Source organism: Nocardia brasiliensis, from assembly GCF_011801125.1.
GTDB classification, from domain to species: Bacteria; Actinomycetota; Actinomycetes; order Mycobacteriales; family Mycobacteriaceae; genus Nocardia; species Nocardia brasiliensis_C.
The window spans coordinates 3,833,907-3,890,465 of the sequence record NZ_CP046171.1; the positions used below are offsets into that span (position 1 = coordinate 3,833,907).

Annotated in this window: 55 protein-coding genes (2 of these 55 running past the window's edge); 25 read left to right on the forward strand and 30 right to left on the reverse strand. The window is 69.1% G+C overall.

Translation table 11 applies throughout. From position 1 onward, the window contains the following. Positions 1-5,327 carry the 3' end of a non-ribosomal peptide synthase/polyketide synthase gene (locus F5X71_RS17275; RefSeq protein WP_167462926.1) on the forward strand. 15,400 nt of this gene lie to the left of the window's left edge, so only the last 5,327 of its 20,727 coding nucleotides appear in the window; the start codon falls outside the window, past its left edge; it ends in the stop codon at positions 5,325-5,327. Here F5X71_RS17275 and F5X71_RS17280 read toward each other — a convergent pair whose 3' ends face one another. Continuing rightward, the gene (locus tag F5X71_RS17280) at positions 5,328-5,888 is read right to left on the reverse strand and encodes a TIGR03086 family metal-binding protein (protein WP_167462927.1); all 561 of its coding nucleotides are present in this window, start codon (positions 5,886-5,888) and stop codon (positions 5,328-5,330) included. Positions 5,889-6,014: 126 nt separating this feature from the next. On the opposite strand from F5X71_RS17280, the gene F5X71_RS17285 reads away from it, so the two are divergent. Then, on the forward strand, positions 6,015-6,830 hold the full coding sequence (locus F5X71_RS17285) for a DUF1206 domain-containing protein (RefSeq protein WP_167462928.1): 816 nt from the start codon (positions 6,015-6,017) through the stop codon (positions 6,828-6,830). A gap of 8 nt (positions 6,831-6,838) precedes the next feature. Here F5X71_RS17285 and F5X71_RS17290 read toward each other — a convergent pair whose 3' ends face one another. From F5X71_RS17290 to F5X71_RS17325, 9 genes are all read right to left on the reverse strand, one after another. Beyond that, entirely contained in the window at positions 6,839-7,819 is a 981-nt protein-coding gene (locus F5X71_RS17290) for a glycine betaine ABC transporter substrate-binding protein (RefSeq protein WP_167462929.1), read from the reverse strand. Next, a complete protein-coding gene (locus F5X71_RS17295) occupies positions 7,816-8,553 on the reverse strand; it encodes an ABC transporter permease (protein ID WP_167462930.1) in 738 nt (245 codons plus the stop codon). The genes F5X71_RS17290 and F5X71_RS17295 overlap by 4 nt, the downstream gene beginning before the upstream one ends. Before the next feature lie 141 nt (positions 8,554-8,694). Continuing rightward, a complete protein-coding gene (locus F5X71_RS17300; RefSeq protein WP_167462931.1) occupies positions 8,695-9,975 on the reverse strand; it encodes an ABC transporter ATP-binding protein in 1,281 nt (426 codons plus the stop codon). Beyond that, entirely contained in the window at positions 9,972-10,616 is a 645-nt protein-coding gene (locus tag F5X71_RS17305) for an ABC transporter permease (protein WP_167462933.1), read from the reverse strand. Before F5X71_RS17305 ends, F5X71_RS17300 begins: the two co-directional genes overlap by 4 nt. Positions 10,617-10,688: 72 nt before the next feature. Then, positions 10,689-10,814, reverse strand: a complete 126-nt coding sequence (locus tag F5X71_RS37465) for a hypothetical protein (protein WP_275106786.1) — start codon at positions 10,812-10,814, stop codon at positions 10,689-10,691. Beyond that, on the reverse strand, positions 10,811-11,719 hold the full coding sequence (locus F5X71_RS17310; RefSeq protein ID WP_167462934.1) for a TauD/TfdA dioxygenase family protein: 909 nt from the start codon (positions 11,717-11,719) through the stop codon (positions 10,811-10,813). The genes F5X71_RS37465 and F5X71_RS17310 overlap by 4 nt, the downstream gene beginning before the upstream one ends. Before the next feature lie 104 nt (positions 11,720-11,823). Then, the gene (locus F5X71_RS17315) at positions 11,824-12,708 is read right to left on the reverse strand and encodes a CPBP family glutamic-type intramembrane protease (protein WP_167462936.1); all 885 of its coding nucleotides are present in this window, start codon (positions 12,706-12,708) and stop codon (positions 11,824-11,826) included. A 102-nt stretch (positions 12,709-12,810) separates the two neighbouring features. After that, entirely contained in the window at positions 12,811-13,854 is a 1,044-nt protein-coding gene (gene mgrA, locus F5X71_RS17320) for an L-glyceraldehyde 3-phosphate reductase (protein WP_167462937.1), read from the reverse strand. A gap of 55 nt (positions 13,855-13,909) precedes the next feature. Continuing rightward, positions 13,910-14,362: a MarR family winged helix-turn-helix transcriptional regulator gene (locus F5X71_RS17325; RefSeq protein WP_167462939.1), complete on the reverse strand. Its 453-nt coding sequence runs from the start codon at positions 14,360-14,362 to the stop codon at positions 13,910-13,912. 89 nt (positions 14,363-14,451) lie between these two features. Between F5X71_RS17325 and F5X71_RS17330 the strand changes: the two genes are divergently transcribed. The 3 genes from F5X71_RS17330 (at position 14,452) to F5X71_RS17340 (ending at position 16,767) form a co-directional block, all read left to right on the forward strand. Further along, on the forward strand, positions 14,452-15,222 hold the full coding sequence (locus F5X71_RS17330) for a dioxygenase (protein ID WP_174817086.1): 771 nt from the start codon (positions 14,452-14,454) through the stop codon (positions 15,220-15,222). Between the two features lie 31 nt (positions 15,223-15,253). Next, positions 15,254-15,811, forward strand: coding sequence for a DoxX family protein (locus tag F5X71_RS17335; protein WP_167462941.1), 558 nt, complete (start codon positions 15,254-15,256; stop codon positions 15,809-15,811). Positions 15,812-15,897: 86 nt separating this feature from the next. After that, positions 15,898-16,767, forward strand: a complete 870-nt coding sequence (locus F5X71_RS17340; protein ID WP_167462943.1) for a class I SAM-dependent methyltransferase — start codon at positions 15,898-15,900, stop codon at positions 16,765-16,767. 37 nt (positions 16,768-16,804) lie between these two features. Here F5X71_RS17340 and aat read toward each other — a convergent pair whose 3' ends face one another. Then, entirely contained in the window at positions 16,805-17,542 is a 738-nt protein-coding gene (gene aat / locus F5X71_RS17345) for a leucyl/phenylalanyl-tRNA--protein transferase (RefSeq protein ID WP_238815939.1), read from the reverse strand. 174 nt (positions 17,543-17,716) lie between these two features. Continuing rightward, complete coding sequence (locus F5X71_RS17350) at positions 17,717-19,156, reverse strand: short-chain fatty acid transporter (RefSeq protein WP_167462945.1); 1,440 nt, start codon at positions 19,154-19,156, stop codon at positions 17,717-17,719. 259 nt (positions 19,157-19,415) lie between these two features. Here F5X71_RS17350 and F5X71_RS17355 point away from each other — a divergent pair, with 259 nt between their 5' ends. The 3 genes from F5X71_RS17355 (at position 19,416) to F5X71_RS17365 (ending at position 20,521) form a co-directional block, all read left to right on the forward strand. Beyond that, positions 19,416-19,571, forward strand: coding sequence for an acyl carrier protein (locus tag F5X71_RS17355; protein ID WP_167462947.1), 156 nt, complete (start codon positions 19,416-19,418; stop codon positions 19,569-19,571). A gap of 65 nt (positions 19,572-19,636) precedes the next feature. Beyond that, complete coding sequence (locus F5X71_RS17360; protein ID WP_167462949.1) at positions 19,637-19,825, forward strand: hypothetical protein; 189 nt, start codon at positions 19,637-19,639, stop codon at positions 19,823-19,825. A 177-nt stretch (positions 19,826-20,002) separates the two neighbouring features. Further along, a complete protein-coding gene (locus F5X71_RS17365; protein WP_203218314.1) occupies positions 20,003-20,521 on the forward strand; it encodes a DUF4236 domain-containing protein in 519 nt (172 codons plus the stop codon). A gap of 213 nt (positions 20,522-20,734) precedes the next feature. Here the strand turns inward: F5X71_RS17365 and F5X71_RS17370 are convergent, their stop codons facing one another. Then, positions 20,735-22,219: a sugar porter family MFS transporter gene (locus F5X71_RS17370; RefSeq protein WP_238815940.1), complete on the reverse strand. Its 1,485-nt coding sequence runs from the start codon at positions 22,217-22,219 to the stop codon at positions 20,735-20,737. Positions 22,220-23,123: 904 nt separating this feature from the next. Between F5X71_RS17370 and F5X71_RS17375 the strand changes: the two genes are divergently transcribed. Further along, positions 23,124-23,705 carry a hypothetical protein gene (locus F5X71_RS17375; RefSeq protein ID WP_167462952.1) on the forward strand — a complete coding sequence of 194 codons (582 nt, stop codon included), beginning with the start codon at positions 23,124-23,126 and terminating at the stop codon, positions 23,703-23,705. Positions 23,706-23,748: 43 nt separating this feature from the next. Here F5X71_RS17375 and F5X71_RS17380 read toward each other — a convergent pair whose 3' ends face one another. Both F5X71_RS17380 and F5X71_RS17385 read right to left on the reverse strand, forming a co-directional pair. After that, positions 23,749-25,644, reverse strand: a complete 1,896-nt coding sequence (locus F5X71_RS17380; protein ID WP_167462953.1) for a glycoside hydrolase family 15 protein — start codon at positions 25,642-25,644, stop codon at positions 23,749-23,751. Between the two features lie 25 nt (positions 25,645-25,669). Further along, a complete protein-coding gene (locus F5X71_RS17385; protein ID WP_167462955.1) occupies positions 25,670-26,044 on the reverse strand; it encodes an SHOCT domain-containing protein in 375 nt (124 codons plus the stop codon). Positions 26,045-26,255: 211 nt separating this feature from the next. On the opposite strand from F5X71_RS17385, the gene F5X71_RS17390 reads away from it, so the two are divergent. Next, entirely contained in the window at positions 26,256-26,666 is a 411-nt protein-coding gene (locus F5X71_RS17390) for a DUF7144 family membrane protein (RefSeq protein ID WP_167462956.1), read from the forward strand. 10 nt (positions 26,667-26,676) lie between these two features. Here the strand turns inward: F5X71_RS17390 and F5X71_RS17395 are convergent, their stop codons facing one another. Both F5X71_RS17395 and F5X71_RS17400 read right to left on the reverse strand, forming a co-directional pair. Beyond that, positions 26,677-29,145 (reverse strand): helix-turn-helix transcriptional regulator, encoded by a 2,469-nt coding sequence (locus F5X71_RS17395; RefSeq protein WP_167462957.1) that lies wholly within the window; start codon positions 29,143-29,145, stop codon positions 26,677-26,679. A 164-nt stretch (positions 29,146-29,309) separates the two neighbouring features. Continuing rightward, on the reverse strand, positions 29,310-29,579 hold the full coding sequence (locus F5X71_RS17400; RefSeq protein WP_167462959.1) for a hypothetical protein: 270 nt from the start codon (positions 29,577-29,579) through the stop codon (positions 29,310-29,312). 261 nt (positions 29,580-29,840) lie between these two features. Here F5X71_RS17400 and F5X71_RS37750 point away from each other — a divergent pair, with 261 nt between their 5' ends. Both F5X71_RS37750 and F5X71_RS17410 read left to right on the forward strand, forming a co-directional pair. After that, complete coding sequence (locus tag F5X71_RS37750; protein WP_167462961.1) at positions 29,841-30,176, forward strand: WhiB family transcriptional regulator; 336 nt, start codon at positions 29,841-29,843, stop codon at positions 30,174-30,176. A 151-nt stretch (positions 30,177-30,327) separates the two neighbouring features. After that, positions 30,328-33,699, forward strand: a complete 3,372-nt coding sequence (locus F5X71_RS17410) for a BTAD domain-containing putative transcriptional regulator (protein WP_167462963.1) — start codon at positions 30,328-30,330, stop codon at positions 33,697-33,699. A 15-nt stretch (positions 33,700-33,714) separates the two neighbouring features. Here F5X71_RS17410 and F5X71_RS17415 read toward each other — a convergent pair whose 3' ends face one another. Both F5X71_RS17415 and F5X71_RS17420 read right to left on the reverse strand, forming a co-directional pair. After that, on the reverse strand, positions 33,715-34,446 hold the full coding sequence (locus F5X71_RS17415) for a PP2C family protein-serine/threonine phosphatase (RefSeq protein ID WP_167462965.1): 732 nt from the start codon (positions 34,444-34,446) through the stop codon (positions 33,715-33,717). A 110-nt stretch (positions 34,447-34,556) separates the two neighbouring features. Next, positions 34,557-35,054 carry an Lrp/AsnC family transcriptional regulator gene (locus tag F5X71_RS17420; RefSeq protein WP_238815941.1) on the reverse strand — a complete coding sequence of 166 codons (498 nt, stop codon included), beginning with the start codon at positions 35,052-35,054 and terminating at the stop codon, positions 34,557-34,559. 70 nt (positions 35,055-35,124) lie between these two features. On the opposite strand from F5X71_RS17420, the gene F5X71_RS17425 reads away from it, so the two are divergent. From F5X71_RS17425 to F5X71_RS17440, 4 genes are all read left to right on the forward strand, one after another. After that, positions 35,125-36,285 (forward strand): MalY/PatB family protein, encoded by a 1,161-nt coding sequence (locus F5X71_RS17425; RefSeq protein WP_167462968.1) that lies wholly within the window; start codon positions 35,125-35,127, stop codon positions 36,283-36,285. 28 nt (positions 36,286-36,313) lie between these two features. After that, positions 36,314-36,949, forward strand: coding sequence for a LysE family translocator (locus tag F5X71_RS17430; protein ID WP_167462969.1), 636 nt, complete (start codon positions 36,314-36,316; stop codon positions 36,947-36,949). Between the two features lie 141 nt (positions 36,950-37,090). Continuing rightward, positions 37,091-38,452, forward strand: coding sequence for a M20/M25/M40 family metallo-hydrolase (locus tag F5X71_RS17435; RefSeq protein WP_167462970.1), 1,362 nt, complete (start codon positions 37,091-37,093; stop codon positions 38,450-38,452). A gap of 24 nt (positions 38,453-38,476) precedes the next feature. Next, a complete protein-coding gene (locus F5X71_RS17440; protein WP_167462971.1) occupies positions 38,477-39,019 on the forward strand; it encodes a YbhB/YbcL family Raf kinase inhibitor-like protein in 543 nt (180 codons plus the stop codon). A gap of 57 nt (positions 39,020-39,076) precedes the next feature. Here F5X71_RS17440 and F5X71_RS17445 read toward each other — a convergent pair whose 3' ends face one another. The 4 genes from F5X71_RS17445 to F5X71_RS17460 form a co-directional block, all read right to left on the reverse strand. Then, positions 39,077-40,909, reverse strand: coding sequence for an AMP-dependent synthetase/ligase (locus tag F5X71_RS17445; protein WP_167462972.1), 1,833 nt, complete (start codon positions 40,907-40,909; stop codon positions 39,077-39,079). 204 nt (positions 40,910-41,113) lie between these two features. Next, on the reverse strand, positions 41,114-41,698 hold the full coding sequence (locus F5X71_RS17450; RefSeq protein WP_238815942.1) for a GTP cyclohydrolase: 585 nt from the start codon (positions 41,696-41,698) through the stop codon (positions 41,114-41,116). A 19-nt stretch (positions 41,699-41,717) separates the two neighbouring features. After that, positions 41,718-42,665 (reverse strand): hypothetical protein, encoded by a 948-nt coding sequence (locus tag F5X71_RS17455; protein WP_238815943.1) that lies wholly within the window; start codon positions 42,663-42,665, stop codon positions 41,718-41,720. 2 nt (positions 42,666-42,667) lie between these two features. Beyond that, positions 42,668-44,173 carry a carbohydrate kinase family protein gene (locus tag F5X71_RS17460; RefSeq protein WP_167462976.1) on the reverse strand — a complete coding sequence of 502 codons (1,506 nt, stop codon included), beginning with the start codon at positions 44,171-44,173 and terminating at the stop codon, positions 42,668-42,670. A gap of 455 nt (positions 44,174-44,628) precedes the next feature. On the opposite strand from F5X71_RS17460, the gene F5X71_RS17465 reads away from it, so the two are divergent. Then, complete coding sequence (locus F5X71_RS17465; RefSeq protein ID WP_167462977.1) at positions 44,629-44,919, forward strand: hypothetical protein; 291 nt, start codon at positions 44,629-44,631, stop codon at positions 44,917-44,919. A 31-nt stretch (positions 44,920-44,950) separates the two neighbouring features. Then, a complete protein-coding gene (locus F5X71_RS17470) occupies positions 44,951-45,328 on the forward strand; it encodes a hypothetical protein (RefSeq protein WP_167462979.1) in 378 nt (125 codons plus the stop codon). A 27-nt stretch (positions 45,329-45,355) separates the two neighbouring features. Here F5X71_RS17470 and F5X71_RS17475 read toward each other — a convergent pair whose 3' ends face one another. Genes F5X71_RS17475 through F5X71_RS17485 form a run of 3 tightly spaced genes read right to left on the reverse strand, consistent with a single transcriptional unit; the run spans position 45,356 to position 47,743 of the window. After that, complete coding sequence (locus tag F5X71_RS17475; RefSeq protein ID WP_167462980.1) at positions 45,356-46,432, reverse strand: quinone-dependent dihydroorotate dehydrogenase; 1,077 nt, start codon at positions 46,430-46,432, stop codon at positions 45,356-45,358. Positions 46,433-46,436: 4 nt separating this feature from the next. Continuing rightward, positions 46,437-46,724 (reverse strand): DUF5703 family protein, encoded by a 288-nt coding sequence (locus F5X71_RS17480; protein ID WP_238815944.1) that lies wholly within the window; start codon positions 46,722-46,724, stop codon positions 46,437-46,439. Further along, on the reverse strand, positions 46,724-47,743 hold the full coding sequence (locus tag F5X71_RS17485) for a hypothetical protein (RefSeq protein WP_167462982.1): 1,020 nt from the start codon (positions 47,741-47,743) through the stop codon (positions 46,724-46,726). The genes F5X71_RS17480 and F5X71_RS17485 overlap by 1 nt, the downstream gene beginning before the upstream one ends. 154 nt (positions 47,744-47,897) lie before the next feature. Between F5X71_RS17485 and F5X71_RS17490 the strand changes: the two genes are divergently transcribed. From F5X71_RS17490 to F5X71_RS17505, 4 genes are read left to right on the forward strand one after another with little or no spacing between them, the layout of a single operon-like run. Then, positions 47,898-48,254: a hypothetical protein gene (locus tag F5X71_RS17490; protein ID WP_167462983.1), complete on the forward strand. Its 357-nt coding sequence runs from the start codon at positions 47,898-47,900 to the stop codon at positions 48,252-48,254. Beyond that, positions 48,255-48,794 carry a hypothetical protein gene (locus F5X71_RS17495; protein WP_167462985.1) on the forward strand — a complete coding sequence of 180 codons (540 nt, stop codon included), beginning with the start codon at positions 48,255-48,257 and terminating at the stop codon, positions 48,792-48,794. A gap of 9 nt (positions 48,795-48,803) precedes the next feature. Further along, complete coding sequence (locus F5X71_RS17500; protein WP_238815945.1) at positions 48,804-50,954, forward strand: MMPL family transporter; 2,151 nt, start codon at positions 48,804-48,806, stop codon at positions 50,952-50,954. A 9-nt stretch (positions 50,955-50,963) separates the two neighbouring features. Further along, a complete protein-coding gene (locus F5X71_RS17505; protein ID WP_203218315.1) occupies positions 50,964-51,341 on the forward strand; it encodes a YrdB family protein in 378 nt (125 codons plus the stop codon). 5 nt (positions 51,342-51,346) lie between these two features. Here F5X71_RS17505 and F5X71_RS36470 read toward each other — a convergent pair whose 3' ends face one another. Then, positions 51,347-51,787, reverse strand: a complete 441-nt coding sequence (locus F5X71_RS36470; protein WP_174817087.1) for a hypothetical protein — start codon at positions 51,785-51,787, stop codon at positions 51,347-51,349. Positions 51,788-51,991: 204 nt separating this feature from the next. Here F5X71_RS36470 and F5X71_RS17515 point away from each other — a divergent pair, with 204 nt between their 5' ends. From F5X71_RS17515 to F5X71_RS17525, 3 genes are all read left to right on the forward strand, one after another. After that, positions 51,992-52,276 carry a hypothetical protein gene (locus F5X71_RS17515; RefSeq protein ID WP_167462986.1) on the forward strand — a complete coding sequence of 95 codons (285 nt, stop codon included), beginning with the start codon at positions 51,992-51,994 and terminating at the stop codon, positions 52,274-52,276. Between the two features lie 13 nt (positions 52,277-52,289). Next, positions 52,290-52,730: a nuclear transport factor 2 family protein gene (locus F5X71_RS17520; RefSeq protein WP_167466536.1), complete on the forward strand. Its 441-nt coding sequence runs from the start codon at positions 52,290-52,292 to the stop codon at positions 52,728-52,730. Between the two features lie 131 nt (positions 52,731-52,861). Beyond that, entirely contained in the window at positions 52,862-53,635 is a 774-nt protein-coding gene (locus tag F5X71_RS17525) for a phosphotransferase family protein (RefSeq protein WP_167462987.1), read from the forward strand. Between the two features lie 182 nt (positions 53,636-53,817). Here F5X71_RS17525 and F5X71_RS17530 read toward each other — a convergent pair whose 3' ends face one another. From F5X71_RS17530 to F5X71_RS17540, 3 genes are all read right to left on the reverse strand, one after another. Continuing rightward, a complete protein-coding gene (locus F5X71_RS17530; RefSeq protein ID WP_167462988.1) occupies positions 53,818-54,666 on the reverse strand; it encodes a heme ABC transporter ATP-binding protein in 849 nt (282 codons plus the stop codon). Positions 54,667-55,018: 352 nt separating this feature from the next. After that, positions 55,019-56,107: a FecCD family ABC transporter permease gene (locus F5X71_RS17535; RefSeq protein WP_167462990.1), complete on the reverse strand. Its 1,089-nt coding sequence runs from the start codon at positions 56,105-56,107 to the stop codon at positions 55,019-55,021. Then, positions 56,104-56,559, reverse strand: the 3' portion of a protein-coding gene (locus tag F5X71_RS17540) for a heme/hemin ABC transporter substrate-binding protein (protein ID WP_174817088.1). It continues 600 nt past the right edge of the window; 456 of the gene's 1,056 nt are visible here — the last part of the coding sequence; its start codon lies off the right edge, out of view — the gene reads right to left on this strand; the stop codon is at positions 56,104-56,106. The genes F5X71_RS17535 and F5X71_RS17540 overlap by 4 nt, the downstream gene beginning before the upstream one ends.

The window sequence follows — 56,559 nt, forward strand, 5'->3', positions numbered from 1 at the left end:
ACCGGGTCGGCGTGGACGACAGCTTCTTCGAACTGGGCGGCCACTCGCTGCTCGCCACCCGGCTGATCAGCCGGATCCGGGTGGTGCTCGGCGTGGAGGTGCCGATCAGGGCGGTGTTCGACGCACCGACGGTGGCGCGGTTGGTGACCCGGCTCGACCCCGCCGCTCGGGTGCGGCCCGCGCTGGCGGCGCGGACGCGGCCCGCCGTGGTGCCGCTGTCGTTCGCGCAGCGGCGGTTGTGGTTCATCCATCGGCTGGAGGGCCCGTCCGCGACTTACAACATCCCGCTGGCGGTGCGGTTGCGCGGCGTGGACGTGCCCGCGCTGCGCGCCGCGATCGGCGATGTCGTAGCCAGACACGAGACGCTGCGCACGGTGTTCGTCGAAACCGACGGGGTGCCGGGTCAGCGGGTGCTCGGGGCGGACAGCGTCGAGGTGCCGGTGCAGGTCACCGATGTGCCGGCCGACGAGCTGGACGCGGCGGTGACGGCGGCGGTCCGCTACGGGTTCGACCTGTCGACCCAGATCCCGATCCGGGTCAGCGTATTTCGTAGCGGGCCCGGTGCATGCGTGCTCGTGCTGCTGATCCACCACATCGCCGGTGACGGCTGGTCGATGACACCGCTGCTGCGCGACTTGGCGACCGCCTATTCCGCACGGGTCGACGATCACGCGCCCGGCTGGGCGCCGCTGCCGGTGCAGTACGTGGACTACACGCTGTGGCAGCAGGAATTGCTCGGCGCACCGACCGACCCGGACAGCGCGCTGGCCCGCCAGTTCGACTACTGGCGCGCTGAACTCGACGGGCTGCCCGAACAATTGCGGCTGCCCACCGACCGGCCCAGGCCCCGGGTCGCGAGCTATCGCGGTGACCTGGTCGTGTTCGGCATCGATGCCGAGATCCGCGCGGGGGTGCAGCGGCTGGCGGCGCGCGAGGGCGCGACGGTGTCGATGGTGTTGCAGTCGGCGCTGGCCGTGCTGCTGTTCGAACTCGGTGCGGGCGAGGATATTGCGATCGGCGCACCGATCGCGGGCCGCACCGACGAGGCACTCGCCGACCTGATCGGGTTCTTCGTCAACACCTGGGTGCTGCGGGCACGGGTCGCGCCCGCGGCGTCGTTCACCGAGCTGGTCGGCACGATCCGGGCGAAAGCGCTTGCCGCGTACGAGAACCAGGACGCCCCGTTCGAACTGCTGGTGGAGCTGCTCAATCCGGTGCGCTCGGCGGCACAGCACCCACTGTTCCAGGTGTCGCTGGCGTTCCAGAACAACACCTTGCCGACCCTTGAATTCTCCGGCGTGGAGTTCGAGCCCTACCACACGTCCACGGCGACTTCGCGTTTCGACCTGTTCTTCAATATCGCCGACGCGCCCGCCGGGCAGCCGTGGGGCGCGTTCATCGAATACGCCACCGATCTGTTCGACCACGCCACGGTCGAGACCATCGCGGCGCGCTGGATTCGGGTGCTGCGGCAGGTGGTAGCCGATCCCGGTGCGCCGGTCGGGTCGATCGACGTGCTCAGTGCCGAGGAACGCCGCCTGATCCTGCACGCGTGGAACGACACCGCCACGGCGCTCGATCCTGACCCGACCCTGTCCGAACTGCTCCGGCGCAGGGTCGAGGCGACACCCGAGGCGCTCGCCGTGGTCTGCGCGGAGACTGAACTGACCTACGGCGCCCTCGATGCTCGTGCGAATCAGCTGGCGCGCGTGCTGGTTTCGCGGGGCGTTGGACCGGACCGCATCGTCGCGGTGGCACTGCCGCGCTCGGCGGATCTGATCGTGGCCCTGCTGGCGGTGCTGCGCGCCGGTGGCGCGTACCTGCCGATCGATCCGGGCTATCCCGCGGATCGGCTGGCATTCATCCTCGCGGACGCGGCGCCGGCGGTGGTACTGACCGACTCCGCGACGGCCGCCGCGGTGCCCGATTCGGCGGCGCCGCGGGTGGTCCTCGATGCGCTCGCGGCACTCGTGCCGGATACGCCGTGCCGGATGGACCCACCACGGCCGGGCAATCTCGCGTACGTGATCTACACATCCGGCTCCACCGGTGTGCCCAAAGGCGTTGGCGTCACGCATCGCAACGTGGTGAACCTGGTGGCGCAGGCCTGGTCGGCGGGTCCGGCGGAACGGGTGCTCGCGCACTCCTCGATCGCCTTCGACGCGTCGACCTATGAGATCTGGCCCGCGCTGTGCGGAGGAGCCACGCTCGTCGTGGCGGGCGAACAGCGCTCGGACCCGGCCGAGATCGCGCGATTGGTCGAGACGCACGCGGTGACGAAGATGTTCGCGACGCCGCCGTTGCTCGCGGCGCTGGTCGACTACCTGGAGCCGCTGCCCGGCACACCGCTTCGCACCCTGCGCCAGGTGAACACCGGTGCGGACAGTCTTTCGGCGGAATTGGCCGAAACGTTGCGCGGCCGTTGGGGCCTCGAACGCATCGACAACCTCTACGGCCCGACCGAGGCGACGGTGAACGTGACCGCTTATGTCGTGCCGGGCACCCGGGCGGGCGCGGTGGTGCCGATCGGTGCCCCGGTCGCGAATACCCGGGTGTACGTGCTGGATTCGTGGTTGACGCCGGTGCCGGTGGGGGTCGCCGGTGAGCTGTACGTCGCGAGCGCGCAGTTGGCCCGCGGCTACCTGGGACGTAGCGCGTTGACGGCGGCGCGATTCGTGGCCGACCCGTTCGACCCGGCCGGTGGCAGGCTCTACCGCACCGGTGATGTGGTGCGGTGGACCGCGGCCGGGGTGCTCGAATTCGCAGGCCGCACCGACGATCAGGTCAAGATCCGCGGCTTCCGCGTGGAACCGGGCGAGGTGGAAACCGTGCTGGCGCAACACCCCTCGGTCGCGCAGGCGGTGGTGCTGGCCCGCGACACCGGTGCGGACGGCAAACAGCTGGTCGGGTACGTCGTCGCCGACAAGAACGGACCGGTGGCCGGCGAGGACGAACTGGTCGGGCAGTGGCGCCGTGTCTACGACGATCTGTATTCCGGCGTGACCGGCGGCGGCGATGCGGAACTCGCGGCCGAGCCCGCGAGCCGCGACGAGCTGGTCTCCGACTTCGGAGGCTGGAACAGCAGCTACACCGGTGCGCCGATCCCGCTGGCGCAGATGCGGGAGTGGCGGGCGGCCACGGTGGACCGGATCCGCGAACTCGGTCCGCGACGGGTGCTGGAGATCGGGGTCGGGTCGGGCCTGCTGATGTCGCAACTGGCCCCCGAGTGCGCGGAGTACTGGGCGACGGACCTCTCAGTGGAGACCATCGCGAAGCTGCGCGACCAATTGGCCCGCGTCGATGCCGGGTGGGCCGCCAACGTCTTCCTGAGCGCTCGCCCGGCCGACGATCCCGCCGGACTGCCCGAATGCCATTTCGACACCGTGGTGTTGAACTCGGTGGTCCAGTACTTCCCCGGCCAGGACTACCTGCGCCGGGTCATCGAACAGGTGCTGCGGGTGCTCGCGCCGGGCGGCGCGGTGTTCGTCGGTGACGTACGGAACTTCGGGCTGCTGACCGAGTTCGCGACCGCGGTGCAGCTCACTCGCGATAGTGGCGCCGACGCCGTGACGGTGCGCGACCGGGTGCGCCGCGATATCGCGGCCGAACAGGAGCTGCTGCTCGCCCCGGAGTACTTCACCGCACTCGGGCGCGAATGCGGTTTCGACGCCGTCGATGTCGAACTCAAGCGCGGGTATTCCGTCAATGAGCTGAACCGCTACCGCTATGACGTGGTGCTCTGGAAGGCGCCGGCCCAACCGCTTTCGGCGGCGGCATTGCCGAAAGCGGAGTATCGCGACCATGACTGGCTGAGCGCGCTGCTGCGGAACGGGCATTCGGACGGGCTCCGGGTCACCGGGATCCCGCACGCGGGCCTGAGTGCCGAGGTCGCCGCGACGGCCCGGATCCATGACGGTTCGCCGGTACCGACCGAGCCGGAAACAGCCACGTTGACAGTCGGTTTCGAGGGCGTGCTCGATCCGAGCGCACGCCGGGGTACTGCGTTGCTTCCGGAAGATCTGCACGCGCTGGGTGCCGAGCTCGGCTACACGACGGCCGTGACCTGGTCCGCCGCACCCGGTTTCATGGAAGCGGTGTTCCTCGACGCCGACGTGGTGCGCGGTAGGACCCTCACCGACGTATACGTGCCCGGGCCGACTCCCGCGGCCCGCGCGAACAATCCGCAGGCGGGCCTGCTGGCCGCCGAGGTGCGCCGGTGGGCGGCGCAGCGGCTGCCCGAGTTCATGGTGCCCGCCACCGTGCTGGTGCTCGACGCGCTGCCGTCGACCGCGAACGGCAAGCTCGACCGCGCGGCGCTGCCGGACCCGGAGCTGGTGTCCGCCAAGGAATACCGGGCGCCACGCACCGAACGCGAGCGGGTGGTCGCCGAGCTGTTCGCGGAGATACTCGGGGTCGCGCGGGTCGGCATCGACGACGACTTCTTCGCGTTGGGCGGGCATTCGCTGCTGGCGACCAGGCTCACCAGCCGGATTCGCGCGACGCTCGGCATGGAGGTCCCGGTGCGGGTGGTGTTCGACGCGCCGACCGTCGCCGAACTGGCGCCGCGCCTCGACGAGGGCGCCGCCGCGGGCACGGATTTCGATCCGGTACTGCTGCTGAAGAGTTCGGGCAGGCAGCGTCCGCTCTGGTGCCTGCATCCCGGCGGTGGTCTCGGCTGGTTCTATCAGCAGCTCGGCGCGCATCTGCCCGACCGGCCGGTGTATGCCATCCAGTCCCGGGGTCTGGACGGCGGGCCGGTCGCGGCGTCGTTCGGCGAGATGATCGCCGACTACGTCGATCGCATCGTCGCCCGGCAGGACGAGGGACCGTATTTCCTGCTCGGCTGGTCCTACGGCGGCATCGTCGCACACGCGCTGGCCCACGAACTCACCAGACGGGGAAGGGAAGTCGGGTTCCTCGGCATCATGGACAGCAAGCCGCCGGTGGCCTCGGCCGAGGATCCCGACATCTCCGAGGAACAGGCCATGGCGGGTATCCGGGACTGGGCGGCCGACAGATTCGGCGACCAGCTCGAGTCCCCGGTGATCCAGCGGCTGGTGGCGCGGGCGACGAAGGTGCTGATAAACAACAGCATCCTGCTCGACGGCTTCAGCTCGCCGTTCTTCGACGGTGACCTGACCATCTTCGGCGCCGCCCTGGACGAGCAGGGGCAGTGCACCGCCGACGCGGTGACCGAGTTGGCCACAGCCTGGCGGCCGCACGTCGGCGGTCGGATCCAGGTGCATGAGGTGCCGTGCGCGCACGGCGATTTCGACCGGCCCGAGAACATGCACCGGGTGGGCCGGATGCTGACCGAGCTCTTGTGATCAGTTCGCGCGCCCGAGGAAGGCGAGCACGCGGGTTTGCTCGTCGGCGTCGGCGGGGACGTCGATAACAGGTCCGCAAACGCCCGGCATACGCAGCGAGTCGCCGAGCGAGTGCGCCACCTGGTCGACCCAGGCGAGATCCGCCGCGGGGATGGTGGTGTCGATGCCGGTGGCCTGGGCGATGTCCCAGCCGTGCACCACGAGATCGAAACAGTAGAAGCGCTCGATCGTCGCGGCGAGGTCGGTGCGGCCGAAGTGGCCGTCGTATTCGAGGGTGGCGCGCGCCGGATCGTCGAGAATGTCCTGCACCGCGGTGCGGGTCGCGGCCCAGGCCGCGGCCGGATCGTCGTCGACGGACGGTCCAGGTGGCAGCTCGAGCCCGACCACGCGCACGATGTCGCGCTGGCTGTCGATGACGTGGCGGACGACCTCGCGCGCGGTCCAGCCCTCGCACGGCGACTCGGCGTCCCAGCGTGACGCCGGGACGGCCGCGACCTTCTGGGTGAACGTCTGTGCCAGCGCGCGGTAACGGTCGGCGGGAGTGACAGTGAGTTCGGCCATGTGGCGAATTCTGCGCCACCGCGACACCGCCGTCTTGGAAATTCGCGACACACCGTTACACACCGTTTCGGGCCGCCGCGGCCGGGTATCTGCCCGACGTTCAGCTCGATCGAATGAGGTGCCCGCATGATCCAGACCAAGGCGACCAGCGCGGCGCGGCGCATCGCCCAGCATCGCGTCTTCGAACGCTTCGCCCGCGCCGGCTTCGTGATGACCGGCATCGTGCACCTGATCATCGGTTACATCGCCATCCGTGTCGCGCTGGGCGGATCGGGCGGCACCGCGGACCAATCCGGGGCGATGCGGGAGCTGGCGGCCGAACCAGGCGGCCCGCTGGTGCTGTGGGTAGGCGCGGTGGCCTTCCTGATGCTCGCGCTGTGGCGGCTGGTCGAGGCGGTGCTCGGCAGCGCCTCCGAGCCGGACGACGAGAGCACGAAGGCGGAGGCGTTCCATCGGGTGAAGGCGTTGTCGCTCGCGGTGATCTACGGCGTGTTCGCGGTCTCCGCCTATGGTTTCGCGCGCGGCAGTGGCAAGTCCAGCAGCGGTGAGAGCACCGGGTTGGCGGCACGCGTGCTGCAGCACACGGCGGGCGCGGTCGCCCTGGTCCTCGCCGGCCTGATCATCATCGGGGTGGGCGGCTACCACGTGTACAAGGGCGTCACGCGCAAGTTCGTGAACGATTTGGCCGGTGGCACAGGCAAACTCGTGCGCCGACTCGGTGCCGCGGGCTATCTCGCCAAGGGCTTGGCCGTCGCCGCCATCGGCGTCCTGGTGATCCTGGCCGCCACCGAATCCGAGCCCGAGAAGGCCGCCGGACTCGACGGCGCCCTGAAAACCCTAGGCGCCCAACCCTTCGGCATGGTCCTGCTGATCATCGCGGGCCTCGGCATCAGCACCTACGGTGTCTATGCCTTCGTCATGGCCCGCTACGCCAAGATGTAGCCGGCGCGTCAGGCGATCAGTTTCTGGGATTTGAGCCAGTCGTAGGCGACGTCGGCAGGGTCTTCGCCGTCGATGTCGACGCGGCCGTTGAGTTCTTGCATGAGGTCGTCGGTGAGATGTTCGGAGATGGTGGCGAGCAGAGGGCGCAGTTCGGGGTGGCGGTCGAGGACGGCGCCGCGCACGACCGCGGTGCCGCTGTAGGGGAGGAAGAACTCGCGGTCGTCGTCGAGGACAACGAGATTCAGGTTTTTCACCCGGCCGTCGGTGGTGTAGATCATGCCGAAATTGCAGGGCGCGCCCTTGGCGGTGGCGGTGTAGACCACGCCCGCGTCCATGCGGGTCACGTTGCCGGAGGGGACGCCGTTCGGATCGTTGTACGGGATACCGTACTTCTGCAGCATCGGGATGAAACCGTCGGAACGGCTGAAGAATTCGTCGTCGACACAGAAGGTGCGGTCGGCGACCGGCAGGCCCGTCACATCGGACAGCGATTTCACCCGCAGGCGTTCGGCATTCGGAGTCGACGCGCCGAAGGCGTAGGTGTCGTTGAAGTTCGACGGCGGCAGCCAGACCAGGTCGTGCTCGCTCTTCTCCAGGTCGTGCACGCGCTGCCAGAGCTGCTGCGGGTCGGCGATCGTCTCGGTCTGGTTGTGGTAGTTGACCCAGCCGGTGCCGGTGTATTCCCACAGGATGTCGGCGTCGCCGTTGAGCTGGGCCTGCCGCGAGGACGCGGAACCCGGCGCCCCGGTGAGGTCGGTGACCTTCGCCCCCGCCGCGCCCAGATACGTCGCGGTGATCTTGCCGAGCAGCACGCCCTCGGTGAAGCTCTTCGAGGTGACGACCAGTCGCGCGCCGTCCAGCGGTTGCGCGTCGTCGGGCAGCCGTGCGTCGTGGAAGGTGCCCGACGAACTGACCAGGCCGCACCCGGTGAGCATGGAGGTCGTCACGACCAGCGCGGCGAGCAGCGTCGTGAGCCGCGCCGAGCTCATGAGATGCCCCGCGGCGTCGCGGCGAGCTCGACGAGTCGGCCGAGCCAGTCGATGCTCAACGCCAGCAGACCCACCAGGATCGCGCCGGAGACGAGCAGTTTGGGCAGGAACAGGGTGACGCCGGTGGTGATCAGCGTGCCGAGGCTGGTCGCCCCGATGAATGTGCTCAGCGTCGCCGTGCCGACCAGGATGACCAGCGCCGTGCGTACCCCGTTGAGGATGACCGGCACCGCGAGCGGCAACTCGACCTGGAACAGGGTCCGGCTGCCGGAGTAGCCGATCCCGCGCGAGGCCTCGATGGTGCGATGGTCGACCTGCCGCAGGCCGACGATGGTGTTCTGCAGGATCGGCAGGATCGCGTACACGACGAGCCCGACGATGGCCGTGCGGAATCCGGTGCCGAGCCAGAACGTGAACAGCACGAGCAGGCCGACCGCGGGCGCGGCCTGTCCGATGTTGGCGATGTTCACCGCGAGCGGTTCGATCCGCTCGAGCGCGGGCCGGGTCAGCGCGATGCCGAGCGGGATCGCGATGGCGACCACAATCAGCGTCGCGACTACGGTGAGCTTGATGTGGGCCAGGATCGTGGTCTGCAGGTTGTCCCAGCCCAGTGCCGCCTGCTCGGTCGGGGTGAAGGTGGTCGAGCGATACCAGAGAACGTAGCCGAGACCGAGCACGCCGATGATGAGCGGCTCGAACCACACGTCGAGCGGCACCCGCCGCAGCCTGCTCATGACTGCGCCTCGCTGGCGCTCGGCTCCGTCATGCGCAATGCGCGCTGTGTCATGATTCGCTCGCTTCGTTCGCTCATGACTCCGCCTCGCTGGCGCTCGGCTCCGTCATGCGCAATGCGCGCTGTGTCATGATTCGCGCGCTCATGCGGGCTCGGCCGTTGCGGGTTCGTCGTCGGCGGCGACCACCGGCGTCGGCGCGGGATCGGTGCCGTCGACATAGGTTTCGTAGGAGAGATCGGGCTCGTCCGCGCGCACCTCGGCGAGCTTGGCCTGGATCGTCTCGGTCACCGTGCCGATGCTGAGCGCGCCGACCACGGCGCCGCGGCCGTCGGTGACGAGCGCGGCCCCCTGGCTGGCCGCGAGCATCGCGTCGAGCGCGTCGTTGAGCGTGGACGAGCGCGCGATCACCGGAAGGCGTCGATCGAGGAAGTCGGAGACCTCCGGTTTGGTCGCCAACTCGGTGAGCGAGGGCCACGAGCGCGGCCTGCCCGACTCGTCGACGACCACGACCCAGGTGTGCCCGGCCGCCATCGCGCGCTGGATCACGCCCTGCGCTGGTTCGCCGACCCGTGCGGTCACCACGTTGTCGTACGCGACGTCGCGCACCCGCGACACCGTGAGATAGGCCAGCTTCGCGCCGGATCCGACGAATTCCTCGACGAACGGGGTGGCCGGGTCGGTGAGGATTTCCTCCGGGCTGGCGTACTGCTCGACGTGCCCGCCCTCGGACAGGATCAGCACCTTGTCGCCGAGCTTGGTCGCCTCCTCGAAATCGTGGGTGACGATCACGATGGTCTTGCCGAGCTCGTGCTGGATCGCGATCAGGCTGTCCTGCAGGCGAACCCGGGTGATCGGGTCGACCGCGCCGAACGGCTCGTCCATCAGCAGCACCGGCGGATCGGCGGCGAGCGCGCGGGCGACCCCGACGCGCTGCTGCTGACCGCCCGACATGTCCTTGGGCAGCCGGTCGGCGAACGTGGCCGGGTCGAGCCCGACGAGATCGAGCAGGTACTCGGTGCGTTCGGCGATGCGCTTCTTGTCCCAGCCGAGCACCCGCGGGATGGCGCCGACGTTCTTGGCGACCGACCAGTGCGGGAACAGGCCGCCGGACTGGATCACGTATCCGATCGACTGACGCAGCTTGTCCGGGTCCTCGCGGGTGACATCGCGGCCGCCGATGAAGATCCGGCCCTCGGTCGGCTCGATCAACCGGTTGATCATCTTCAACGTGGTGGTCTTGCCGCAGCCGGACGGACCGACGAACGCGACGATGACGCCGGCGTCGATCTCCAGATCGAGGCGCTCGACCGCGGGCGCGTCCTGGCCCCGATACCGCTTGACGACCGCGTCGAGCTTGATGTCGGCGCCGGTCACGGTGCGCTCGGGTGTGGGCGGAGCGGGGCGGCTGGTCACTTCGGTCATGACAGTCCCTTTGCGATCGTGAGGCGGCCGAGCAGGACGAGGAGTGCGTCGAACACCAACGCGATGAGGACGATGAGGATGGTGCCGGTCAACGCCATCTCGATGGCATTGGCGCCGCCGAGCCGGGACAGGCCGTTGAAGATCAGCGACCCGAGGCCGGGCCCGAGCACGTATGCGACGATGGCGGCCACGCCGACGATCATCTGGGTCGAGACCCGGATGCCGGTGAGGATCACCGGCCAGGCGATCGGCAACTCGACGGTGAGCAGGATGCGCAATCGGGAAAAGCCGATGCCCTTGGCGGATTCGATCACCGAGGGCGGCACCGCGCGCAAACCCACGATCGCGTTCCCGATCACCGGCAGTGCCGCGAAGAACGCGAGCATGAGAAACGAAGGAACGACACCCAATCCGAAGGGCACCAGCAGCAAGGCGAGCAGCGCCAGCGACGGAATGGTCAGCGCGACCCGGCTAGAGGTGAGCGAGAGCGCGGCGAGTAGCGGCAGGCGATAGACCGCGACCGCGACGAGCACCGCGACGACGGTGCCGACCAGCACGGTCTGAAATGCCAGGGAGGCGTGCTGATAGGTGAGGAACGCGAGGAATTCGCCCCGACCCCGGATATAGCTCCATAAGTTCACGCGATTCCCCTCGTCGGGCAAGACCGGTCGGTACCTGCGGGTGCGTAATCGCCGGACGCGAGCCGCCAAAGCTTAATCGAGACTCCACGTCCGGTTCTGGATGGCGCGCTGCGCGCGGATCGCCGGATTGCCGATCTCGCGATTGTTTTCACCATCGAGCCGCGGTCGAAACAATCGCGTGTGGAATTCCGCGCTCACGCCGCCGTGGTGAGGGGATCGACGGTCGAGTACGACTCGGCGTTGCCCGCGATGACGGTGCTGCTCGACCCGTCGACGCCCACCGGGATGTCGCCGGCCAGCGTGATCCGGGTGAGCCTGCGGTGTTCGGCGCCGTCGTAGTCGTCGATCGCGTAGTGCTGGGTGGCACGGTTGTCCCAGATCGCCACGTCGCCGAGCGACCAGTCCCACCGCACGGTGTGTTCGAGGCGAGTCACGCGATCCTGGAACAACCGGAAAAGCGCCTGCGACTCGCTGCTGGACAGGCCGACGATCCGGTTCACGAAGCAGCCGAGCAGCAACGCGCGCTCGCCGGTCTCCGGGTGCACCCGGACCACCGGATGCTCGGTCTCGAAGTAGGTCGACTCGAACTCGCGACGGTAGGCCTGAACGCTCTCGTCCGGGCGGTCCTCGGTGGTGGCCGCGTAGTCGTAACGGTTGGTGTGCCGGGCGCGCAGGCTCTCGGCCAGCCGCCGCAGCGGTTCCGGCAGCGAGTTGTAGGCGGCGACGGTCGAGGCCCACGTGGTCGCGCCGCCGTAGCTCGGCAAGGTGACCGCGCGCAGGATCGACGCCTTCGGCACGCGGTCGACGAAGGTGACGTCGGTGTGCCAGGTGTTGGAGCGGCCGTGGTGGGAGTCGATGGCCAGGCTCTTCACCCCCGCCGAGGTGAGCGTCGGATGCGGGGTGGTCGGCGTACCGAGCAGCTCGGCGAATTCGTACTGCCCGTCCTCGGTCAGGTGCTGCTGCTCGCGGAAGAAGATCACCTTGTGCTCGTTGAGCGCGGCGCGCAGCGTGGCGACGGTCGCGTTGTCGAGCCCACCGCCGAGCCGGACGCCGTCGATTCGAGCGCCGATGTGCGCACCGAGCTTGACCACCTGCACCGACATTGCACGACCTTTCGCTCCATCCGGATGATTACGGATGAGGAAACCAGTGCGGGCGCGGCGCGGCCAGTATTACGGTCACCCGGATCACAATGTGCCGATATGCATCAGCTGCCATTTCCCGGCGGGATCGAAAGCGGTTGGCGCAGGAAACTTCCGGGCCGTCGATAGAGCAGGAATGCGCCGATCGCATTGGCGGCCAGCAGCAGTAATCCTTGTTCGCCGAGCCACAGCCAGGCCCGCTCGCCCGCGGTGTGCGTATCGAAGACGGATTGGATCACCTCGTTCCACGTGCCGTGCAGCACGACCGCGGGCCAAATGCTGCCGGTGTCCAATCGCACCCGCGCGAACACATAGGAGACCACGACAATCTGAATCACGAACAGCGGCGCGATCACCGCGACGGAGCCGCCGTGCCCGCCGAGATAGGAACCGCCGATGATCAACGGCAGATGCCAAACGGCCCAGATCAGTCCGCCCACCAAGATTGGCTGCGGTATGCCCGCGTCGACGAGCCGGGTGAGCAGATAGCCACGCCACCCCAATTCCTCGCCGAGCGCGAACAGCATGCCGACGGTGGTGCCGATCACCAGGCCGATGAGCAGTTGCGCGACGAAGGCGTGCCATCCGGGGGCCTGGCCGTTCGGGGTCGTGTACTCGGCGAGCCCGGTGAGCCAGCCGACGCCGTAGGCGATCGCGGCGACGGCCACCGGATAGCCGAGCGCGAGCAGGCAGGCCCGTCGGCCGCGCGAGCCGCCAAGGTGCAGCGAGATGTCGTCGAAACCCTCGCGCAGCACCACGCGGGCGATGAGCGCGGCGACGCCGGGTGCCCACATGAGCAGCAGCACGCCGAGTTCGCTGCGCGTCGCGAGGGTGAACACCGCGGCAGGCGCGGACAGCGTGACCAGCAGGACGAGGAAGACCCCGATACCGCGGCGGGCCTGGCGGCGGCGGTCCGATGCCGGTGGTGCGTCCTGGCGCCCTGGTGTCATGTAGGCACAATAGGCAGCGCGCCGGCGCCGGTCGTCAGCCTCGAGTGTGGAGTCGGACTCAGGTAAGACCCTGAGTCATCGGTTGGGCAGCGGGGTTTCGGGTCAGAGCGAACCCTGGCGCGCGGCGCGCCACAGGTCGACCGCGCCGTCGTCGTCGAGCAGCGCGTCGATCTCGGCCAGCTCCTCCGTCTCGAACTCCAGCCGGTCCAGCGCGCCGACGTTCTGCTCGAGCTGGCCGGTGGTGGACGCGCCGATGACCAGCGAGGTCACCCGCTCGTCGCGCAACGCCCAGGCAAGCGCGAGCTGGGCGAGGGTCTGGCCGCGGCGCTGGGCGAGCGCGTCGAGCTTGCGCAGGCGCTCGATCATCGCCGGGGTGAGCAGCTCGTTCTGGAACGACTTGTCCTGGGCGGCGCGCGATTGCGGCGGAATGCCGTCGAGATACTTCGAGGTGAGCATGCCCTGGGCGAGCGCGGTGAACCCGATGACGCCGAAGCCGTCCGCGGCGGCGGCATCGAGCAGCCCTACGGTCTCGATCCAGCGGTTGAGCATCGAATACGACGGTTGGTGGATGAGCAGCGGCGTGCCGAGTTCGCGCAGCAGCGCCGCCATGGTGCGCGAATCCCGCGCGGTGTACGACGAGATCCCGACGTACAGCGCTTTACCTTGCCGGACGGCGGTATTCAGCGCCGCCGCGGTCTCCTCCAGCGGCGTCGTCGGGTCGAACCGATGCGAATAGAAGATGTCGACGTAGTCGACCCCGAGCCGGGAAAGTGACTGGTCGAGCGAGGCGAGCACGTACTTTCGCGATCCGCCGCCCTGCCCGTACGGTCCGGGCCACATGTCCCAGCCCGCTTTCGTGGACAGCACGAGCTCGTCGCGATGCCGGGCCAGATCCTCGCGCAGGATGCGGCCCGCGTTGATCTCGGCCGACCCGTACGGCGGCCCGTAGTTGTTCGCCAGGTCGAAATGGGTGATACCGAGATCGAAGGCACGCAATGCGATCTCGCGTTGCGTGCCATAAGGCCGATCGTCACCGAAGTTGTGCCAGAAGCCGAGCGAGAGCAGCGGCAGATCCAGCCCGGACCGCCCCGACCGCCGATACCGCATCGGCCCGTCGTACCTGGTGGGTTCGGGAGCGTATGTCATGGAGACCTCCTCGTCGCGGGCGGGGTTGCGCGCGGTGCGTTCTTGCGCGTAGTGCTCAGGTGAGGTCGGCGGCGACCTTGCCGAGGCCGTCGGCGATGGCTTTGCGTTGCTGGGGGGTGAGGACGTCGATCAGGAGTTCGCGGACCAGGGCGACGTGGCCGGGGGCGGCGGCGCGCAGCTTGCGACGGCCGGCCGGGGTGAGGGTGGCGATGATGCCGCGGGGGTCGTCGGGGGCCGGGGTGCGGCGCACGAAGCCCGCCTTCTCCAGTTGGCCGATCTGATAGGTGAGGCCGCTCTTGGAGGTGAACAGGGCGGCGGAGAGTTCGGTCATGCGCAGCGCGTCGCCGGGGGCGTCCGCGAGCCGCACGAGCACCTCGTACTGGGTGTGCGAGAGCTGGGCGTCCTCTTTGAGCTGCTGTTCGATCCGGCGATTCAGCAGTGCCGTCGAGGCGAGGAACGCCTGCCAGGTCCGCATCTCTTCGTCGTCGAGCCACCGTGGCTCACCCACTGCGACCACCCTCCCTGTTGTTCAAACTCGAACGCTAACCTACCATCGGGGGTATAAGTTCAAATTTGAACTACTTGGAAGGAATGTGGATGACCACGCGTATGCCGGTGGTGTACCTCTCGCACGGCGCCCCGCCGCTGGCCGACGACCCGCGCTGGCCGGGGGAACTCGCGGCCTGGTCCGCGCGGTTGCCGAAACCCGAGGCGGTGCTGATGATCTCGGCGCACTGGGAGGACGCCCCGCTCGCGGTCGGCGCGACGACGACGGTTCCGCTGGTCTACGACTTCTGGGGCTTTCCGCAGCACTACTACGAGGTGACCTATCCGGCGCCCGGTGCGCCGCAACTCGCCGACGACGTGCGCAAACTGCTGCGCGGGCCGGGACTGTCGGTGCACGACGTGCCCGATCGCGGCCTCGACCACGGGGCGTACGTCCCGCTGGTGGAGATGTATCCGGCGGCCGACGTGCCGGTGCTGCAACTGTCGATGCCGACGCTCGACCCGTCCGGCCTGCTCGAGCTCGGGCGCAAACTCGCGCCGCTGCGCGATCAAGGGGTGCTGATCGTCGGCAGCGGCTTCTTCACCCACAATCTGCGCGCGCTGACCCAGGACGGCTCGGTGCATCCGGTGATGGCCGAATTCGACGACTGGGGTCGCCGGGCACTGGCCGCGGGCGATGTCGACGCGCTGCTCGACTTCGAGAAGAAGGCGCCTGCCGCGGCCGCAGCGCACCCGCGGACCGAGCACTTCGCACCGCTGTTCGTCTCGCTCGGCGCGGCCGAGGCCGACCTGGCCACCCAGCGCAGCGTGATCGACGGCTTCTGGAACGGCTTGGCCAAGCGTTCCGTCCAATTCGGCTGACCACTGATTTTCCCTCGGAAAGGACCATGGAATGAGTTCCACCGCAACACCGTCGAGCACCGCACCCGCGCCGGATCACGTGGCGTCGGACCATGCCGCGACCCCGCACGCCTACGACGCCGGCCTGCTCGTGCTGCGCGTCGCGGTCGGGCTGACGATGGCCGCACACGGCGCGCAGAAGCTGTTCGGCTGGTTCGGTGGCGGGGGACTGGCCGGGACCGGAAAGTACTTCGCGGGCAACGGGTATCCGGCCGGTGAGGCGATGGCCTTCGTCGCGGGCGTGACCGAGACGTTCGGCGGGCTGGCGCTCGCCCTCGGTCTGCTCACCCCGCTGGCCGGGGCCGCCGTGGTCGGCACCATGCTCAACGCCATCGCGGTCAAGGGCGCCGGCGCCTTCTTCGCGCCGAAGGGCATCGAATACGAACTGATCCTCACCGCGGCCGCCGCCGCTCTGACGCTGACCGGTCCCGGTCGCTACGCGCTCGACCGTTTCGTGCCGGTGCTGCGTCAGCACCGCCTGGTCTACGGTCTCGCCGCCATCGTGCTCGCCGTGCTGGCCGCCGGGGCGGTGCTCGTCGTGCGGACGTAGGCGTCCACTTCCGGTCGTCGTGCGGCCGTAGCCGGTGTGGCCGAGTTCATGGTGCCCGGGTCGTGGTCGTGAGTAGCGTGACGGAGATGGAGAACGAGGGACCGAGCCGGACCGCGCTCACGACCGCCTACGCCCGTGCCTACCATCAAATCGCCGACCAGCCACTGATTCTCACCGACCCGCTGGCGGCGCGTCTGCTGGGTGTCAGCGCCGATGAGTTGGTTGCCGCGGCCGGGTCCGGCGGCGACGACGTCCTAGGGGTGCTGCGGCTGGGCGTGAGTGATCGGCCGCGGCGGCTGTTCTTCGCCGCGCGTGCCCGTTTCGCCGAGGATCGCGTTGCCGAGGCGGTCGCGGCGGGTGTGCGGCAGGTGGTGATCCTCGGCGCGGGCCTGGACACCTTCGCCTACCGCAACCCGCATCCCGGGCTGTCCGTCTTCGAGGTCGACCATCCCGCGACCCAGGCGTGGAAGCGCGAGCGCCTCGCCGCGTCCGGTATCGACCTGCCGGAACGGGCGACCTTCGTCCCGGTCGACTTCGAAACCGATCTTCTGGCAACGCAACTTGCGGACGCGGGGTTCCGCCGGACCGAACCGGCGGTGTTCGTGTGGCTCGGCGTCGTGTTCTACCTGACCCCGGACGCCGCCCGCGCGACCCTCGAATACATTGCGGGACAATCGGAGCGGGTCGAGGTGGTCTTCGATTATCTGGCCGACACCGACGAGGACCGCGCGCAACTACAGGCGCGGGCGGAGCGAGCGGCGGCCGTCGGCGAACCGTGGTTCAGCTACTTCACCCCGGGCGATCTGACCGTACAGCTTCGCGCCCTCGGTTTGTGCGACGTCGAGGACCGCTCCGCCGCCGACCTCATCGCCGGATACCTGGGTGGCGAAACAGAATTCACCGACGAACAGTCCACCGCGCTGCGTCCGGTCCGCATGCTCCGCGCGAGCCGTTAGTGCGGGCGACCACTCGTCGATGGCTGCGGGGGCTCGCTCATGCGGGTAGGTGGTCGGGGGAGTCGGGGACCGGGATCTCGAAACTCCAGGGGCCGCGCAGTTCCGTGCGGGCGGCGGCTGCGGTGTGCAGGCGCAGGAAGTCGGTGCGGGGTAGGTCCACGGCACCGAGGGAGGTGAGGTGGTCGGAGCTGACCTGGCAGTCGATCAGGGCGAAATCCCACGCGACGAGCTGGGCGCACAGCCAATACAGTGCGACCTTCGAGGTGTCGCGGGCACGGGAGAACATGGACTCGCCGGCGAAGGAGCGGCCGCACGCGACGCCGTAGAGGCCGCCGACCAGCTCGCCCGCGCGCCACACCTCGACCGAGTGCGCGCGACCGAGCCGGTGTAGGCGCACATAGGCCGCCAGCATGTCGGCGCCGATCCAGGTGCCTACCTCGCGGTCACGCGGGCCCGCGCACTGCGCCATCACTTCGGCGAAGGCGCGATCCATGGTCACCGCGTAGTCTGCACGGGCGACGGCGCGGCGATGCGACCTGGTGACCCGTAGGGCCGTCGGCACCAGGATGCTGCGCGGGTCCGGGCAATACCAGTGAATGATCTCCCCGGGGTTGTACCAGGGAAAGATGCCCGCGGAGTAGGCGCTCAGCAGCCGTTTCGGCGACAGATCCCCGCCGAGCGCGATCAGCCCGGACGGGTCGGCCAGCGCGACCGGCGGGAACGGCTGGTCCGGATCGGCCAGAAGCATTCGCATCAGGTCGCTGGCGTCGGTCACCGGAAAGACCTTACCGATCGGCGCCTTGGCGAATTGCCCGACGATCTCGCGTCGCGCTAGGACCGTAACTGTCCTATCCGCCTGAGCGAATCATGACACAGCGCGCATCGCGCATGACGCACTTCAGATTCCACCGGATCGGCTGCCGATCAACGGTTTTCGGCTGGAGCTAGCCTATTTGCCCGCCGGAATTATCGGCGGGACGTAGTCGAAGGTCATACCGAGCAGCCACACCAGCAACAACACCACCGGTAGGTGGAAGATGAACTGCAAGAACGTGAAACCGACCAGATCACGCGCGCGCAATTTCAGCACCGCGAGCAACGGTAGCATGAAGAACGGGTTGATCAGGTTGGGCAGCGCCTCGGCCACGTTGTAGATCTGCACCGTCCAGCCGAGATTCATGTGCACGTCGGTCGCCGACTGCATCACGTACGGCGCCTCGACCAACCACTTTCCGCCGCCGGAGGGCACGAAGATGCCGAGCACCACGGTGTAGATGGCGATGACGACGGCGAAGGCGCCGCCCCCGCCGATGCTGGTGAAGAAGTCGGCCAGGTGCTCCGATACGGTGATCCCGCCGCGCCCTTTCGCTTTGGTGAGGATCGCGGCCATGGCGGCATACAGCGGGAACTGCACCAGGATGCCCGCGGTGGCCGGAACCGCCAGGGAGACCGCCTGCAGGAACTTGCGCGGTGTGCCGTGCAGCACCAACCCGAGCACGAGGAAGACGAGCAGGTAACCGTTGAGGCTGCTCACCACGGTGAGCGCGGCCTTGTCGAGGAACTGGGAAACCAACCAGCCCAAGGTCATTACGCCGGCGATGATCGGCAGAATCCGGCTGTATTCGAGCCATTCGCCAGGGCGCGTGCGCGGGGTGGCCTCCTCGGGCTGATCGTCGAGGTCGACCTCCAGATCCTGCGCGGTCTTGATCGCCGCGCCCTTCGGCGCCGAGAAGTGGGCGATCACCACGGTGATCGCCATGATGATCACGCACATCAGCAGCGACTGCCAGGTGAAGATCGTCATGCCGAAGTCCAGCACGCCGGTGATCCGCAACAGCGCGGGCGGCAGTGAGCTCGCCGTGGCCTGCAACTGTGCCGCCGAGGACGAAAGGCCGAGCGCCCAAACGGCGCCCAGACCCATGAACGCCGCGGCGCCGAGCGCGCGATAGTCCACCCGCAGGTCGGTGCGCCGCGCGATCGCGCGGGCCAGCAGGCCGCCGAACACCAGGCTGAGGCCCCAGTTCAGAAACGACACCGACATACTCAGGAACGCAACGAAACTCACCGCGCCCGCCGCGGATCGCGGTGCGGCCGCGAGCCGTTCGATGAGCCGGGCCACCGGCGGGGAGGTGGCGACCACGTAACCGGTCAGCACCACCATCGCCATCTGCAGCGTGAAAGCCGTGAGATCCCAGAATCCGTCGCCGAACGCGGTCACCACCGTCTTGGGCGAAGAACCGTTGGCCAGTGCCGCCACCGCCACGATGAACACACCGGCCAAGGCGACGACATAGGCGTCCGGGAACCATTTCTCCGTCCATCTCGCGAGTGACTGCGCGACCCGCGCTAGTCCCTTCTCCGAGCTGGCTTGGTCAATCGTGGCCGTCATCGAGCTGTCCCTCATCTTTCTACACACCACCCACGCACGCGCATGTGACGCACCGCACACGGGCTCGGTTGGCCAGTATTGAGGCCCACCTGTCCGCAGACAATAAGGAATAGCGCAGATCCAGTCTGCAAATCTGCAGAAATCACCCCTGTTCAGGGGGAGCGCGGCGCGTGTGGCGCGCCCGGTGAGGTCGAAACCGCGCTGGCCGGTGATCCGGTGGTGGCCCGCGCCGTGGTCGCGCTGGTGATTCTCGACGCGCTTGCGCCGGGCCGACCGGCAAGGTGGACCGAAAAGCCTTGCCGGAGCCCGTGTTCACCGCCGGATCGCCGAAAAGGTCGGTGTCGGTATCGAACTGCGCGATGTGTTCACCGAGCGGACGATCCGCAACCTCGCCGCGCGCATGGCGGGGGTGTGATCGCGGCGGTGTGGTTGCGCCGCGCACCGCTGGGTACTTCCGGGGCAGCACAAGGAGGTTCACCAATGATGGCCATTGCCGCCGCGGTAGCGTTCGGACTCGCGCTGCTCCTCGACCTGACCGATGCCACCCTCGGCGACACGATCACCGCCGGCACCCTGGTGACCCTCGGCTTGCTGCTGGTCGCCCTGCACCTGTCCGGTGTGGGCACCGGAACCCGCTCCTTCCGTTTCCGGCGCCGCGTGCGCAGGTAGCGACGGTCGGACCCGCGTATCCAGGCGCCCGGCACGGCTCTTGCGGCGCGGAGATCGGCCGCCGATCCCTCGATCAACCTGGCCGGGTCGCAGTACCATCGGACTCGTTCGCAGGCTGGTCGAGTTCGATGCTCGAAGGAGCAGTGCGTGGTCCGGGTACACAGAAAATATGGTCCGGTGCGGGTCACCGTATCGAAAACGGGGTTCGGATACAGTGCGGGCGGGGGTCCGTTACGGGTGACGAAACGGGCGGACGGCCGGATCACCCGGACGGCGCGAATTCCACGGACCGGGATCTCGGACACCAAGGTGGTGGGCCCGCGGCGGACCCGGGGGCAGATGTTGCGGGCCCGTGCCGGAGCGGCGCTGACCGAACGGCCCTCGGTGCGGCTGACCGACGGGCGGGTGCTGCTGCGGATCCTCGCCGGGATCTGCGCACTGGTCGGGTTGCTGCTCGTGGTGAACGGGTTGCTCGTCGGGGCGTTCGCGCTGATGATCACCGCCGGGTTCTTCGTGTTCTGCGCGCGGATCGCGGCGGAACAGTCCGATCGGTCCGCGGCGCGCCCCGCGCCGGTATGGAACGTGCCGCCGGGCTGGTACCCCCCGCCCTCGGGCGGCCAGCTGCTGTACTGGTGGGACGGGCAGGCGTGGACCGAACACACCAAACGCGCCCCCGACACCGACCGCCGGCCCTGAGCCCGGCGCACTGAGCAGCCCGAACCCCGGACCTCGGATCGGGTGTCCTCAGCCGCCGCGCGAATCCTGGACGAATCAACGGCGCGCGCTCGGTGGGTTCGTGGTGACGGCGGTCGAGGGCGCGATTTTGCCCGTGTGTTGAGATCGGTTGAGCCGCTGGGTAATTGTGGATGGCAGTTGGATCGGCTGCTGGGCGGTTATTTGGGGCGGAGATCAGGGTGGCGGTGTTGTGCCGAGTGGCCCGCTGTCGGTGACGTGGACGCGGCTGCCGATGTTGCCGCGCAGGGGCATGAATGTGCCCTCCCGCAAAGACTGTTCGATGTCCTCGAGTGAATGTCCCTTTGTCTCCGGGACGAAGAAGTACACGAAAATCAGTGACAGCAGGTTGAATCCGGCGTACATGACGAACGCGGGGCCGAGGCCGAGGGTGTCGATGGTGCTCAGTGCGGTCAGCGTGAGAACCAGGTTCGAGCCCCACAGCGCCACGGCGTGCAGACTGGTCGCGCGGTCGCGGATGCTCAGCGGATACAGCTCGGAGCCGAGCAGCCAGCCGACCGCCTGCAATCCGGCCGCGTTGCACGCCATATAGGCGAGCATCAAGCCGACCGTGAGGTAGCGGTTGGGGTGGTCGGTGAGCACGAACAGCAGACCGAAACAGCACAGGAACACCGTCGAACCCGGGATCAGGGCGAGCATCAGCCTGCGGCGGCCCACCACGTCCACCAGGCGTTCACCCACCGCGGTGAAGATCAGATAGACGGTCGCGATGCCGAGCCCGGACCAGACGACCAGGCCGGCGCCGAAGCCCGCGGCGCTGCCGAGGATGGTGTGCGAGTAGTAGATCATCATCTCCAGCCCGGACAGCTGGGTGAAGGCGGCGATGCCGAGCCCGGCCACGAGCGCGGGCCGCACCCAGCGCTGGGTGAGATTGGTCCAACCGCCGCGCGCCGCGCGCTGCTCCTGCTGGGCGATGGCCCAGATCTGCAAGGTTTCGTCGACGGCGGCGGAGCGGTTGGGGCGCAGCCAGCGCAGCACGACCCGGGCCTTGCCGATCGTCCCGTTCTCGATCAGCCAGCGCGGTGTCTCCGGCAGGCGCAGCATCGCGGCGCCGAGCACCAGGGCGGGCACGACCGCGATGCCGATCATCCACCGCCAGTCGCCGCTGTCATCGGCGGTATCGCCGGCGGCGGCGAGCAGGCTGACCAGGTTGGCCAGGAAGATCCCGACGCCGATCGCGATGTTGAAGAACGTCACCATGGCGCCGCGGCGGTGCGGCGGGGCCAGCTCGGCGATATAGGTCGGGACGATCTGCGAACAGCCGCCGACCGCGAGACCGAGGAACAACCGGGCGGCGGTCATCATCCACTCGTCCACCGCGAGCGCGCACGCCACGACACCGACGGCGAAGACGCAGGCGATGAGCAGGATGACCTTGCGCCTGCCCAGGGTCTTCGACAGCGATCCGCCGATCAGCGCGCCGAGGACCGCGCCCGCCAGGATCGCGGCGGTCACGATCTCCTGCCTGGTGTGGTCGATGCCCCACTCGGCCGACATCTTGGGCAGCGCGCCGGAGATGATGCCGGTGTCGTAGCCGTAGAGCATGCCGCCCAGCGCGGCGAACACCGCGACGATCACGACATTGCGGTCCGCATTATGCCTTTCGTCCCGTGTCGGCTTTTCCGGCGCGGAAACCACCATTTCGTATCCGTCGAGATCGCGACGGCGCCGCCGAGGCAGGAAAGTCCGGCGTCGGATTGTCGTCGAATTCTCGGTCGGCATCTTTCCAGTGCATAGTGCGCGCCCGCGTGGTGCAAACCAGCGGCCGTTCTTTGTGAACAGAATTACGTGGAGGTTTAGCAAGCCGTTGCCGGGGAACGGTACTAGTCGCGGGCATTCTGCGATCCTGGATCAGTCCGATTCGCCGGAATCCAAAGCGCGCAGGCGTTCTTCGGTCGCATGATTCGACACGAATGCTGATATCGTCGGACAGTGCCGAAATTCTGCCCGGCGATTTCTCGCGAATTGAACTGTGGCGCTGGCGGTCCCAGGCCGGCCGATCCGTCGCCTTGGTGATCGAAATGGCGCGGTCGGCGCCAGGGAATCCGCCGCGCTCGTATTCGATGAGGCAGGCGGCCGGACGGACTCGTGCGGCCGTGCACCCAGGTTGAACATCGCGTTGAGGTGACCCGTCGCCGCGGCTCTCCGATACCACCGCTCGGCTCCGATACGGTCGCCTCCGTGCTGTGACTGCACGCCGCGATTGTTCATCGATGCCGGTTCGTATGGTTCGAACTCAGTCACTTGCCAATCCCCCCGACGATCACGCAATCGGTCGGGCGCGCAACCGGATTCGTAACCCGCCTCTGGCCGGAACATCGGCACACCTCAGCTGCGAACTTTAGAAGGACCGACCAGGGTGCGCGTGCCCTTGTTTTCTTGGGCACGTGGTGGGGGCGGGTCCTCCTGATGTCGATAGCCGGTCGTCCCATCGGAGGATGCGTCGTCCCCGGGGCGCGACCTACGTTTATCGGGTAGCGGGGGTCGGCGGCGAAAACGGTGGCCTACCTGCTCGATCTGTTCGACGAAACGGCGGGAGAGGGAAATGTTTGATCTTGTTCGCGACAATCCGGTCGCGACGATGATCGTGGTGTCGGAGGTCGGACTCTGGGTACTGCTCGCGGCGGGGTTGATCGCACGGTATCTGCTGCGGCTGCGTGCGCTCGGCGCGGCGCTGCTGTGGGGGATTCCGCTGCTCGACGTCGCGCTGATCGTGGCGGCGGCCATCGACCTGCGTCAGGGCGCGAAGCCGGGCCCGATCCACGGCATCGCGGCGCTCTATCTGGGGGTGAGCGTCGCGTTCGGGCCGACGATCGTGCGCTGGGCCGACGTCCGGTTCGCGCATCGGTTCGCGGGTGGTCCGGCGCCGGTGAAGCCGGCGAAGGGCACGCCGGAGAAGGCCGCCGCGCTGTGGCGGGAATGGAATCGGGTGGTCCTCGCCGCGGCGATCGCCTCGCTGACGCTCGGCGTGATCATTGTGACCGTCGCCCGCGGCGAGCAGGCCGACGCACTCTGGTGGTGGATCGGCCGCTCCTGGGCGATCGTCGGACTGTGGCTGGTGTTCGGGCCGCTGTGGGAAGAAGTATCCGCGCGTACCACCGGTTCCTCTTCTGTGGCCAAAAAGTAAGCAAGAAACCACCCCCGCCACCCGGTCGCCCGGTGTAGCCTCGCTACCGAGGCCCCCGAACAGATCCTTGTTCGGGGGCCATCGCCATTTTCGTGGCGGTGTCCGCGATGTCCGGAATCGGGGCCGCGTCCATCGCGCGGTCCAATGTCAAGGCGGCGTCGATGAGCGCCAGATGCGTGAAGGCCTGCGGGAAGTTGCCCAATTGCGCACCGGTCAAGGCGATTTCCTCGGCATAGAGCCCGACGTGGTTGGCGTAGGTGAGCATTTTCTCGAAGATCAGACGGGCCTGAGCGACCTCACCCGCGCGGGCGAGTGCGTCGACGTAGTCGAAGGTGCACAGCGAGAAGGTGCCTTCGGTGCCGCGCAGACCGTCGGGCGCCGCGCCCGGGTTGTAGCGATACACCAGGCTGTCGGTCACCAGTTCCTCGGAGATCGCCGAGAGCGTGGACAGCCAGCGCGGATCGCGTGGGGCGACGAATCCTGTTTTCACCATGCGCAATAGGGACGCGTCGAGCACGTCGGCGTGATAGCGCTGAACGAACGCCTGGCGGCGCCGGTTCCAGCCACGGTCCCAGAGTTGGGCATGGATGCGGTCGCGCTGTTCGCGCCATCGCTCGACCGGGCCGGGCAGGCCACGGGTGGTCGCGATCCGGATCGCGCGGTCGAACGCCACCCAGCTCATCAACCGCCCGTAGCTGAAATCGGCTCGGCCGCAGCGAGTTTCCCAGATGCCCTGCTCGGGCTGGTCCCAATTGTCCAGCAGCCAGTCGAGGACCGAACAGACCGCGCGCCAGCCCGCGTAGCCGACGCGCAGGCCGTGCCGATCGGCATGGTAGATGGCGTCGAGCAGTTCTCCGTAGATGTCGAGTTGCAGTTGATCGGCGGCATCGTTGCCGATCCGTACCGGCGCCGAACCTCGATAGCCGCGCCAGTGGCCGAGGACCTCCTCACGGAGCTCCGGCGAGCCGTCGACCCGATACATGATCCGCAGCGGCCCCTCGGCCCGCTGGTACCGATAACGCAGCCAGCGTGCGAAATCGCTTGCCTCCTCAGTGAATCCGAGGCTCAGCAGGGTGTGCACCGAGAACGCCGCATCCCTGATCCAGGTGTATCGGTAGTCCCAATTCCGTTCGCCACCGAGTTGTTCCGGTAGTCCGGCTGTCGGGGCCGCGATGATGGCGCCGGTGGGCGCGTAGGTCAGGAGTTTGAGGGTGATCGCGCCGCGGTGCACGATCTCGCGCCAGCGTCCCCGGTAGGTGGACCGCGCCAGCCAGGAGTGCCAGTAGCGCACCGTGTCGTGGAACAGGCGCGCCACCTCCGCGGGCCGGATCATGCGCGGCGGGCCGGGAGCGGCTGTCTCCAAGACGATTCCGCGCGCCTGACCCGCCTCGAGGGTGAGCGAACCGTAGACGTGTCCCTCGTCGGTGGTCGCGACCCGAGCCAGCGCGGCGTCGTCCGGTTCCCGCACGATGTGCACGGTCAGTGTCTGCGCGCCGCCGTCGAACACGATGCCGTCCTCGGTCTGCCTGGTGGTGTGCGGGGCGCGGCCGTAGTCGAAGCGCGGCATCAGGTCGAGATCGAAAGTGAGCCTGCCACGTACGCAGCGCACCGTGCGCACCAGCCGGTGCTGATCGGTCGGGGCCCGGCCGGGCAGCGGCGGCATGAAGTCGCAGATTTCACCGGTGCCGTCCTCGGTCATGAAGCGGGTGATCAGAATCGCGGTATCGGGAAAATACAGCTGTGTGGTCCGATACGGCCGGATCGACGGCTGGATTCGGCAGTGCCCGCCGCGCTGGTGATCGAGCAGCGCCCCGAAGATGCTCGGCGCGTCGAACCGGGGCGAGCAGAACCAGTCGATGGTGCCGTCGGTGGCGACCAGTGCGGCCGTGTGCAGATCGCCGATCAGTCCGTGGTCGGCGATGGCCGGTGCGTCGGTCATGGGAACCTCCTGACGAATAGTCGTGCTAGGGCAGGATCGTCTCCTTGATGCGCCGGAACTCCGCCTCGGTGATCGCCCCGTCGTCGAGCAGCTGTTTGGCGGTCGCGAGCTGCGTCGCGGAGTCGAGCCCGGTGACGCGGCGCAGGTACTCGTCCTCGGCCTCGCGGTAGCGCAGGCCCGCGTCGACGCGGCGTACGGTCATCGGCTTACCCCGGGCGATCAGGTAGATCAGCGCGCCGAGGAAAGGCAGCACGAGCAGCACTACCAGCCACAGAGCTTTGATCCATCCGGAGGTCTCGTGGTCGCGGAACAGATCGGAGACGATGGCGAACAGGATCATGAGGTACGCGACGAACAGAAACGTCATGACGGCGTACCAGAGAAAATCCCACAGCGACATTGCGATTACCCCTTTCTGAGCGGCCGGGTCGGGATCCGCGGCGGATCGCCGAGGCCGTTGTCGACAGTGCCGCCGCGCGTGCCCGCTGTCCTCACCCGATACGGATGAACTCGCGGCGCGGGCGCACCTCATCCGTGCCGGGTGAGGCGCGGGGGCGGGGCGGGGCGCACAGTCGGATCGTCCGCCAACCCATCGAGAAAGGGGACGATCCATGACTCACGAGCCGGATACCGAGCACCCGGTGCGCCGCGCGGTGGCCGCCGGTACCTCCCTCGCGGCGGCGGTACTGCTGCTCACGGTCGGCGTGATCTCCATCCTGGAAGGCATCTCGGCGATCGTCGCCGACCAGCTCTACGTTGTCGGATTCGAGTACCTCTATCGGTTCGACACCACTTCGTGGGGCTGGACCCACACCGTGCTCGGCACGCTGCTCGCGCTGTGTGCGGTCGGCCTGATGCTCGGCTTCACCTGGGCCAGGGTCGCCGCGATTCTCGTTGCGGCACTGTCGATCATCGGGAACTTTCTGTCGCTGCCGTACTACCCGGCATGGTCGATCTCGATCATCGTGCTGAACGTCGTCGTCATCTGGGCGATCGCGACGTGGCGCCCGGACCGGGAGTGAGTGGAGGGCCTCAGAGCAGCCCTGTGCGGTGGGCCAGCAGCAGGGTCTCGGCCCGGGAGTTGGTGCCCAGCTTGGTGTATATGCCGCGCAGATGTGTTTTGACGGTGTTGATCGAGACACCGAGGGTTTCGGCGATCTGCTGCACCGTGCGCCCGGACGGCAGTTGCGCGAGCACCGTGCGTTCGGTCGCGGTGAGCCGCGGCTGGGCGGCCCCGCGGCGCACGGCCGGATGCTGCCGGATCTCCTGGGCGAGTCTGTTGTACCTGCCGAGGGTGCCGATGTGGGTGTCGAGCAGCTGGACACAGCCGGGGACGTCGAGGAACGGCCGCACCAGGTGATCGTCCTCGGCGCCGCGCAGGGCCGCCTCGAGTGCGGCCCTGGCAGGCAATGGATTTCGCAGCGCGGCGTGCGCGGACGCGGTGAACAGCAGCGCGGTGACGGTGTGCAACGGGTGCGTGGCGTCGCCGTCGGCGATAATCGGTTCGACAAGGCCGAGCACCGTTTTCGGGTGCCCGGTGCGGGCGGCCACCGCGGCACGGGCTACGGTGCGGCCCGCGTCGTCGCCGAGCAGCGGCTCGGCCTGCTCGATCAGCGGCCGCACGGCGCCGACGTCGGTGACCAGGAGCAACGCGCAGATCACCGGCGGCAGCAGGAGTCCGGCGACGGGGGCGGCGTAGGGGTGCCGCAGTAGTCGCAGCGTGCTCGCCCGCAGGGGCTCGGCGGCGGCGTATTTGTCCGCGGCAGTGTCGAATTCGCACAGCCGGGTGACCGGTTCGACACAGCACCGCGGTGCCTGCCTCGGCTCCGGTGTGGTGCCGGGCTCGCCGCGCAGGTACCCGGCGAAGGACGAAACCGCCGACGCCACAGCGGCAGCCGGCGAGTCGATGAGGTGCTTGGTGTGCGCGCTGCGCACCGCGGTGCGAGCGGTGTCCCTGGCCACCGCGATGCCGCCGCGCACACCGGCGACCAGCGCCAGGTGCGCGCAGGCCCGCACCACCAGTGCATGGTTGCCGACGCATTTGGCCAGGGCGAGGCCGCGCCGGAGTTGTTGCCTGGCAAGGGTATGCGAGCCGCGCACTAGCAGCGCCGTGCCGGCCTCGATCGCGACATAGGCGTCGATATCCGGCTGTCCGGTGACCGGAAGCGGGTCCGGGAGCCGGATTTCGGCGAGACCGGTGCCGCCGGCCACCGCGGCGCGCACGGTCGCGGCGAGGGTGAGCGGTACGAGCCAGCCTCGCGGCGCGATCGTTTCGGTGTCCGGGGTACGCGCGCAGGCGATGTCGAGGTGGGTGAGCGCGGCGGTGACGTCGTCACGTTCGAGGGCATCGATGGCGCGCAGCACCCACAGGAACGGATCGTCGGCGGGCAGCGGGGCGCGCTCGAGGCGCTGGAACAGCTGCGGCCCCGCGCCGTCGAGCACGATGCGCAACGCGGTTTCGCGCAGGAACCGCACGAGTTCGGCCGGCGTCCCCGCCAGGACGTGCGGTAGCGCGGCGATCGGCAGGTTCATCGCGCAGTACCAGTCCGCGGTGCGGCGCAGCACCTCGGCGTGGGTGGCGCTGTAGCGGGCCTCCAACAGCAGTTCGCTGCGCAGCATGGGGTGATAGCTGAACCAGAGCTCGCCGCGGTGCGCGACGGGGGTGAGCGGGAAGTTGACGCGCAGGAGTTCGTCCAGGATCTGCGGTGCGTCGAGTCCGGTGAGTTGTTCGGCGAGTGCCGCGGTGAACGTCTCGGGGACGCTGGTCTCCACGACGAACCGGCGGACCGGTTCGGCGAGTCCCTCGATGAATTCGGTGCGCAGGAACTCACCGAGGGCGCGTGGTGCGCTCGCCAGCGCGGCCAGCGCCGTTCGGCGATCGGGCTCGGCGGCGAGCTGGCCCGCCGTGATGCGCAGCAGTGTGGGCCAGCCCCTGGTCAGATCCATGACGGTCTTCAGCTCGTCCGCGGTGAGCGTGCAATGCTGTTGCGCGCACAGCTGTTTCGCCTGTGCGCTGCTGAACATCAGGTCCGCCGAGCCCAGATACGTGACCAGTCCTGCGGATTCGGCCGCATGCCAGCGCAATGGTGGCGCGAAACGGGCCATGAGTATGGCGACGGTGCTCGACGGCAGATGCGTCAGCACGTATTCGAGGTAGGCAAGGGCGGGCGGCTCGGTGATCAGGTGCGCGTTGTCGATCACCAGCACGGGCGGAAGGTCGGGACCGGGCAGCGCGGTGCGCAACCCGACCGCGCCGGCGTTGCGCCTGGTCAGCGTCAGCCAGCTGATGGCCGCAGCGGGCGGTGCCTGCCGACGGCGATGGCGCAGCCAGTCGGCGACGAGCACGGTCTTGCCGGTGCCCGCGGGCGCGGTGATGAGCAGTGTGGCGGCCCGCGCGGCGGACAGCGCCGTATCGAGCCGGTCGTATAACTCGGGCCGGGCGATCGGGGTGAACGCGAAAGTCGGTACGGCGGTGTGCGGCGGTTTCGGACGCGCGGTCATCGGCTTTCCTCGATTCGGGCGAGCGGCGGGTGTCGGCCGATCGGCGCGGCGATTTACGGCGCGGCGCTTTCGGCGCACTTTCGGATGGTTGCGGAAATTCGTTTCCGATAATTCGGCCGAGGTCGCGGCCGCGCCGCGGTGACGCGGCCGCGACCTCGCGGCTGCTATTCGGCGCCGAGCGGAACAAAGGGTGCGTAATCGCGAACGTGCCCGTCCAGCCAGGCCCAGTACGAGGCGTCGTCGACGGCGACGCCGTGCTGGCTGCGCAGGCGCCAGCCGCGGTCGGTCTTCTGCCAGAGATCGCCGTCGCGATCGCGATAGAGGCCGGTAGCGGCGGGTTCGGTTAGTTCGGTGGTGACTGCGGTATCCGGCGTGGACCCGCGGGTGGTCACGGGGGTCGGTGCCTGGTGTTCGGCGGTCGGGGGTATGCGCATCGGGTCTGCTCCCGCGGGTCGGAGAAATATGTCCGGACTATTATCCGGGATTCGCCTTCCATTTCTCTTCCGCAATTCTTCCGGAGCGCTTCCGGCGCATTTCGATACCCATTCGTAATTGTTTGACGTTGGGTGATCGGCGCATTTCTTGAATACAGTATCGGCATTCCTGGGAACGTCGATCCGGGGACGTGGACGGTCCGGTACGGGGGCGCTGCGTCGCCGACGGACGAGGTTGGGCGACGAAGGTGAGGAATTCGGATGAACTGGCGACAGCGGGCGGCCTGCCGGGCGGTCGCGCCGGGGATCTTTTACCCCGCGGCGCCGCCGAAAGGCGACCCACGACAGGCTCTGGCCTACTGCAGGCGATGTCCGGTGCTCGCGCGTTGCGCCGGGCACGCGCTGGCGATAGCGCAGCGGCGCGGGATAGTCGCCGGCGTATGGATCGACGGCGACCGGGACGCGCACGTGACATTACGAGAGATCGGGCGCGGCCACGCGCGGCCGCGGCGTTGTGTGAAGTGTTGGCGGCTCATCGAATCCGCGCGTGCCGAACGATCGTGCGCGCTGTGCGGATTTGCCGAGATTCCGGTTTGAATCAGCGGATGATGTTGTCCGGCAACGAGTTTGCTGGACACTGCGCTGCCGGTCCGGTTTGTGCATTCCGAAACATGGCGGTAATTTACCGGAAGTTCTTCGAAATTAATTGACGGAGTGGATATCTCGACGGTCGGAGGGACGCCGTGTCATGACGGAGCCACAGGTTCAGGTGTTCGGTCCGCTTCAGGTTTCGCTAGGCGGTCGTACGGCACGTATCGGTGCCGCACGCCAGCGCGCGGTGCTGGGGCGGCTCGTGCTGGCGGGCGGTCAGGCCATCGGCACCGATCGCCTGGTGGAGGACGTGTGGGAAGGCGATCCGCCCTCGCACGCGCCCGCCGTATTGCAGGTGCAGATCCACAATTTGCGGCGCGTGCTCGAGCCGGCGCGAAGACCGAGGACCGCGGCGCGCATCCTGGTGTCCGAGGGCGGCGGCTACGCGCTGCGGCTGGCTCCGGGCAGTGTGGACGCGTGGCGATTCGAGGAGCAGATGCGCCAGTATGAGCAGCGGGTGCACGACCCGGCCGACCGGCCGGGGCCGCTGGAACGTTATCGACTGCTCGACGCGGCTCTGGATTGCTGGCACGGTGCGGCATTCGAATCCTTTTCCGGTGCGTCGTGGGCCGTCGCGGAGGCCGCCCGGCTCACCGATTTACGGATCACGGCCACCGAACTGCGCGCCGAGGCCGCACTGGAACTCGGCAGGCTCGGCGAGGTGGTCACCGTGCTGCGTCAGCAGGTAGAGGAAAATCCGGGCCGCGAAGAAAGTGTGCGACTACTGGCCGCGGCGCAGTATCGGCTCGGCCAGCAGGTCGAGGCGTTGGCCACAGTTCGGCGCGCCAGGGAATTCCTGCGCACGGAATTCGGGATAGATCCGGGACCGCGGTTGCGGGATCTCGAATCGGCGATCCTGAAACAGCGTGTGCCGACCGAACATTCGGCCACCGCCCGCGCCATGGCCGAGACGCCGCCGCGCGGCGGTGCGCGCGCGGTGCGGACCGAGGTCGTCGATTCGGGTGCGGAGCCGACGTTCTATCCGGGGCAGCGCCGTGCTCTGCTCGCGACGGCAGGGGAGGCGCGCCGGTCCGGGTTGCGGATGACGTGGCTGGTCGGCGCGGCGGGCTCGGGAAAAACAACACTCGTCACGGCGATGGCCGCGGATCTGGCGGCGCAGGGCTGGATCACCGCCGTCGGTCGCTGCCCTGATGTCGACGGCGCGCCGGCGGCTTGGGCCTGGGCCGAGATCCTGGTAGAGCTCGGCGGCGAGCCGTCCGGCCCCGCGGGCCCCGCCGACCCGTTCACCATCGTGCGTGCGGTCACCGCGCGATGCCGCGAACTCGTGCCGAGCAGGCCGGTGGCGATCGTGGTCGAGGATGCCCAGCGGGCCGACGAGGCGACCCTGCAGGTCCTGCGGCAGTTGGCGAATTGGTTGCAGCGGGAACCGATTCTGGTCATCGCCACGGTGCGTGACTTCGAGCTGTCGCCCGGCCTGCGGGCCGCCGAGGCGGCGCTGGCCGACCGCGCGGCCGAACGGGTGGAGTTGACCGGCCTGGATCTGGCGGGGACGCGCAAGGTTGCGCAGGACGCCGGTCTGGCGACGCTCGATCCCGAATCGCTGCAAACGTTGCACGAAAGAACAGGCGGTAATCCGTTCTTCGTCCGGGAGCTGTCGAAGCGAATAGCGGCGCTGGGGGATTCGCCTGGTCTGCCGAGAAACACCGGTCTGCCGGGGAACATCCGCGCCGTGGTGATCGACCGCATCGAACAGCTACCCGAAGGGGTGCTGGCCGTACTGCAGTATCTCGCCGTGTGGGGCAGGGAGATCGATGTCGACACGCTGGCGCAGCTGTCGGGTGTCGCCGAAGACGAGCTGGTGGATCTCATCGACGCGGCGGCGGCGGCCGGGCTGTCCGGCTTCGATCACCGCGGCCGGATCGCGCTGGATCGGGCACTGGTCCAGGACGTGGTGTATCAGAGCATCGCGCCCCTGCGGCGCGGTCGAATGCATTGGAGCGCACTGGAATTGCTGGAGGCGCGGCTCGACGCGCGCTACGCCGAGCTCGCCGACGCGGAGCTGCTCGCCCGGCACGCCGCCCACGGCGCCACCCCGGCGACGGCGGCGCAGGCGCTGCGCCACGTCGTCGCGGTGGCCGACCGATATGACCGCGCGGGTAATGCCGCGGGTGCCGCCGCGCAGTGGCGAAGCGCGGTCGAACTGCACGAACTGGCCGGGCATGCCCGGCGCGGCGCGCGCAAACAGGACCGGCTTGCGCTGTTCGAGGCGCTGCGCGGTCTGGCGGGCGCGTTGGCCGGGGACGGACAGCTCGCTCGCGCGCGTCCGGTGCGCGGCCGTGCGCTCGCGCTCGCCGAGGAACTCGACGACCAGCGCCTGGTGGTCCGTGCGCTCACCGGCCGGACGGTACCGGTCCTGCGTGGTGCGTGGGAGTGCGCTACGAGCGACACCCGGCTGCGGTCCACGCTGGAATCCGCACTGGCGCGCACCGATTCGTCGGTCGAGCGCGCCGCGCTGCTCGTCGCGTTGAGCACGGAGGCGGCCGATGAGCCCGCGCAGGCCGCGGAGCGCGCGGCGGAGGCGGCGCGTCTCGCGCACGATTGCGGCGATCCGGAGCTGCGCTGCGCCGCGTTGAATGCCTTGGCCTACACCCGCATCGGCGAGCCGGACGGTTCCGGCCTGCCCATGGTCGCCGAGGAACTGTTCGACGTCGCGCGCGGCGCGGGTTTGCCGGACTATCAGGCGCTCGCGCACTACTTCCGTTTCCTGGCGGCCTGCCGGGCGTGCGATCCGCGGGCGGCTAGCAGGCATGCCGCCGCCGCGCTCGGCGCCACGCCGGACGGCCGCCCGCGACCACTGGCCGATGTCCTGCTGGCCTTCGCGGCGGTGGTGGAGGTGTTGCGCGGGGATCTGCCTGCGGCGGAACGGAAGTACCGAGACTTCGCGGCTCGGATGGCGGAGACGGGGGCGGCCCATCCGCAGGGCCCGCGGCTGGTCGGCGCGCTCACGCTCGGGTGGGCGCGCGGCGACCTATCCGGTGTGGCGGCGCCGCTGGCCGGGCTGTACACGGCCGAGCCCGACCGGGTCGCGCAGATCTATGCCGTCGCCCTGCTGCACGCCGGTGACCGGGCACGGGCGCGGGAGGTGTTCCGCGCTCACCCGGCGGTGCGCGGCGACCGCTACCGGCCGCTGATGTCCGCCTTCCGCGGCACCGCCGCCGTGGCACTGGGGGAACTCGATGCGTCGCGGGAACTGTTCGACACACTGCTGCCGTTCTCCGGGGCCCTGATCGGATTCGACACCGGCGCGGCGGTATTCGGGCCGTTCGACACGGTGCTCGCGGATCTGGCCGATGTCACCGGGCAGGCGGCGACGGCGCGGTCGCTGCGCGCTCGCGCCGCGACCGTCTTGCGTCGAGTCCGCGGCGCGCTCGATGAACTCGTGCCGCGGCCGGACGCGGGATACGGCGGCGCCGCGGAGATCACGCGACCGCAACTCGCGGCCCGCTGACGGGCCTGCCCGCGGCTACCTGCGGTCGGCGACCAGCGCGGTGGTGTTGTCGGTACCGCCCGCGTGCAGGGCGGACCGGACCAGCGTATCGGCGGCCAACGCGGGGGAGGCGCTGCCCGCCAGGACCACCTTGATGGTGGTGATGTCGAGCCGCTTGTGCACGCCGTCGGTGCTGAGCAGTAGTCGTCCGGTACTCGCGCCGGTGCCCGCCTGGCCGATATCGGCGGGGCGGACGGTGCGGGCCGAGGTGGTCACCAGATGGTTCAGCCGCGGTGGTGGCTGATGTCCGCGGATCCGCCAGAACTCGGCGACCGTGTGATCGACCGTGATCTGGTGCAGCACCCGGCCGTTCCAGCGATAGGCGCGGCAGTCACCGACCCAGGCGATATCGGCCGGGCCCGCGCCGGCGGGCAGCACCGCGACGACCAGCACGCTGTCGGCCTCGGACTGCGGGAACTGACGCAGCAGTTCATGTTGCGCGGCAAGGATTCCCGCGCGGGCGCCGGCGTCGGCGGCGACCCTGGCCGCGACGGTGGCGGCCGTGCGCGCGGCGCGGACCGCGAGCAGGTGGTTGCCGATCCCGTCGGCCACGACGAACGCGGTGCGCGCGGTGGTCGGGTCGGTGTGGGTGGCGGCCGCGTCGGCGTTGAGTGAGCGGGCACCGCGCCTGCTCACCGACTCCCATGCGGCACCGGTGAGGCGGACCTCCTCGGGGTCGGTGTCGTCGCTGACCGGTGCCGAGCACATGGGCCGGACCTCCTCGTGCAGACCTGCGCGTGCCGATCGGCACTTGTCCAGTGCAGCACCGGAGACCGTGCACCGGGTCAAGGTTCCCCGTGCTGATCCTGTGAAGTCGGTTACGGTTCGATGTCGGTGCTTGTGATCGCCGACAAGGGCACGGCCAGTTGCGCTTTCACTCGTTCGTAGGTGGGCAGGGTCTCGTAGCGCTGGACCGATTTGTCGTCGACGAACAGCCGATTGGAGATCCGGCGATAGTCGGCGAGGTCCGCGGTGACCATCACCACGACGTAATCCCATTGCCCGACGGTCGAATAGCACTGCTGCACTGTGGGTTCGGCGAGCATCCTGGCGCAGAACGCGGCGTACTGGCCCGCGTCGTCCTCGGTGAGTTCGACCAGCACCACGGTGGTCAGCGCCATGCCGACCGCGCGTGGATCGACCACGGCGACCTGCGCGGTGATCACCCCAGCGGCCCGCAACCGGCCGAGCCTGCGTTGAACCGCGCTGGGGGACAGGGCAACCCGCTCGCCGAGCTCGTGCAGCGACAGGGTGGCGTCGACCTGTACCAGGGCGAGCAGGTGGTGGTCTATGTCGTCGAGGGGTGGAACCGTCACGCAAGAAATTTGCGCCGGGCCGCGAAAATTGTCAATCGTGTTCCGAGCCGTTACTTCTAGGGTTCTCGGCATGGACCTTGTCGAGCTCGGTGACCTGCGGCGACGCGCGGGGGTGAAGTGGGCGCGCGCCGGGACCGATGTGCTGCCTGGCTGGATCGCGGATATGGATTTCCCGGTGCCGGACGCGGTGCGCGCGGTGCTGCAGCGGGCCGCCATCGGGGATCTCGGGTATCCGGCGTGGGACGAGCGACCCGAGCTGAATCCGTTGCCGCACAGCTTCGCCGCGCGCATGCGCGAGCGGCACGGCTTCGAGGTCGATCCGGCGCAGGTGCACGTGTTCACCGAGCTGATCCAGGTGGTGCAGATCGTGCTGCAACTCACCACGCGGCCAGGGGACGCGGTGGCGGTGCACACGCCGACCTATCCGCCGTTCCTGGAGACGTTGCGGGTCATGGGCCGGCGGCTGGTGCCGATCCAGCTGGTCGAGACCGCCGACGGCTGGGGCTTCGACGCCGAGCGGATGGCGGCGCAGGTCCGTGCGTCCGATTGCCGCGCGCTGATCATGGTGAACCCGAACAACCCGACCGGCCATGTCTTCGACCGTGCCGAGCTGACCGCGATCGCGGAGATCGCCTGTCGCCACGATCTGGTGGTAATCGCCGACGAGATCCATTCCGAACTCACCCACGACCCGCACCGGCATCTGCCCATCGGCGCGCTGGGGCCGGAGATCGCCGCTCGCACCGTGACACTCAACTCGGCGAGCAAGGCGTTCAATCTGGCCGGACTACGCTGCTGTGTCGCGCACGTCGGCGACCGACGGGTCCGCGAGGCGCTGGCCGCGCAGCCGCCGAAACTGTACGGCCAGGTCAGTGCGCCGAGCGTGCTGGCGACCGAGGCAGCCTGGCAGGAGGGCGACGCCTGGCTGGCCGCCACCCGGCAGGTCTTGACCACGAACCGCGATCTCGTCGCCGACGCGCTGCCGCCGTGGGTGCGCTACCACCGGCCGCAGGCGAGCTATCTGGCCTGGCTCGACTGTCGCGCACTGGAATTGGATCAGGACCCGGCCGCGTTCTTCCTTGACGAGGCGAAGGTGATGGTGCTCTCCGGTCCCGATTTCGGCCCTGGCGGAAGCGGTTTCGCGCGCTTGAACTTCGCGACCTACGGTCCGGTGCTGACCGAGATGCTGGCCAGGATGCGCGAGGCCGTCGAGAAGCGGCTGACTCGATGAGTCCGCGACAGCCTTGGCGTGCGGCGACATGAGCGTAGGGACGGCGGTGGTCTCGTTCGCGGTCGTCGCGGGCCTGCTCACCCTGGTGCCCGGACTCGACACCGCGCTGGTGCTGCGTGCCGCGGTCGTACGCGGCACCCGCGGCGCGTTCGCGACGGCGGCCGGGGTCGGCACGGGCCTGCTGGTGTGGGGCGCGGCCGCGACCGCCGGAGTGTCGGTGCTGCTGACCACCTCGCAGGTGGCGTACACGGTGTTGCGCGTGGCGGGCGCGCTGTATCTGATCTGGCTCGGGCTCACCAGCTTGCGCACGGCGTGGCGGCGCGACGGCGCCGTCGGATGGGAGCCCGACGCGGACCCCGGTGGTGGTCTCGTGCGGGCATGGGCGCGGGGCGCGCTGTCGAACCTGCTGAATCCGAAAGTGGGCGTGTTCTATCTGGCGATGCTGCCGCAGTTCCTGCCGCCGCACGCGCCGCATCTGCTGATGGGCCTGTCGCTCACCATGATTCACATCATCGAGGGGTTGGTGTGGTGGACGGTGTTGATCTGCGTGGTCCGGGCGGCACGCGCCTGGCTGAGCCGGGTGTCGGTGAAACGCGCGATGGAGGCGGTCACCGGCTCGGTGCTGCTCGCGCTCGGCGTGAAGCTCGCGTTCGACGCGCCGTGACGGCACCGATTGCGCTCACCGTGATGCGGACCCTGCGGGCACCGGGATCGGCACCGTACGCTGTGTCGTCCGGCGCGGCCGGGCCGCGCGGGCGCGGGGAGGCCGACGGTGCCGGGCCGGGCAGGTGGTAGGAAAGGGTACGTGTCCACATCTGTCGAAGGATCGGTTCCCAACAGCGGCTCTCGTGCGGTAGACGAGGTGGTGGACCTGGTCAGCGCGCTGATCCGGTTCGATACCTCCAACACCGGCGAGCTGGCCACCACCAAGGGCGAGCGCGAATGCGCCGAATGGGTGGCCGAGCAACTGCGGGCGGCGGGGTATACGACCGAGTACGTGGAGTCGGGCGCGCCCGGCCGCGGCAACGTCTTCGCGCGATTGGCGGGCGCCGATTCGAGCCGGGGCGCGCTGATGATGCACGGACACCTGGACGTGGTGCCCGCCGAGGCCGCGGACTGGAGCGTGCATCCGTTCTCCGGCGCGGTGCGCGACGGCTACGTGTGGGGTCGCGGCGCCATCGACATGAAGGACATGGTCGGCATGATGCTGGCCGTCGCGCGTCAGTTCAAGCGCGAGGGCACGGTACCGCCGCGCGACATCGTCTTCGCCTTCCTCGCCGACGAGGAGAACGGCGGCAAGTGGGGATCGCAATGGCTGGTGGACAATCGGCCGGACCTGTTCGACGGTGTCACCGAGGCGGTCGGCGAGGTCGGCGGCTTCTCGCTCACCGTGCCGCGTCGGGACGGCACCGAGCGCAGGCTGTACCTGGTGGAGACGGCCGAGAAGGGCCTGGGCTGGATGCGGTTGCGCGCCAAGGCCCGTGCCGGTCACGGCTCGTTCCTGCACGAGGACAACGCGGTCACCATCCTGGCCGAGGCGGTGGCCCGGCTCGGCAAACACACCTTCCCGCTGGTGATGTCGGACTCGGTGGCACAGTTCCTGGCCGCCGTCGCCGAGGAGACCGGGCTCGAGTTCGACCCGGACAGCCCTGATATCGAAGGGCAGCTGGCCAAGCTCGGCACCATCTCGCGGATCATCGGCGCGACGCTGCGGGACACCGCTAACCCGACCATGCTGCAGGCCGGATACAAGGCGAACGTGATCCCGCAGACCGCGGAGGCCGTGGTCGACTGCCGGGTGGTGCCGGGGCGGCAGGCGGCCTTCGAACGCGAGGTCGACGAGCTGATCGGCCCGGACGTCGAGCGCGAGTGGATCACCAAACTCGACTCCTACGAAACGACTTTCGACGGTCACCTGGTGGACGCGATGAACGACGCGATCCTCGCCCACGATCCGCAGGGCCGGACCGTGCCCTACATGCTCTCCGGCGGTACCGACGCGAAGGCGTTCGCGCGCTTGGGGATTCGCTGCTTCGGTTTCGCGCCGCTGCAGCTGCCCCCCGAGCTCGACTTCACCGCGCTGTTCCACGGTGTCGACGAGCGGGTTCCGGTGCAGGCGCTCGAATTCGGCACCCGCGTGCTGGAGCATTTCCTCCTGAACAGCTGACGATCGAACGAAAGGACACCACTCGTGCCCGACTACTCCTACAACCCCTACGACGCGCTGCCGCAGCTGCCGTCGTTCACGCTGACCTCCTCGGACGTCACCGACGGTCAGCCGTTCGGCAACGATCAGGTCAGCGGCGTGTTCGGCGCGGGCGGCAAAGATATCTCGCCGCAGTTGTCCTGGTCCGGATTCCCCGCCGAGACAAAGAGTTTCGCGGTCACCGTGTTCGACCCGGACGCGCCGACCGCGTCCGGGTTCTGGCACTGGGCGGTGGCCGACATTGCGGTGGGCGTGACGTCGCTGCCCAGCGGCGCCGGCAGCGGCGAGGAGGGCGGCGCGCTGCCGAGCGGGGCGATCTCGCTGCGCAACGACGGCGGCTTCCCCGGATTCGTCGGTGCGGGCCCGCCGCCCGGCCACGGCTACCACCGCTACTTCATCGCGGTGCACGCGGTGGACGTGGAGAGCCTGGGGATCGACGCGAGCGCCACGCCGGCCTACCTCGGGTTCAACCTGTTCTCCCATGCCATCGCGCGCGCGGTGATCGTGGCGACCTACGAGCAGAAGTAATTCGGTGACGACGGTGGCCCTGGGCGAAAAGCCCAGGGCCACTGCTGTTTCGGTGTGCTACTTGACGGTGACGACGTGCTCGGGCGGCGTCTGGGCGTAGAGCGCGGCGATCTCGGCGGCGTACTTGGCCGCGATCGGGCCGCGTTTGAGCGACATCTTCGGGGTCAGCTCCTCGCCGCCGGGCTCCCACGCCGCACCGACGATGGTGAAGCGTTTGACCTGCTCGACCCGGGAGAGCTTGACGTTGCCCTGCAGCACCGCCGCACGCACCTCGTCGACGATCTCCTGCCGGCGTGCCAGCGTCGGCAGGTCGGCGTCGGTGGCACCGAGATCCTTGGCGCGCAGAGTGGCCACGTCGGGATCGAGCACGATCAGCGCGCCGATGTAGGGCCGCGCATCGCCGATCGCGACGACCTGACCGACGAGCGAGGAGGCGGCCTTGACGGCGTTCTCGACGTTGCTCGGCGCGATGTTCTTGCCCGCCTCGTTGATGATCAGTTCTTTCTTGCGATCGATGATGCGCACGTAGCCGTCGGGGTCGAGGGTGCCGACATCGCCGGTGTGCAGCCAGCCGTCGGCGTCGATGGCCTCGGCGGTCTGCTCCGGCATGCCGCGGTAACCGCTGGTGACCATGGGCCCGCGCACCAGGATCTCGCCGTCGGCGTCGAGCCGCAGTTCGATGCCGTCGAGCGGGCGGCCGACCGAACCGGGCCGTGGCTTGTCCAATTCGGTGAAGGTGCCGACGCCGGTGGTCTCGGACATGCCCCACACCTCGCTCACCGTGAAGCCGAGGCCGAGGAAGTATTCGAGGGTCTCGGGCGGGATCGGCGCGGCGCCCGATGCGGCGATGGCGAGCGCGTCGAGGCCCATCGCGTGCCGCAGCTTGGCCAGCACCAGCGTCTCGGCCAGCCGATGCTGCACCGCGAGCACCGGCCCGCGGCTGCGGCCCGCGAGATCGGCTCGGGCGGCGGCGATTCCGGTGTCGATGGCCCACAGCGCCAAGGTCTTCTTGACCTGGCTGGTCTCGGCGGCGAGCTTGGTCTCGATGCCGGCCTTGATCTTCTGCCACACCCGAGGCACGCCGAAGAAGCTGGTCGGCCGGGCGTCGGGCAGCGCGGCGGCGACCTCGCGCGGGTCGGCGACCGTGGTGAGCTGGATGCCGGTGAGCAGGTTCATCGCGTGCGCGGAGATCCGGTCGGCGACGTGCGCGGCGGGCAGGTAGGACACCGCGCGGTCGTCGAGCCCGACCGGCAGCGGTCCGGCCACCAGCCCGATCACCTGGGCGAGCACGTTGCGGTGGGTGACCTCGACGCCCTTGGACGGGCCGGTGGTGCCGGAGGTGTAGATGAGCGTGGCGAGGTCCTCGGGCCGCACCGCGCGCCAGGTGGCCTCGAAATCGAAGTCCGCGGCCGGGTCGGCCGCCACCTGGTCCAGCGTGACCGTGCCGGTCGCCGGTCCGTCGACGAGGACGATGTGCTCGAGTTGGACCCCGGCCGCGCGCACCTTGTCCAGGAAGGCCTGCTCGGTCACCACCACCTTGTTCGCGGCGTTGGTGAACAGGTGGGTGATCTGCTCGGCGGAGCTGGTGTTGTAGATCGAGAACGGGGTGGCGCCCAGGTGCAGGGCCGCGGTGTCGACGAGGTTGAATTCGGGCCGGTTGGTGAGCATGATGCCGACAGTGTCGCCGCGGGTGACGCCGAGCCGGGCCAGGCCCGCCGCGAGGGTGCGCACCCGGTCGCCGTATTCGCGCCAGGTGATCTCCTGCGTTCCGCCGACGGTGCGCAGCGCGACCTGATCGGGCCGCATGCTGATGGTCTCTTGGAACGCTTCCGGGATGGTGTAGACCGTTTTGCCCGATTTGTGCGAATAGCCGATGTCTGTTGTCGTCATAACCCTGTTCCCGATAGCTGTGCCACACGAACCGCGCCTCACGGCGTCCGCACGGGGGCGGTTCGAGACCCGATCCTGACAGAATGCGGCAGCTGAGCTGTCAGTTTCTCACGAGTCGATGCGCCAGGAGTGGCGCGGCTCACTCATGGTAGCTAGATCCGCAGGTCGTGGTGCGGCTTACTCGGGAAGTTATGGACGCGCGACCTACCGTGCCTCGAATCGGCGGTACACCCGGAGCCAGCGCGCACGCCACGCGGTGAGCCGGCCGCCGCGACCCGGCACACCCGGGCTGCGCACGACGACCCGGATGCCACCCGCGCGCACGGCGGCGACCTTGTCGGGGTTGTCGGTGATCAGGCGGATCGAGCGCAGCCCGAGGCGGTCCAGCGCCGCGACCGCGTGCCGATAGGACCGTGCATCGATGGCGGGGTTGCACGGCGTGCCTGATTCCGCGCACTGCGCGGCCCGTAGCCCGCGAGCCTTACCGACCAGGCCCGCCCCGCGGCCCTCCTGTTCCAGATAGATCAACACGCCCCGGCCGGCCGCCTGTATCTGATCCATGGCGTGGTCGAGCGTGGTACCGCAGCGGCAGTGGTCGGCGCGCAACGCGTCACCGTAGAGGCAGCGCGAATGGATCCGGACCAGGCAGCCGTCGGCGATCTCGCCGAACACCAGGACGTGCCCGCCGTCGCGGTCACCGGGCAGTTCGTGCACCCGGACGTGCAGGTCGCGCCCATTGCGCAGCAACCGATGTCCGGTTTCGGCCGCGGCCGAGTCGATGACGGTCAACGACAACCTCCGACGTGGCTCATGAACGGTAGTCCGATCGCGGCGTCACCAGCACGGTGTCCGGGCGGGCCGGGTCCTCGGCGCCGGGCAGCGGCGGTGCGGGCAGCGGTGACAGCTCGAATCCGCCGGTGCGGGTCCGGCGGCCGGGACGGGCGACCAGCTCGGCGAGCAGATCGCTGGACCGCAGCGCGTGCGCGCCGACCAGCAGCACGCACACCAGCACCGCGGTCACCGCCACGCTGACATGGCCGAGCGAGACGAGCAGCACGGCCAGCAGCGCGATCGGCGCCACCAGCACGACCTCCCGGCTCGGGAGCAGCGAACGCAGCCGAGGCGCGGGGAGCGCGGGGGCGGGCGCGTCGAACGGGGCCAGGTCGGCGGGCAGGGTGTGGCCGCGCAGGATGCGTTTGGCCTCCAGGTAAGCCCAGGCCCGATCGCTGCGCACCGGCGTGATGAGCGGTGTCGCAACGACTTCCAGGCCCGCGGCGCGCACTGCCTCGATCTTGACCGGATTGTTGGTGAGCAGTGTGATCGAGCCGAGGCCCAAAGCGGCCAGGCCGCGGGCGGCGGCCTCGAAGGTGCGCGCGTCGACGGGGAAGCCCAGCTGCGCGTAACTGGTGAAGCTGTCGGTGCGGTGCTGCTCGCTGTGCCGATAGCCGCGCGCCTTCGCGACCAGGCCTAGGCCGCGGCCCTCCTGCTCCAGATAGACCAGGACGCCGGACCCTGCGGCCTGGATGAGGTCGAGCGCCGCGTCGAGTTCCGGACCGCAATCGCAGTCGTCGGAACGCAAGGTCTCGCCGTACAGGCAGCGCGAATGGATCCGGACCAGGCATCCGTCGGTGGGCGCACCGAAAATCAGCAGATGTCCTCGTTCGGTCGTGTCGTCGAGTTCGAGCACCCTGACCGGCAGGGTGCTCTCCTTGCGCGTGAACCGGTGCTCGGTCTCGGCAAGGCCGGACAGCGACATGGTCAATGCTCCTCCGAAGCAAGTCTGACGATGCGGTCGATATCGCTGACCGGTGGCATCGCCCCGGGCACATCCCCGAACGACTGCGTTGCCACCATCGCCGCGGTCGCCCAGACGTAGTCGCTCTCTTCGGCCGGTCGGCGGGTCGAGACGAGACGGTATACCAGCGCTGCGGCGAAGGCTGCCTGAGCACCCGGTGAATCGGCCATCGCGGCGGGAAACGGCGGAATCTGCGTGGTCACCGGGTCCGACCAGACGGTGCAGCGGAAGTCCTCGATCGCGCACACCGAGCGGACGCCGAGCGCCCGCAAACGCTGCGCGGTCTCGGCGGGGGCGGCCGCGGCCCCGTCGGGCACCATCGCGGCGAGGTCCTTGCTCGTGCCCGCGAGATAGTCGACGGCACCGAGGTATTGGTAAAGGTATTGCGGCACACCGACTGCGGGCGCTGGGTGCACCACGAGCAGCGGCCGCTGGGACATCCGCTGCACCAACGACATCACGCCCTCGATGACCGGGCTCGGCTGCTCGAAGGTGAGCAGCACCGCGTCCGAGGCGGCGAGCGCGGCGTTGATCATCGGGCTGCGTAAGTCCTGGGCGCTCAACCGGATCCGGTCGTCGCGGCAGCCGATGAAACCCGCGGCGCCGGAGCTGGTGATGAGCACCGCGGTGACCGGCGTCGGTGCGTCGGGCACCACCTTCACCAGGTCGGTGTCGACGCCCTCCGACCGCAGGTAGCTCAGTACCCGCCGGCCCGCCGCGTCGTCGCCGACCGCCGAGATCAGCCTGACCCGCAACCCGAGCCGGGCCGCGGCCACCGCGCGGCTGAGTCCTTTGCCGCCGGGATGCTCCTCGAAACTGCTGCCCTGCGTCGAGGCGCCTGCCAGCGGAATGTGGTCGACGAAGTAGAGGTGGTCTATAACCGCGTCACCGATCACCGTGACCACACCCGGAACCGGCTGCGTAGCAGGCGGTTCCGCGACGGGCGGAGCGCGGAAGATGGGGGTGGTGTGCGCCGCGGGCGCGTCGTAGACCGACTCGTTGACGAGCAGGTTCGCCAGTTCGGTGAACGCGCGCCGTTCGGGGGTGGCGCGCAGCGAGCGCACCGTCGGCGTCGGCGGGATGGCAGGCGCGGCAACGGATTCGTGCAGCAGCCGCCACTGTTCGGTGAGGTATTCGCGGCGCTCGCCGAGATCGGCGGCATAGAGCCGGTCGAGATCCACTGCGGCGGAGACGTTGTCGTCGCGGAGCAGTCCGAGCACGAGTTCGGCGTCGGCGATGAGCCGGTTCGTCGGCGTCAGTTGCGCAGCCAGATCGCGCACCACCGGCAGCACCGCCTCCTCGGCGGAGATGCTGTTGCGGTGCGCGTGTTGCCGCACGGCCAGCAGATCCAGTAGTGGCGCGACATCGATCTCGGTGGTGCGCAGGCGTTCGAGGCTGAGCCCGGAACGCTTGCACAGGCGCGTGAGGATGTTGCGCACGGCAACCACACCCGAGTCCTGCGGGACCATGGCCGGCTCGACCTTTCTCGTCGTCGGTGCTGCACCTGCGGTTGCCGAGAATCGGCGTTTAGCGCGCGGGCGAACTGTCAATTACCAACCTACAACGGCAATTGACGGTCAGATACGGCAAATGCCACACTTGGTTCGGCGAGACACCGTCTCCCAGCCACCTCGGGAGGGGACCCGGAGATGAAGACAGTTCTCCTGATTCGGCACAACCGGCGGCACAGGCCGGCCCGGCACCACGGGTGCGACACCGAGCTCGAGCCGAACAAGCTCGGAGCCTAGGCGGGGCACGGCACTGCCTTCGCGGACGTCCCTTCTCGCCGGTCTCGACCGGCTTTCGCACCGCTTCCGAGAGGAAGCCGCACCGGTTTCGCCCACGATGTGCGCGGACCCGGGCTCACCGATCCCCGAGTGCAGCAGCACCTGGACGTGCGACGACCCAGCTGGTGGAGGCAGCCGTGACGATCTTCGAGAACTCCCGATCGATGACGAGCAGTGTCTGCGGTGAATGGGCCGAGCGGGTAGCAGGACGCACCGAACCGGCCTGGCAGGTGAGCTGGTTGCCGCAGCGCCTGCACCGCGAGCAGGCACGCGCGGCAATGGAATTGGGCGAGCTGCTCAGCCGCCCCGACTTCGCGTCGGACCGTCCGGCGCAGACACGGGCCGAGACCTCGGCCGGTGTCCTCGGCATCACCGTGCACCAGGCGTTGGAACTGCTGCACCGGCGAATGCGGGACCGGCATCCCTGAAGACGTTCGATTTGTTTGACCGGAGGCAGTCATGACTGTGCACATCACCTTCTGGACGATGACCAGCGATATCACCCCGGAATGGGCGTACCGCGAAGCGGACGGCACGGACCGGTGGCGATTGAGCTGGCTGCCCGATCGCCTGCTCACCGCGGACCAGGCACAGCTCGGCATGGAACTCGACGAACTGCTGAGCGATCTGAGCGCCGTGCACGACCGCGCGGTGCAGGATCGGATCGATCTGTATGCCGAACAGCTCGGTATCGCGCGTGCGGGCGCGGTGTTGCTGCTGGCCCGCCGGATGGCGGTACGGCTGCATCAGGAACGGGCGGGCGCGCCGCGGAGCCCTGGTCCGCGGTCGCGTCCGCTGCACGGGCACATCGTCGAACCGCCGTACGTCCTCGGCTGAGGGCGTACGCGCCGAATCGAGGAGAGCTCAGGCGTTGGCGGTGTGCTCGGCGCCGACCGCCTCGGCGATACTGCGATATCCGTTGGCGCGCAGGCGTTGCGCGATACCGCGGTGGATCTTGCGGGTCCAGAACGGGCCGCCGTAGATGAATCCGGTGTAGCCCTGCAGCAGGGTGGCGCCCGCGCGGATGCGTTCCCACGCCTGGTCGGCGGTCTCGATGCCGCCGACCGAGATCAGCACGAGCTGATCGCCGACGCGGCGGTAGAGCCTGCGCAGCACGTCGAGCGAGCGATCGGCGACCGGCGCACCGGACAGCCCACCCGCGCCCATGGCCTCGACCTCGCCCGCGGGCGTGCGCAGGCCGTCGCGGCGGATGGTGGTGTTGGTGGCGACGATGCCGGCCAGCCCGAGTTCGACGGCGAGATCGGCGACGGCGTCGATGTCCTCGTCGGACAGGTCGGGGGCGATCTTCACCAGCACCGGCACCCGCACGCTGTCCAGCACCGCCTGCAGCAGCGGGCGCAGCGATTCGACGGCCTGCAGGTCGCGCAGGCCGGGGGTGTTGGGGGAGCTGACATTGACCACAACGAAGTCGGCGAGCGGGCCGAGCAGCGCCGCGCTGATCGCGTAATCGTCCGCGGCCACGGCGGCTTCGACGATCTTCGTCTTACCGATGTTGGCGCCGATCGGCACGCCGCCGCGCCGATCCCGCAGATGATCCGCGGCGGCCGCGGCGCCGAAGTTGTTGAAACCCATGCGATTGATCAGCGCCCGGTCCGCGGGCAGCCGGAACAGCCGCGGTGCCGGATTGCCCGGCTGGGCCTGCGCGGTGACCGTGCCGATCTCGGCGAAACCGAAACCGAGCGGGGCCCACGCGTCGACGCCGTCGGCGTTCTTGTCGAAGCCCGCGGCCAGGCCGAGCGGCGCGGGGAACTCGACGCCGAAGGCGGTGTTGCGCAGGATCGGATCGTCGGCGGCGAACAACCTGGTCATCAGCCAGCGGATCGGCGCGAGCCGCGCGCTCACCCGCATCGTCGCGAAGACGAGGTGGTGGATCCGCTCCGGCGGGATCAGGAACATCAGGCGTAATAGCAGGGCGTACATCGGCTCACATTCCCGGTTCGGGCTGGGGTAGTGCGGTTTTTCGGCGGCGCAGCAGCACCCGGCGGCTGCCGTCGGTGTAAGCCCGCACGCGGGACAACTCCCAGCCCCCGAATTCGGCCTGGATGGCCAGCCGCATCGATGCGGTCACCCGGGTCACCTCGGGTGGCAGCCGCAGCGGCACGTATTCGTAATCGTCACTGCTGGTCTCCCAGCCGGCAGGCAGGGCGCGCCCGCGCACGGTCCGCCCGCCCGAATGATGTGCTGAGGCTGGTTCTTCCGCTGCCCGAGTCATCAGTGCCCTCTCTTCCGATCATCCGCGCGGATCCGCTGTACACCGTCTCCGGTCGCCGATCCCACGAACATGTCACCGGTGCGCTGCTCGATGGTCACCGAGTTCGGCTGCCGGACGGTGGCGTACCGTCCCACCTCTTTCGGTATACCCGTCGACAGGTCGAATCCGACGACTTCGTTGGTCTGTGTGCACGTCACCCACACGGTGTCGGACCGCTGATCGTAGGCAATCGCGTAAGGCGAAGAGTTTACCGGGAACCGTTGGTGCAGGACGAGAGGTCCGGCGCTGAAGACCAGCAGCTCGCCGCCTTCGGTGTCGGTGACCAGGACCCGGCCGAATCGATCGGAGATCAGGTTCGTGGCCCCGTCACCGGCGCGAAGAGCCAGCCCGAGCGAGTTCTTGCCGAGCCCGATCTCGGTCACCGAGGTCTGTCTGCGATCCAGAACTGTGATCTGATCGTCGGTCAGCGCCAGCGCGTCGGCCGAGGCGAGCCCCGAGACGGTGCGGGTGTTCTCGCCCTGCGCCGACAGCGTGCGCACGGTGCCGTTCGCGGTGCCGACGATCAGCGAGTCGTCGTCGCGGCGCAGCACCGAGCGCACGTCGCCGTCGACGGCCACCTCGGTGAGCGTGCCGGTCGCGACGTCGGCGCGCAGCACCCGCTGAGGGGCGGCGATCAGCACTTCGCCCGGCCTGCCCTGTGCGAGCGCCGCGCCGCGCGCGGGCAGTGAGATCGTCTGCGGGTTCGGCGTGTCGGGGTCGATCAGCAGCAGCGTGTCGCCGCTCGTGTCGAGTGCCGCGATCCGTCCGGTGCCCGCCTCGGCGAGCAGTGCGCCGATCGGCGTGGCGAGAGCGGCGACATCGCCGGTGGGACGGGCACTCTGGGCGGGCGCGACGGCGGCGGTGGCGGGATCGCGGGTGGCCAGGTTGTCCCCGTCGGAACCCGTGGAGCATCCGGTCAGCAGCAGCATGGCCGCCACGCCGGAGATCGCCGCCGATTCCACCCAACCGCGAGGGCGCATCCTCCGAACTCCTTCTACCGACGAATCAACCGCTACGTCACCATCTGACCATGTCGGCATACCGGCCCGGCGTACCGGGGTGTCGGCGGACGGTGAATGTCGGCGCCGCGGGTTACCGTTGAGTTGAAACAGTGTCCAGATCAGGGAGAGCCGGTTGTTAGCCGACCACACGTCGGGGTTTGCCATCGAAGACATCACCGTTGGTCCGTTCGCGCACGGCTTCGGCACCACCGCGGACGGCAGACCGTATGCGTTTCGCACGGTTCGGGCCACGCTCACGCTGGAGATCTACCGGGCCGACCTCGCCGACGACATGCCGGGACCCGACGACGTCGTCGCGGTCGCGCAGGCCCCCGTCACCGATATCGACCTCGACGACGAACGCAGCGTCGTCGCCCTCGTCCGCGACACCATCCCCGCCGCGGTGCCCACCGCCGCCGTCCCGGACCGGGAAATGACCACGGTGCGCGCCCTGCTGGGGCGGATCAGTTCCGTCATAGATGGTATGTAGATGGTGATGCCCTACATACGACACGCCCGCACCGCGCTGCTCGCGGCCGGCGTCCTCACCGTGACCACGCTCGCGGCGTGCAGCACCGGCCCGGACGAGGCGGCCGTGGACGCCGCGCGCTCGTCGGCCAACGCGTCGCTGTCCGCCTCGATCACCACCTCCTCGCTGGCCGCGCATCCGCCGCTGCCGACGGCCCAGCAATTGGACGCGCAGATCAAACGCGCGCTCGATCCGGCACTGCCCGACAGTGAACGCACCGACCTGATCGAGGACGGCGACGCGTTCCGCACCGCCATCCCCGACATGTACAAAGCGCTGCAGGACAATCCGCGCGCGATCTACGGCGTCACCGATCCGGTGTTCGACAACCACGACGGCACGCTCACCGCCACCATGCGGCTGGACAAGGACGGCAGCGGCACCGCGGTGCGCACCACCGTCGTGCACTTCGTGCTGCTCGACGGAAAATGGAAGATCTCGCGCACCGACCTGTGCGGCATCCTGCGCTCGGCCGACTACCGCACCCCGGCCTGCGGCTGATCCGCCCCGATGATGCCGGATCTGCGCAGCGAGCGCGTCGAGGCGCGCACCGCCCGAGGGGAATCGAAACTGCACAGCGGGCTCTTGCGCTGGGGCCGGTTCGTCTACCGGCACCGCTATCTCGTGCTGGCGGTGTGCGCGCTGGCGGTGGTGCTGTCCGGGCTGTACGGCCGCGATCTCACCGGTCGGTTGACCCAGGAGGGCTGGTTCGACGAGTCCAGCGAATCGGTCGCCGCCTCCAAGATCGCCGACGACACCTTCGGCCGCGACACCGACAGCGACCTGATCCTGCTCTACACCGTGCCCGAGGGCAGCACGGTCGACGACCCCGCGGTGCGTTCGGCGGTGACCGGCGCGCTGAGCGACCTGCAGGCGCGGTTCCCCGACCGCATCCTCAAGATCGACAGCTATTGGGACAGCCCGTTCGCCGCTAACGCCACCGACGCGTCGCGCACGCACGCGTTCGCCAGCATCGGGTTACGCGGTGAGGGCACGGCGACGGTGGAGAACTACGCCGCGATCGAAGACCATCTGGGCGCGGGACCCGCGGGCGGCGGGCCCGGCGGGACCACGGTCCAGCTGGCGGGCCTGCAGCCGGTGCTCGCCGGGCTCAACACCGGCATGCAGAACGACATCCATCGGGCCGAACTGATCGCGCTGCCGCTGGTGGCGATCCTGCTGTACTTCGTATTCGGCGGGGTGGTCGGTGCGTTGCTGCCGGTGCTGATCGGCGGCATGACGATCATGGGGACCGCGGGCATTATGCGGGTGCTCACCGGGTTCATCGACGTGAACGTCTTCGCGAGTACCGTGATGACCCTGGTCAGCCTCGGGCTCGCGATCGACTACGGGCTGTTCACCGTCACCCGGTTCCGGGAGGAACTCGCGGCCGGGCGCACGGTGGAGGAGGCGACCGCGCGCACCGTCGCCACCGCAGGACGCACCGTGCTCTTCTCGGCCGCGATCATCGCGGTCAGCCTGGCCGCGCTGTTCATCTTCCCCAACGGGGTGCTGCGTTCGGTGCCCTACGGCGGTATCAGCTCGGTGCTGCTGGCCGCCCTGCTCTCGGTGACCGCGCTGCCCGCCGCGCTGAGCATCGCCGGGCGGCGGATCGACTGGCTGGGGTGGAAACGCTTCTCGCGCAGCAAGACCGAGGCGCAGATCGACGCGGGCTTCTTCTCCCGGCTCGCGCGCTGGTCGATGCGCAGGCCGCTGGCCGTCGCGGTGCCGATCGTGCTCGCGCTGCTGGCGTTGAGCATTCCGTTCCGCCACATCGAGTTCGGCGGGATCAGCGAGAAGTATCTCGGCGCGCAGAACCCGGCGCGGGTCGCCCAGGAACGCTTCGACGAACTGTTCCCGAGTTTCCGGACCGAACCGTTGAAACTGCTCGTGCTCGACGCGAATCCGCAGCAGCTCAGCGATATTCGCTACGAGGCAAGCCAGATCCCCGGTCTCACCGGACGATTCGAGCCCACGGTGGCCACCAAGGACGGTATCAACGTGCTACAGGCCGGTCTGGTGGACAAGCAGGACTCCGATCGGGTGATCGACGCGCTGCGCGCGATCCCCGAACCGCCCGGCGTGCGGGTGATGGTGGCGGGGGTGCCCGCGCTCGAACGCGACAGCATCAACGGCCTCTTGCGGGGACTGCCTGTGCTGGTGGCGTTGCTCGCGGCGGCGGCACTGGCGTTGATGTACGCGGCATTCCGGTCGATCGTGCTCGCGGTGAAGGCCGTGGCGATGAGCGCGCTGAGTCTCGTGTCCACCCTCGGCGTGCTCACCTGGGTGTTCGTCGAGGGGCACGGGTCCGGCATCTTCCATTTCACGCCGGGACCGCTGATGTTCGCGGTGCTCGCGTTGATCGTGACCGTGGTGTTCGGGCTCTCCACCGACTACGAGGTGTTCCTGCTGTCCAGGGTCGCCGAGGCGCGCGCCGGCGGCGCCGAACCGCCAGAGGCGATCCGGTACGGCATCGCGCACACCGGAGGTGTGATCACCTCCGCCGCGGCCATTCTCATCGTCGTCACGGGCGCGTTCGGCTTCTCCGACCTGGTATTGATGAAATACATCGCGTACGGGATGATCGCCGCGCTCATCCTCGACGCGACCGTCATCCGCATGCTGTTGACGCCCGCGGTGTTGAAACTGATCTGGCGCTGAGGGGGATTCGTGCGTGCCGTCAACGGTGTGAACCTGGGGTTGATGTTCCTGCTGGAAGTGGGAGTCATTGCGGGCGCATGCGTTTGGGGCTTCACCACGTCGGGCGGGCTGGTGCTGCGGGTGAGCCTGGGTGTGCTGGCTCCGGTGCTGTTCATCCTCATGTGGGCGCTGTTCGGCGCCGCCGCCGACGCCCGCTTCCCGCTCACCGGTCCGTGGCGCGTTGCCCTGGAACTGATCTGGTTCGGCGGCGGCGCCCTGGCCTGGGCCACCGCCACCGAATCCGTGGTCGGCCTAGTGTTCTTCGCCTCCTGGGTGGTGAATGCCGTGCTGCGCGTGCTCATCCAGGGCGGGCTGACCGTCGATCCCGCCCCGACCGTCGGCGAGTAGCCGGGCTACTTCAGGAGTTCGATCACGGGGGCGAAGGCCGCCATATCCGGTTCGAGCATCGTGAAATAGGTGATGCCGTAGCGCTCGCGGTATTCCCTGATGGTGTCGGCGATCTCGTGGGTTGTCCCGAAGAGGATGCTCGGGGCAGCGGCGATTCGGTCGTCGGTGAAGCCGGGTTGAAACTGTCGCACCCGATCGGGCAGGGTGTCGCGCTGGGCGGGGGTAGCGACCGCGTACACCAGCAGGTTGAGCGTGACGTCGCCGCTTACTGTGTCGCAACGGAATTCGCGTAACCAACGCAGGCTTCTCCCCGAGGACCGCGAAGAGCAGCACTGATCGAACCTAGGAGCCGCACGCGACCGGCGATACCGGCCGACCGGACGAATGACCCAGCCGATCGGCTGGTGTGGGTAGGCCGTATGTTCGCGGGCGGCCTTGTGCGGCACGGGTGTACGCGTGTATCGGTTACGGCCGATGCGCGGGCAGTACGTCGCTGGTTGTCGAATGTCCTAGTCGTGTGAGCCAGGCCCGTACGTTCGCGGCTGCCTTTGTGCGGTACCGGGGTGCAGGTGTTGCTGTGGGCGGTGCACAGACACTGGTGATCGAATGACCCAGCCGATTGGCTGGTGCGGTAGGCCATACGCTCGCTGGTGGCGGGAACGGCCGCGCCGCAGGACGAGCACGACAGCGGCAAGCCGGATCCGTCGATCCGCGTCACGCCCGTCGAGCTCGTGCTGCCCGCGCCCGCACCGGCGGTCGACGGTGACGGTCATACCGATATCGGCGACGTGGTCCGGGTGCATCGCGTGCTGCGGCCGGAGGCGGTGTCGACCGCGGGCGCCGCTGTCCGGCACGGGCGTGCGAGGTGCCCCGGGGCGGTGCATGAGCATTACCTCACTGGTAATCGACATCGTGTGACGTGCTGGGCACGCTGAGCGAGTGAACGTTATGGAGGCGAGCGCGACGCGCGCTGTGGTGGAGGAATTGCTCGGGCGGATCGGTGGCGGTGACGCGGACGCGATCGCGGAACTGTACGCACCGGTGAGCGACTGGAAACTGGATTGGCCCGAGCACGAGCACGGACGTGCGCAGACGCCGTGGATTCGGCAGCGCGCGACCCGTGCGGACGCGGCCGAGCATTTTCGCGAACTCGCCCGCCATCACGTGCCGGAGGAGGCGGGCACCGTCATCGAGCGCGTGCTCGTCGACGGGCGCGATGCGGTGATCCTCGGCGAGATCCGTCAGACGGCGCGTGCCACCGGCCGTGCCTACCGGTCGCGCTTCGCGTTGCACGTCACCGTCGAGGACGGCCTGATCACCCGCCATCACATCTACGAGGACAGCCTCGCGGTGGCGCAGGCGTTCGACGCGTCCGCTGGAACCGCCTGAATCGTCGGCTTGGCTGGATGGGTGCGCCTCGGTGGGTCTCGGCGCGCTCGTCCGCACCGATGTCGACCTGGCCGCTCGGGCCTGCGAAAAATCCGGCGACACGGGGGTGCGCGCTCGCGATAATTGCCGACGTGACGCAGGTGAAAGTCGTTGTCGCGCACCATGAGCGGGCGACCATTCGGGTCGGGGACGTGTTCCTGAAGGTCGACGCCGATCAGGCGAACACCGATGTCGAGGTGGCGGCCATGGCGCTGGCGCCGATCCCGACACCGGAAGTGTTGTGGCGCAAGCCGCCCGTGCTCGCGCTGGCCGCCCTCCCGGGGCACGCGCTGGCCCGCCTCGGTCAGCCCTCGACGGCCTCGACGGCCTCGGCGGCCTCGGCGGCCTCGGCGGCGGCATGGGCGGCCGCCGGTGCCGCGCTGCGCACGCTGCACGACGCGCCACTGCCACCGTGGCCCGGTCGTAGCGTCGAGCACCTTGCCGCGGAACTCGACAGCGAATGCGCGTGGCTCCTCGCGAACGAGGTCCTGCCGACAGAGCTGGTCACCCGCAACCGCCGGATCGCCGAAACCGCGCTACGGCCTTGGACTCCGGCATTCATCCACGGCGACCTGCAGGTCGCGCACGTGTTCGTCGACGGTGCCGAGGTGAGCGGGGTGCTCGACTGGTCCGAGGCGGCCCCCGGCGACCCCCTGTTCGATCTGGCCACGTTGACCCTCGGCCATCCGGAGCGCCTCGACGACCTGCTGACCGGCTACGGCACCGCCGTCGACCACGCCGTGATCCGCGGCTGGTGGTCCCTGCGCAGCCTGCGCGGCATCCGCTGGCTCATCGAACACGGCTACGACCCGGCCACGCCCGGCGGCGAGGTCGACGTACTGCGCCGCGCGATCCTGGTCGATTGATCAGGAGGAACTGGTGGCGGAAGCCTCTCGCGCGATGCCGCCACCAGTTCCTCCTGATCACGTGACCGACTGGTGCGCGCGGCCGAGCGGGGCGGTGCGGGGTTGCCGATTGTGTACCAGGGGCAATCGTGTGTACGGAGGTGGTGGAGCAGGAGGGGGAGTCGTGCGCCGGGAAAGTCTGCTCAGCGGCGGATGGGGAGGACGAGTTGGGCGCCGGTCTCGGGGTGGTCGAGGACTTCGACGGGGTGCTGGTAGACGCGGGTGAGCAGCTCGGTGGTGAGGACCTTGCGGGGTGGGCCGTCGGCGGCGATGCGGCCTGCGTCGAGCACGGCCACCCGGTCGGCGTAGGCGGCGGCGATGCCGAGATCGTGCAGGACGATGACGACCGCGGCTCCGGCCCGTGCGCGGGCGGTGGCCAGGTGCAGCACGGCTTCCTGATGGCCGAGGTCCAGTGCGGCGGTGGGCTCGTCCAGCAGCAGGGTGCCGGTGTCCTGAGCGAGCACCCGCGCGAGCGCGACCCGCGCGCGTTCACCGCCGGACAGTGTCGGAAACGACCGGGCGGCAAGATGTTTCACGTCGGCGGCGGTCATCGCGGCGGCGATCCGTTCGTCGTCGAGTTCGCGGCGTCCGGTGCGCAGCCACGGAGCCCGGCCCATCGCGACGACCTCGCGGGCGGTGAACGGGAAACCGACGCTGTGGGTTTGGGGGAGCACGGCCCGCCGGCGCGCCATGTCCAACGGCGACCAGTGCGTCAACGCGTGCCCGTCGAGCTCGATCACCCCGGCGCTGGGCGCGAGTTCCCCGGCTAGCGCCGCCAGCAGCGTGGACTTGCCCGCCCCGTTCGGCCCGACCAGTGCGACGATCTCCCCGGCGACCACATCGAAGTCCACGTCCTCGAGCACCCGCCGCTGCGCCGAATGCGCCCCTCGCCGTTCCACACTCACCCCGCGCGCCCGCAACGTCACCGCCCCGAGCTCCGGCGCCCCCGGCACCTCATGCGTCCGCGCGAACACCCGCCGCACCCCACTCACCGCCGACCTCCCCGGACCGCACCTGAACTCCCCGCAACCGCTTCGCGCCCCACACCGTCGCACAGCGCCGCAGGGCGCAGGTCCACGCCGCGCCCCCGACGGCGAACGTCCGAGCCGTACGCCGCGACACGTGTGTCAGCGCGGCGACGGGACCTTCTGGCCTGTGTAGTGCTGGGCACGCCGACGTGTGTGTCAGCGCCGCGAGATGAGCTTCTGGCCTGCGCAGTGCCGAGCACAACGACTGCGCCGCGGCCGCTGTGCTGAAAAGCCGTGCCGTGCATCGAGATACGACCTAACGCGCCGCCTCGCGACGCGCTGAACAGGGTAGTGGGTGAAGGGGTGCGGCTCCGGTTCATGCCCATCCTCCGGCGCGGGCGCGGGTGCGGCGGAGCAACCAGAAGAAGAAGGGGCCGCCGATGAGGGAGGTGAGCATGCCGAGGGGGAGGTCGGCGTTGTGTACGAGGGAGCGGGCGGCGACGTCGGCGGCGAGCAGGACCACGGCGCCGAGGATGGCGCTCAGCGGAATCAGCACGCGGTGCGCGGGGCCGACGAGCATGCGGACCAGGTGCGGGACGATCAACCCGACGAACAGCACGATCCCCGTAAACGCGACGCCCGCGGTGGCGAGGATCGCGACGATCAGGATCACGTTGCGCCGCAAGCGTTCCACGTCGACGCCGAGATGACGCGCGGCGGCTTCGCCGAGCGCGAGCAGGTCCAGCCGCGGCGCGATGAGCACGGCCGCGGTGATACCGACGCCGCCGAGGATCGCGACGACGCTCACCGAATCCCAGGTGGCGCCGTTGAGCGAACCGAGTTGCCAGAATACGATCTGATCGCGCGCGGCGGGCGAGGCGACGAACAGCAGGAACGCGATGAGTCCACCGGCGAAGGCATTGATCGCGACACCGGTCAGCACCAGCGTGACCACCTCGGTGCGCCCGTTGGCGCGGGCCAGCGCGTACACCAGTGCGGTGGTGGCCAGCCCGGCGACGAACGCGGCCGCGGCCACCGACCACGCCGCGACGAACGCCCCGCCGACCACGATGACCGTGCCCGCCCCGACCGCCGCCCCCGCCGACACCCCGATCACACCGGGTTCGGCGAGCGGATTGGCGAACACCCCCTGCAGCAGTCCGCCCGCGGTGGCCAGCGCCGCACCGACGAGCATCGCGAGCAGCACCCGCGGGAACCGCACCTCCCACAGCGTCACCTCACCCGCGGGATGCGCGGGCAGCGGACCCCAGTCGAGTCCGATCCGATGCAGCACGCTGCCCGCCACCTCGGCGGGCGTGGTCGGCACCTGCCCGATCGCGGCGGAGGCCAGCGCGAGCGCGATCAGCCCGGCGATCGCGACCGCGAAAACCACGGTGGTGCGCGACCGTCCGCGTGACTTCGGTGCGGGCGTGACAGGTGAGCGGGTGACCGTGGTGTCGGTCATGCGGGTTTCGGGCCGTACACGGCCTCGCCGAGGGCCGTGATGACCCGGCCGGTGTTGGGGCCGAAGCTCAGCACCACGGTGTCGGCCATGTCGACGACGCGCTTGTTGCGTCCGGCGGGCGTCTGCGCGATGCCGGGCACCTTCTCCAACCCGTCGACGCCGCCGACGGATTTCAGTCCGTCCGACATCACGATGAGCACGTCGGGCGCTGCGCCGATCATGGCCTCGCTGGTGATCGTGATGAACGGCTCCGACAGCGCCGAGCCCGCGTCGTCCGCGCCGAGCGCGGCGATCAGGGCGTCGGCACCCGAGCCGGGGCCCGCCAGCATGGTGATCGCGGTGCTGCGCAGGTACAGGAAGGCGATCTTCAGCTTCGGATCCTGCTTCGGCATCGCCGCGATGGCGGCCGCGATCTCGTCCTGGGTGCGCCGCGCGAGCGCCTGCCCCCGGTC

Coding starts and splice junctions, on each gene's coding strand:
- F5X71_RS17395 (WP_167462957.1), bottom strand. CDS start 29,145: ATGACCGCGCGTCCGAAACCGCCGCACACCGCCGTACCGACTTTCGCG.
- F5X71_RS17445 (WP_167462972.1), bottom strand. CDS start 40,909: ATGACGACAACAGACATCGGCTATTCGCACAAATCGGGCAAAACGGTC.
- F5X71_RS17535 (WP_167462990.1), bottom strand. CDS start 56,107: ATGACCGACACCACGGTCACCCGCTCACCTGTCACGCCCGCACCGAAG.
- F5X71_RS17430 (WP_167462969.1), top strand. CDS start 36,314: ATGAGCGTAGGGACGGCGGTGGTCTCGTTCGCGGTCGTCGCGGGCCTG.
- F5X71_RS17375 (WP_167462952.1), top strand. CDS start 23,124: ATGTTTGATCTTGTTCGCGACAATCCGGTCGCGACGATGATCGTGGTG.
- F5X71_RS17455 (WP_238815943.1), bottom strand. CDS start 42,665: ATGTCGCTGTCCGGCCTTGCCGAGACCGAGCACCGGTTCACGCGCAAG.
- F5X71_RS17350 (WP_167462945.1), bottom strand. CDS start 19,156: ATGACGGCCACGATTGACCAAGCCAGCTCGGAGAAGGGACTAGCGCGG.
- F5X71_RS17385 (WP_167462955.1), bottom strand. CDS start 26,044: ATGTCGCTGTGGGATTTTCTCTGGTACGCCGTCATGACGTTTCTGTTC.
- F5X71_RS17300 (WP_167462931.1), bottom strand. CDS start 9,975: ATGACCGAAGTGACCAGCCGCCCCGCTCCGCCCACACCCGAGCGCACC.
- F5X71_RS17295 (WP_167462930.1), bottom strand. CDS start 8,553: ATGAGCAGGCTGCGGCGGGTGCCGCTCGACGTGTGGTTCGAGCCGCTC.
- F5X71_RS17480 (WP_238815944.1), bottom strand. CDS start 46,724: ATGACTCGGGCAGCGGAAGAACCAGCCTCAGCACATCATTCGGGCGGG.
- F5X71_RS17520 (WP_167466536.1), top strand. CDS start 52,290: ATGGAGGCGAGCGCGACGCGCGCTGTGGTGGAGGAATTGCTCGGGCGG.
- mgrA (WP_167462937.1), bottom strand. CDS start 13,854: ATGACATACGCTCCCGAACCCACCAGGTACGACGGGCCGATGCGGTAT.
- F5X71_RS17470 (WP_167462979.1), top strand. CDS start 44,951: ATGACTGTGCACATCACCTTCTGGACGATGACCAGCGATATCACCCCG.
- F5X71_RS17360 (WP_167462949.1), top strand. CDS start 19,637: ATGATGGCCATTGCCGCCGCGGTAGCGTTCGGACTCGCGCTGCTCCTC.
- F5X71_RS17330 (WP_174817086.1), top strand. CDS start 14,452: ATGACCACGCGTATGCCGGTGGTGTACCTCTCGCACGGCGCCCCGCCG.
- F5X71_RS17495 (WP_167462985.1), top strand. CDS start 48,255: ATGGTGATGCCCTACATACGACACGCCCGCACCGCGCTGCTCGCGGCC.
- F5X71_RS17400 (WP_167462959.1), bottom strand. CDS start 29,579: ATGCGCATACCCCCGACCGCCGAACACCAGGCACCGACCCCCGTGACC.
- F5X71_RS17285 (WP_167462928.1), top strand. CDS start 6,015: ATGATCCAGACCAAGGCGACCAGCGCGGCGCGGCGCATCGCCCAGCAT.
- F5X71_RS17500 (WP_238815945.1), top strand. CDS start 48,804: ATGATGCCGGATCTGCGCAGCGAGCGCGTCGAGGCGCGCACCGCCCGA.
- F5X71_RS17425 (WP_167462968.1), top strand. CDS start 35,125: ATGGACCTTGTCGAGCTCGGTGACCTGCGGCGACGCGCGGGGGTGAAG.
- F5X71_RS17370 (WP_238815940.1), bottom strand. CDS start 22,219: ATGGTGGTTTCCGCGCCGGAAAAGCCGACACGGGACGAAAGGCATAAT.
- F5X71_RS17410 (WP_167462963.1), top strand. CDS start 30,328: ATGACGGAGCCACAGGTTCAGGTGTTCGGTCCGCTTCAGGTTTCGCTA.
- F5X71_RS17415 (WP_167462965.1), bottom strand. CDS start 34,446: ATGTGCTCGGCACCGGTCAGCGACGACACCGACCCCGAGGAGGTCCGC.
- F5X71_RS17380 (WP_167462953.1), bottom strand. CDS start 25,644: ATGACCGACGCACCGGCCATCGCCGACCACGGACTGATCGGCGATCTG.
- F5X71_RS17310 (WP_167462934.1), bottom strand. CDS start 11,719: ATGTCGGTGCAGGTGGTCAAGCTCGGTGCGCACATCGGCGCTCGAATC.
- F5X71_RS17340 (WP_167462943.1), top strand. CDS start 15,898: ATGGAGAACGAGGGACCGAGCCGGACCGCGCTCACGACCGCCTACGCC.
- F5X71_RS37750 (WP_167462961.1), top strand. CDS start 29,841: ATGAACTGGCGACAGCGGGCGGCCTGCCGGGCGGTCGCGCCGGGGATC.
- F5X71_RS17390 (WP_167462956.1), top strand. CDS start 26,256: ATGACTCACGAGCCGGATACCGAGCACCCGGTGCGCCGCGCGGTGGCC.
- F5X71_RS17315 (WP_167462936.1), bottom strand. CDS start 12,708: ATGACACCAGGGCGCCAGGACGCACCACCGGCATCGGACCGCCGCCGC.
- F5X71_RS17335 (WP_167462941.1), top strand. CDS start 15,254: ATGAGTTCCACCGCAACACCGTCGAGCACCGCACCCGCGCCGGATCAC.
- F5X71_RS17280 (WP_167462927.1), bottom strand. CDS start 5,888: ATGGCCGAACTCACTGTCACTCCCGCCGACCGTTACCGCGCGCTGGCA.
- F5X71_RS17485 (WP_167462982.1), bottom strand. CDS start 47,743: ATGCGCCCTCGCGGTTGGGTGGAATCGGCGGCGATCTCCGGCGTGGCG.
- F5X71_RS17460 (WP_167462976.1), bottom strand. CDS start 44,173: ATGGTCCCGCAGGACTCGGGTGTGGTTGCCGTGCGCAACATCCTCACG.
- F5X71_RS17290 (WP_167462929.1), bottom strand. CDS start 7,819: ATGAGCTCGGCGCGGCTCACGACGCTGCTCGCCGCGCTGGTCGTGACG.
- F5X71_RS17475 (WP_167462980.1), bottom strand. CDS start 46,432: ATGTACGCCCTGCTATTACGCCTGATGTTCCTGATCCCGCCGGAGCGG.